Here is a 55,051-nt window from a genome sequence, read left to right on the forward strand (position 1 = left end):
ATCACGGCGATAAGTTCCTGCTGCAACTGCGGCAGGTAGTCGGGCGAGTCGCCGCGGCCCCGCTCGTGGGCCAGGATGATCTGCAACCGTTCTTTGGCAACGGACGCGGACGATTTCTTTTGACCAAGCAGAAACGACAGGAAGGACATTGCTTACTTGCCTCCGAACAGGCGTTTCAGAAGACCGGGCTTTTCGTAGTCGGTAAAGCGCAGGGCCTTGTCTTCGCCAAGGTAACGGGCCACGACGTCCTTGTAGGCTTCGGAGACGTCCGTTTCTTTCAGGTGGATGGCCGGCAGGCCTTGGTTCGACGCTTGCAGCACCGCTTCCGATTCGGGGATGACGCCGATCAGCTTGATGCGCAGGATGTCTTCGATGTCGCCCAAGGACAGCATTTCGCCGTCCACCACGCGCTTCGGGTTGTAGCGAGTGAGCAGCAGGAATTCCTTGACCGGATCGCCGCCGTCAACGGCGCGCTTGGACTTGGCCGCCAGGATGCCCAGGATGCGGTCAGAGTCACGCACTGACGACACTTCGGGGTTCGTGACGACGAGTGCGTCGTCGGCGAAGTAGGCAGCCATCAGCGCGCCCGTTTCGATGCCGGCGGGCGAGTCGCAGACGATGTACTCGAAGCCCATTTCCTTCAGGTCGTTGATGACCTTTTCCACGCCTTCCTGCGTCAGCGCGTCTTTGTCGCGCGTTTGCGAGGCGGGCAGGATGAACAGGTTTTCAAGCTGCTTGTCCTTGATCAGTGCCTGGTTGAGGGTGGCTTCGCCCTGGATCACATTGACGAAGTCGTACACCACGCGACGCTCGCAGCCCATGATGAGGTCGAGATTGCGCAGGCCGACATCGAAGTCGATGACAGCGGTCTTGTGGCCCCGCATCGCGAGGCCCGCGGAAAAACTGGCGCTCGTCGTGGTTTTACCCACGCCGCCTTTGCCGGAAGTCACCACAACAATGCGTGTCATGACGATCAAACCCTTATGTTCGAATAAATCGCGTTATCGTAAAGCAAAAAGCCCGTGTAAGGCTTCTTACAGAATGTGTTGAGACGTTCGTGGCGCCGCGCAAAAACGATCTACGGTTTCAGCGCTTCGATGCGTAACGTATCGCCGTCCAGGCGAATCAAGGCCGGCTGATTTTGCAGCGTCCGGTCGAGCTTGTCTTCCACCACGCGGTACACGCCAGCCACGGCCAGCAGCTCGGCATCCAGATGCGTTGTGAAGATGCGCGCCGACGTGTCGCCGCGCGCGCCAGCCATGGCCTTGCCGCGCAACGGGCCGTACACGTGCACGTTGCCGTCGGCGATGACTTCGGCACCCTGGCTCACCATGCCGATCACGACAAGGTCCGTGTGGCGCGCGTAAACGCGCTGGCCGGAACGCAAGGGTTTGGTGATGACCAGCGCCGACGCCGAGTGCGGCGCGGCTTGCGTGGGGCTGGGCGCGGACGTGGTGCTGCTGGCTTCGCGAGCCGGCATCGGTTCGGCCGATGCGGACTTGGCCGGCGTTGCTGCGGTATCTGCTGCTGCGCCATCAGTGGCCGACGTGTCGGTGGGCGCGGGCGCGGTTTCAACGGCTGCGGCCGGCACCGAAGGCACGGGCGTCGACACGTCGTTTGGCGGCGCGGTGTCCACGACGGGGGCGGGGCGGGCGGCGGGGGTGGACAGTTCCACCGGCGTCAGGCCGGCCTCGCGTGCGGCCTTCAGGTTCGCGCCTTCGGCCACCACGCCGATCGGGGGCAGGTTATGGGCGCGCAGCGCGGCGACCAGCGCCGTCCAATCGATCTTCTCGTCGACGCGGCTGGCGTCGATGACCACGGGTTCGTTCTCGAAGAAGCTGCCGGCATCCGCCATGCGCTTGGCCAGCGCGGCGGTAAGGCGTTCGGGGTCTGCGCTGTGCAGAACCACCCGGATGGCATACAGGGTGGCGCTTTTGAAGTCCAGGGCTAGAGATTCAGTGTTCATCTTGATTGTGGCTGGCGGTTCGCAACGCCAGGAAAACGGCGCGCGCAACCGGCTGCGGGATGTCGGGCATGATAACCCGCTACGGGGTGGGGTGCGCAGGGGGGAAGACGAAAGAAAAAGGCGCCCGAAGGCGCCTTTTTCCGTGTTACGCACGCGTGGCGGGTCAGCCTTGCGCCCACGAGTCGCGCAGCGTCACGATGCGGTTGAGCACCGGCGCGGCTTCCGTGGATTCCTTCAGGTCGGCCGTGAAGTAGCCCAGGCGTTCGAACTGCCAGGTGGCGCCCGGCGTGGCGACGGTGCCCGGTTCCAGCCAGGCGGTGACGGTCTGCTTGGAGTTCGGGTTCAGGCAGGCCAGGAAGTCCTTGTCGCCGCCATCGGGACGCGCATCGGCGAACAGGCGGTCGTACAGGTGGATCTGGGCCGGCACCGCGTGGGCCGCGCTGACCCAGGTGATGTTGCCCTTGACCTTGACGCTGTCTGCGCCCGGCGTGCCGCTTTTGGTTTCCGGCAGGTATTCAGCTTGAACTTCGACGACTTCGCCGGCTTCGTTCTTGGTGAAGCCGGTGCAGCGCACGACATAGCCGTACTTCAGGCGCACGGTGTTGCCGGGGAACAGGCGGAAGTACTTCTTCGGCGCTTCTTCGCGGAAGTCGTCGCGTTCAATCCAGAGCTCGCGCGACAGCGGGAATTCGCGCACGCCCGCTTCCGGGTCATGCGGATTGCGCGGCGCCGTGCAGGTTTCGGACTGGCCTTCCGGATAGTTCGTGATGACGAGCTTGATCGGGTCCAGCACGGCCACCGAGCGGGCGGCGATGGGGTCGAGATCGTCGCGCACGGCTTGTTCGAGCAGGCTGTAGTCGATACGCGAGTCGGACTTGGACACGGCGGTGCGGTCGCAGAACAGGCGGATCGAGGCCGGCGTGTAGCCGCGGCGGCGCAGGCCGAAGATGGTCGGCATGCGGGGGTCGTCCCAGCCGTCCACATGGCCTTCGCGCACCAGTTGCAGCAGCTTGCGCTTGCTGGTGACGACGTAGCTCAGGTTCAGGCGGGCGAATTCATATTGATGCGGCAGCGGCTGGGCCAGCTTGCCGAGCTCTGCCAGGCGCGTGAGTATCCAGTCGTAGAACGGGCGCTGATCTTCGAATTCCAGCGTGCAGACGCTGTGCGTGATGCCTTCCAGGGCGTCTTCCACCGGGTGAGCCCAGCTGTACATCGGGTAGATGCACCATTGGTTGCCCGTGCGGTGGTGGGTCGCGTGGCGCACGCGGTACATGACCGGGTCGCGCAGGTTGATGTTGGGCGAGGCCATGTTGATCTTCGCGCGCAGCACCAGGCTGCCGTCCGGATGCTTGCCGTCGCGCATTTCACGCAGCAGGGTGATGGACTCGGCGGCCGGGCGGTTGCGCCAGGGCGAGTCGGTGCCGGGTTCGGTCAGCGTGCCGCGGTTGGCGCGGATTTCTTCGGGGCTTTGCTCATCGACGTAAGCGTGGCCGGCTTCGACCAGGGCTTCGGCGAACTCGTACATATAGCCGAAGTAGTCGCTGGCGAAGTACAGGTTTTCCTGGCCGTTGTCGGCCTTCCAGTCAAAGCCCAGCCAGTGCACGGCTTCGATGATGGCGTCGACGTATTCCTGGTCTTCTTTCTCGGGGTTGGTGTCGTCAAAACGCAGGTGACAGACACCGCCGAAATCGCGCGCCAGGCCGAAGTTCACGCAAATGCTCTTGGCGTGACCGATGTGCAGGTAGCCGTTGGGCTCCGGCGGAAAGCGCGTGCGGATACGGGCGGCGTCCAGCTGCCCCTGTTCCTGCACGGCGGCCGGGCCAGGCTTGCCCGCCCAGCGTTTGCCCTGGAAGCGGTTGGCTTCAAGGTCGTCCTGGACGATGTTAAGCAGGAAATTGGATGCAGCAGGGGTCGGCGTCGTGGCGGAGGTCATTCTTGAAAGAATAGGAAAAAGCGGCGACAAAGCGTCAATTTTGCCACGTTCCGCCTCAGGGGCCTTTTTAGACCCGGTTCAAGCGGTTTCAAACTGCCCCCATTGTCTTGTAACTGGCTCTACACTACGGCCCATTATGGATATATCCACCCTTTCCCTGGCCCGTGCGCAGTTCGTGGCCAGCCTGAGCTTTCTGGCGCTTTTCCTGGCCGTTTCCCTGGCGCTTGCGTGGGTGCTGCTGTTTTTCAAAGTGCGCGCCCGGTGGTCGGGCCGCGGCGGCTGGACCGCCGCTTACCGCTTCTGGGTGCGAATTTTCGCCCTGGCCTTCGTGCTGACCCTGGCGGCCAGCGTGCCCGTGCTGATTCAGATCGGCAGCCTGTGGGCCGGCCTCATGGACAAGATCGGTAACGTCGCCGGCCCCTTGCTGGGTTACGGCATCCTGTCCGTCTTCATCTTGAAGTCGTGTTTCCTGGGCGTCATGCTGTTCGGCCAGCGCCGCGTGTCCGACTTCGCGCACACGCTGGCGGTGCTGATGGTGGCCGTGGGCCAGCTGGTGGCGGTGTTCTGGGTGCTGGCCCTGCAATCCTGGATGCAAACGCCCGACGGTGCGATTCTTGTCGATGGCCGCTACCAGGTCTATGACTGGGTGGCCGTGGTGCTGAACCCGTCGGTGGGATGGCGCATGGCCGTGGTGGTGGTCGGCGCGGCGCTGGCCGCCGCGTTCCTGATGATGGGCGTCACCGCCTTGCAGGCGCTGCGCCGCCCGCTGGGTGATGGGGAACGCAATACCTTCAAGACCGCGCTGGTGATTGCGGTGGTGGCTGCGTTCTTGCAGGTGCCGGTGGCAACAGGCGCGGGTCAGATGGTGGCCAAGTTGCAGCCTGCCAAGGCTGCTGCGGCCGCGGGCTATTGGGAAAGTGGCTCGGAGCCGCAACTGGTGCTGTTCGGCTGGCCCGATGCCCGTGCCCATACCAACGTGTCTGACCTGACGATCCGCAACGCGGGCGGCATGTGGCTGCACCGCAATGCGGACGGCACCTATCAGGGCCTGGACAAGTATTCCGGCATGCTGCCGCCGGTTGCGCTGACCTTCTGGTCATTGCGGGTGGCGGTAGGGCTGGGCCTGTTGATGCTGGCGGTGGCGTGCGTGACCTTTTTGATGACGTTCCGCCGCGGGCTGGACCCGTCGACGCTGCCTGTCTGGTGGCAGCGCGTGCTGTGCACCATGATGTTCTCGGGCGGCATTGCCGTCGTGGCGGGATGGTGGGTATCCATCATCGGGCTGCAACCGTTTGCCGTGAACGGCACCATCACGCAGTCTGAGGTGCTGGGGCAGATTCCGTCCAGCACCGTGCTGTACGGGCTGCTGGGATATGGCCTGCTGTATGCCTTGCTGCTGGCCGCCTTCGCGGGCATGTTGTTCCATGCCGCGCGCTACGGCGTCGTGCCGGTGCGCAAACTGGGCGGAGGTACGCCATGATCGCCATGCTTGCCGCATCGCAGGGGCTGAGCCCCGAAGACCCTTCCTTCTGGATGCCGCTGGCCTTCATGGGCTTGCTGTTCGTGGTGATTGCCGCCGGCATGGTGCTCGACGGCTTCGACCTGGGCGTGGGCATCCTGTTGCAATTGGCGCCCGAGCACGAGCGCGGCCGCATGATGTCGCTGCTGAGCCCCTGGCGCGACGCCAATGAGTTCTGGCTGCTGCTGGGCATGGGGCTGTTCGCGTCGGCCTTTCCCTTTGCGTGGGGCGCCGTGCTGGGCAAGCTGTACGGGCCGCTGACCTTCATGGTGCTGGGCGTGGTGCTGCGCAGCGTGTCGTTTGAATTCCGCATCCGCGCCCGCAATGAAAGCAAACCGCGCTGGATCTTCGGGTTCTGGGCAGGCTCGATCATTACCGCTTTCGGCCAAGGCATGCTGCTGGGCCGCATCGCCACCGGGTATCAATCTGATGCCGGCTATGGCTGGTTCGCGATGTTCGTCGGGCTATGCGCCGTGGCGGCCTATGTGTTGCTGGGCGCGTCGTGGCTTGTCATGCGCGTGGATGGCGACCTTCAACGCCGCGCTGCCAACTGGGCGCGCCACGCCATTCGCTGGACAGCGGTGGGCATGGTGTCGATCGCCGTCACGCTGGGCCTGGCCAATGCGGGCATCTTCTACAAGTGGAGCAACATCGCCCACCTGAGCCTGGCGGCCACGGTCTGGGTGCTGATGCTGGCGGGCTACGTGGCGGCAGAAATGCTGCTGGCGCGTCTGCCCGGCAAGGCCGACCGCTTCAGCTGGCTGCCGTTCGTGCTGTGCGTGGCGTTGTTCCTGCTGATGCTGAGCGGCCTGGCATACAGCCTGTTCCCGTACCTGATCCTGGACGACATGACGCTTTGGGATGGCGCGGGCGCGCTGGGTTCGATGCGCTTGGTGTTGGCCGGCGCGGTCGTGGGGATACCGGTGGTGCTGGTGTTCAACATCCTGGCTTACCGCTCGGTCTTCGGCAAGGAACGCGGCCCGGTGCCGCTGCTGCCGCCGCCGTCGTATTGATGGGGCCTGGCCCAGGCATAGGATGGGTGAAGCGCAAGAGAACGAGGCCAAGAACCCCGATCTCGAACGCGCGGAACCCATCAAATAACATCTGATTCTTCTCGGACTCGGCCACAACGCAAGCGCTGCTTCATGGGTTGCCCGCGTTCACCAGCCGTTTTCTACGGGCGGGCCGCTCGCGCTACACCCATCCTACAAAACCGGTTTGGCCACGCGTTGCAGGATCTCTTCGCCGTAGGCTTCGAGCTTGCGCGCGCCGACGCCGCTGATGTGGCTGAGCGCATCCATCGAGTCGGGCTGAGCCAGGGCGATTTCGCGCAGCGTTGCATCGTGGAAGATGACATACGCGGGCACGCCGTGGCTCTTGGCGACTTCGCCGCGCCACGCGCGCAACGCTTCGAACACGGGTTGCAGTTCGGCCGGCAGGTCGATGGCCGGGGCCTTGGGGCGGCCACTGCTGGTTTTGCCTGACCGGGTTTTCTTTTCGGATTCGCGCCGCAGCATCAGCTGGCGTTCACCTTTCAACACGGCGCGGCTGCCTTCCGTCAGCGCCAGCGTGCCGAACCCTTCGTTGTCTACCGTCAACAGGCCCTGCGCCAGCAATTGGCGCAGCACGCCGCGCCAGGCGGTGTCGCTCAGGTCTTCGCCCACGCCAAAAACGCTAAGCGTTTCATGGCCGTGCTGCTTGGTGCGGTCGGTGACTTTGCCGCGCAGGATGTCGATGATGTGGCCGGCGCCGTAACGCTGGCCACGTTCTTTCCACAGGCGGTAGACAGCCGACAGCACTTTCTGCGCGGCGACGGTGCCGTCCCACGCTTGCGGCGGTTCCAGGCAGACGTCGCAGTTGCCGCAGGCGGTGATCTGCTGGCCGAAGTACGCCAGCAGCCGCACGCGCCGGCATTCCACGGTTTCGCACAGGCCCAGCATGGCGTCCAATTGCTGGCCCAGCCGGCGGCGATAGGATTCGTCGCCGGGGGATTCGTCGATCATGCGGCGCTGTTGCACCACGTCTTGCAGGCCATAGGCGAGCCACGCGGTGGCGGGCAGGCCGTCGCGGCCGGCGCGGCCGGTTTCCTGGTAGTAGCCTTCGACGGACTTGGGCAGATCGATGTGGGCCACGAAGCGCACATCGGGCTTGTCGATGCCCATGCCGAAGGCGATGGTGGCCACCATGACCACGCCGTCTTCGCGCAGGAACCGGGACTGGTTGGCCGCGCGCACCTGCGGGCTGAGCCCGGCGTGGTAGGGCATCGCGTCGATGCCCTGGTTGCAGAGGAATTCGGCGGTTTCTTCCACCCGCGCCCGCGACAAGCCATACACCACACCGGACTCGCCATCGTGTTCGGTGCGGATCATGTCCAGCAGCTGCTTGCGCACCTCGTTCTTTTCGATGATGCGGTAGCGGATGTTCGGGCGGTCAAAGCTGGAAACGAAATGGCGGGCGTCGTCCAGTTGCAGGCGCTGGGCGATCTCGGCGCGCGTATCGGCCGTGGCCGTAGCGGTGAGCGCAATGCGCGGCACGTCTGGCCAGCGCTCGTGCAGCATCGACAGGCCCAGGTATTCCGGCCGGAAATCGTGCCCCCATTGCGAGACGCAGTGCGCTTCGTCGATGGCGAACAGCGCGATGCGGCCGCGTTCAAGCAGCTGCAGGCAGCGGTCGGTCAACAGGCGTTCGGGGGCGACGTACAGCAAGTCGAGCTCGCCCGCCAGAAACGCCTGTTCGACGTCGCGGGCCACGCGCCACTCTTGCGTGGAGTTCAGGAACGCGGCGCGCACGCCAAGTTCGGTCAGCGCGTCGACCTGATCCTGCATCAGCGCGATCAGCGGCGACACGACAATACCGGTGCCTTCGCGCACCAGTGACGGGATCTGATAACAGAGCGATTTCCCTCCGCCCGTGGGCATGAGGACCAGCGCGTCACCGCCGTCGATCACTTGTTCGACAATGGCTTGCTGGTCGCCGCGGAAGGATTCGTAACCGAAAACGCGCTGCAATACGCCGAGAGCGCGCGCGTCAGACATGGGGGTAGGCCGGAAGCATCATGGCAGGGATTTTAAGCCGCAATTCCCGGACGCCTCTTTTACCGGGATATTTCCGTCCGGGGGGCGGTCCGGGTGGCGGTCCGGTCAACCGGCGGTCGGGCATTCGCGCTCGGGGGAGTGCCGGCGCTCCCGCGATCCCTACCAGCTCAGCCAGGTCCCGCGCATGAACGTATCCACGGGCATGCTCAGGTTGGCGCGCCACTCGTAGTTGCCCGAGATGATGTCGCGGTCGGCCCCGACGGCCAGCTTCACCTTGGGCGCCACGAACATGCTGTGCGACAGGCCCACGCGCTGCTCGGCCAGCGTGGACCCTTCATGCAGCCCCGAGTATGTGCCGCTGAACGTGCCCCATCCGGTGATCGGCACGCCGGCCGACAAGGTGTTGCGGGACTGCGGGGCCGAGGCCACGCCGCCGGAATACGTCGACAGGTCGCCAAAGCCGGCGCCGATCTGTTCGTTCGTGTAGCCCAGGTTCACTGTGTCGGCCACGTCCACGCTGTAGCCGATGCGGTAGCGCCAGGCGTTGGAGGCGTCAAACGTGCTTTGCGTGGCGCCGGCCTGGAAGGTGCCATATTCGCCCGCCGCATACGTGGTGCCCATGCCGCGGGTGGTCAGCGACGGGGCGCTTTGCATCTGGCCTTCGACGGTCAGGGCGGGGGTCAGGCCGTAGCGCACGCTGCCCGTGCCGACCGAGGCGCCATAGTCCACCGCCCCAGAGCTGGCGGTGGGGTCCATGCGGTTCAGCTTGCCGACCGACGACGAGTAGCCGAAGCTGCCCTCGGGCACGGTCGCGCTGGACCCCGCCCAGTTCGCGATCTGCAAGCCGCCCACCGGCGCGCTGCTGCCCCAGACGGGTGCATTGGCGTTGATGTTGCCCACCGTCACCGACGGGCCGGTGGTGTTGCGATAGACCCAGTTGCGGTCGCCTGCATAGCGCAGGCCATCTTGCCCGCTGACGGAGGCAAACCAGGGGCGGGAAGGGCGCGAGACGCCCGAAATCACCACGACCGGGATGCGGGGGATGTCGCCCGTGTCCAGCGCAAAGTCATAGTCCGGCGGGGTTTCCTCGGGCGCCGCAGCGGAATCCGCCGTGGGCGCCGAAGCGGTCAGCTCGCAGCCCAGCGGCGAGGAGCCGGCCGCGCCATTCGCAGTGGCCTCGCCCGGGGCGGGTCCGGCCTGAGCCGATCCAACCTGAGCCGCCCCAACCTCGGCGGCGCCAACCTCGGCGGCCCCATTCAGGCTCGACCCCAGCCCGGGAATCGGATCGGCGTCGCCGCTGCCCCCGGTGCCTTGCACCGAGGTGTCCATGGCCGGTTCCGCCACCATCAAATCGCAGGGGGCCGGGTCCAACGGCACGGCGCGCGCATCAATCGACGGCGCGGGTCGCACGGGGATGGGTTGCACCGGGGACAGAACCCCAATGCCGCGCGCGACCAGCACCGGTCTGCCCGCAGCGGGCATACCGGCAGCGGGCGTACCCGCAGCGGGCATACCGGCAGCGGGCGTACCCGCAGTGGGCATACCGGCAGCGGGCATACCGGCAGCGGGCGTACCCGCAGTGGGCATACCGGCGGCGGGCGTGGATTCGGAATAGGGGGGCGCATAGAGGGTGTCGCCAAGCGCTGCGGCCAGCGGGCAGAACAAACCCGCCGCCAGTGCCGCGTGCAACAACCGTCTGCGCCACTTTGCAGGGGCGACCATACGGACCAGTGTAAATAGGGGGCGTTGCCGTAGCTGTAAACGATTTTTAGTAAACCGGACGAGCGGCAAGGCCGGCGGCTATTTTAGGGCCAGTCCAAGGCGAACGGCACGCGCGCCGCAACGGCTTGGAAAACCCGCCGTACATCGTGCAACAGGTGTATTTCAGTTGATTTCTTGCCCCTTGCGGCGGAACGCGCCGCGCCGCACTATGGCAGCCATGGACAATCCCCACACCAAGCTGCTGGTCGTTGACGACGACCCGGCCCTGCGCCAACTGCTGGCCGACTATCTGAACCGGCACGGCTACGACACCCTGCTGGCGCCGGACGCCACTGATTTGTCATCGCGCATCACCCGCTATGCGCCCGATCTGCTCGTGCTTGACCGCATGCTGCCAGGCGGCGATGGCGCCGATGCCTGCCGCCGCCTGCGCGAGCAGGGCGAAGACATCCCCGTCATTCTCCTGACCGCCCGAGATGAAGCGGTGGACCGCATCATCGGCCTGGAAGCCGGCGCCGACGACTACGTGGGCAAGCCCTTCGACCCGCGTGAACTGCTGGCCCGCATTGAAGCCGTGCTGCGCCGCAAGCGCGGCCCGTCCGCGCTGACGAAGGACGCGCCCGTCACGTTCGGCCCCTTCCTGTTTGACCCGTCCACCCGCCAACTGTCGCGCGAAGGCACGGTGGTCAAGCTGACCGGCGGCGAAATCAATCTGCTGGAAGCCCTGGTGCGCAACGCGGGCAAGCCGCTGTCGCGCGAACGCCTGCTGGCGCTGGCCCGCGATGACGACGCCGGTGAACGCAACGACCGCGCCATCGACATCGCCATCCTGCGCCTGCGCCGCGTCATCGAAGACGACCCCAAGCAGCCGCGCTGGATTCAGACCGTCTGGGGCATTGGCTACCGGTTCTCGCCCTGATGCGTTTTTCCCCCGGCTTTCTGGTGCCGCGTTCGCTGCGGGCACGTCTGATCCTGCTGATCCTTGGGTCGGTGCTGCTGACCCAGGCGGCCACGCTGGTGACGGTGTCGTACTTCCGGCACAAGTTCATGGAAGACGTGGCCATCGGCTATATCGTCACCACGATCCGCACGCTGCGTGCAGCCTTGTCCGAAGTGCCTGCCGAAGACCGCGCCGATTTCGTGCGCACCGCGTCGCAGAACCAATGGCGGCTGTGGTCGCGCGTGTTGCCGGCTGAAGCCAAGTTGCAGCGCTTCAATGGCCGCCGTCCGCCGCCACCCCCGCGTTCTGCCCCCCGTCCGCCCCCGCCTCCGCCCGCTGACGCCCGTCCGGGCGGGATGCCGCCGCCGCCCGACGTCCGCGGCGAAGAGCACGACGACGATAACGGGCGGGACGACACGCGCGTGGCCGAGCAACGCGATGCGGACCACGCCGCGCATGAAGAACGCATGCGCCGCTACAAGCCCGAGCCCGACGACATCCGCCGTGATTTGCGCGTGCTGGTGCAACTGCTGAACGAACGGCTGAATGATGGCACCCGCGTGGCGCTGTCACGTGGCCCCGCACCCGAGATCTTCATTTCACTGGCGCCCAACTCCGCCAGCGAAGACGTGCCGCGCCTGCGCGAATGGCTGGTCATTCCGCTTGACCGCCTGGACCCGCCCGTGGCGACCCCCTTCATCGCCGCCTGGCTGGGCGGGCTGGGTCTGTTGCTGCTGCTGGCCGTGGGTTTCTCGTGGCACATCACGCGCCCCATCACCCGGCTGGCCGATGCGGCCGACCGCCTGGCTGCCGGGCAGCCGCAGCGCGTGGAGCCCTCGGGGCCGCATGAAACCCGTGCGCTGGGCGTGCGGTTTAACGCGATGCTGGACGCGCTGGCGGAATCCGATTCCGTGCGGCGCACGCTGTTGTCGGGCCTGCCGCACGACTTGAAGGGGCCGCTGTCGCGCATGTGGCTGCGCATCGAGCTTGCCGACGATTCCAAGCTGAAGGAAGGTCTGCGCACCGATCTGCAAGACATGCAGCACATGGTCGACCAGTTCATCGGCTTCGTGCGCGGCACCGACCCCGCCGCGTACCGTTACGCGTCAATGGTGCTGTCCGACTGGCTGACCGAACGCGTGGGCGCCTGGCAGGGCGCGGGTACGGACATCCATCTGAAAACGGTGGACGACGACGCGCCGTTGGTCGTGCAGGCCGACGCCGTGGCGCTGGGCCGATTGCTGGACAACCTGATCGGCAATGCGCTGAACCACGGCGCGCCGCCGGTAGACGTCAACCTGCGCCGCGAAGACCGCTACGCGGTACTGGACGTGGCGGACCATGGCCCCGGCATCGTGCCGGACCGCCGCCAGGAAGCGCTGCGGCCGTTCAGCCGGCTGGACGACGCGCGCACGCGCACGGGCAGCGTGGGCCTGGGCCTGGCGTTGGCCGAAGCCATCGCGCGCGCGCATGGCGGTTCGCTGGAACTGCTTCAGGCGGAATCCGGCGGTTTGTGCGTGCGGGTGAAGCTGCCGCTGTCATCGGAAACGGTTTAAGGGAATAGGGCGGCCCAGGCGCTCCCGCCTCGCCAGCCGCGGGGCGTCCCCTCCCGCTGGCCCCTGGTGGCCGCTCCCGATCGCCCCTGGTGGCCGCTCCCGATGGCCCCTGGTGGACCCCTCCATACGGTACGATGCATCCTGCTTCTTCCCTTGTCGTTTCCGCACCATGGCCATTCAGTCCGATTCCCTGTCCTCCCGTCCCGACGCGCCCCGTATCGTGGCGCCTCAACCGGTGTCGCCCAACGAGGAATCGATCGAACGCGCCTTGCGTCCCAAGGCGCTTCAGGAATACGTTGGCCAGCAGCGTGCGCGCGAACAGCTCGAGATCTTCATCGCCGCCGCCCGCAAGCGCGGCGAGGCCCTGGACCACGTGCTGCTGTTCGGCCCGCCGGGCCTGGGCAAGACCACGCTGGCCCACATCATTGCGCACGAAATGGGCGTGCAATTGCGCCAGACGTCCGGCCCGGTGCTGGAGCGTCCGGGCGACCTGGCCGCGCTGCTGACCAACCTGGAAAAGAACGACGTTCTGTTCATCGATGAAATCCATCGCCTGTCGCCGGTGGTCGAGGAAATTCTTTACCCGGCGCTTGAAGATTTTCAGATCGACATCCTGATCGGCGAAGGCCCGGCCGCGCGCAGCGTGAAGCTGGATCTGCAACCGTTCACGCTGGTGGGCGCCACCACGCGCGCGGGCATGTTGACCAATCCGTTGCGCGACCGCTTCGGCATCGTGTCCCGGCTTGAGTTCTACAACGCCACTGACCTTGGCCACATCGTGACGCGCAGCGCGGGTCTGCTCAACGCGGGCATCACGCCTGACGGCGCAGCCGAAGTGGCGCGCCGCGCCCGTGGCACGCCCCGTATCGCCAACCGCCTGTTGCGCCGTGTGCGCGACTATGCCGAGGTCAAGGCCAGCGGCACCATCGATGCGGACGTTGCCGGCCGCGCGTTGGCCATGCTGGAAGTGGACCCGCAAGGTCTGGACCTGATGGACCGCAAGCTGCTTGAAGCCATCATCCACAAGTTCGACGGCGGGCCGGTGGGTGTGGACAGCCTGGCCGCCGCCATCGGCGAAGAGCGCGACACGATCGAAGACGTCATCGAACCGTACCTGATCCAGCACGGCTACCTGCAACGCACGCCGCGCGGCCGCACGGCCACGTTGACCACATGGCGCCATCTGGGCCTGACGCCGCCTGCCGGCGTGTCCACCGGCAGCGGTGAACTCTTCGGCAAGTAGGCGCGCGCAGCGCGCATTTTGTGTCGCGCGCATTTAGCGTGGCACGTATTCTGTGTGGCGCGCATTTCGCGTGGCGCGCATTCGCGTGACAGGTTTATGATCCGAGGGTTTCGACATTCCCGCGATCAAAGGACTGGATTCCATGCTGCCCGAATTGCCTACCTATGATGATGTGGTCCGCGCCAGCGAGCGCCTGGCCGGCAACGCCCACCGTACGCCCGTCTTGACCTCGACGACCGCCGACGCCATCAGCGGCGCGTCCGTCTTCTTCAAGTGCGAAAACTTCCAGCGCATGGGCGCCTTCAAGTTCCGCGGAGGCTATAACGCCATCGCGCGCCTGACCCCTGAACAGCGCGCCGCAGGCGTCGTGACGTTCTCGTCGGGCAATCATGCGCAGGCCATTGCGCTGGCCTCCAAGCTGCAAGGCGTGCAGGCCACGATCATCATGCCGCTGGACGCCCCCGCGGCCAAGCGCGCGGCAACGGAAGGCTACGGCGGCAAGATCGTCACCTATGACCGCTATACCGAAGACCGCGAACAGATCGCGCTGCGCATCCAGGCCGAAACCGGAGCCACGCTGATTCCGCCGTACGACCACGAAGACGTGATCACCGGCCAAGGCACGGCGGCCAAGGAATTGTTCGAAGAAGTAGGCGAACTGGACTATCTGTTTGTGTGCCTGGGCGGCGGTGGCCTGTTGTCGGGTTCGGCCTTGTCGGCGTTTGCGCTCAGCCCGCGCTGCCTGGTCTACGGCGTTGAGCCCGAAGCCGGCAACGATGGCCAGCAGTCCTTGCGCAAGGGTGAAATCGTCCGCATCCCGGCGCCCAAGACGCTGGCTGATGGCGCGGCCACCACGCACCTGGGCAATCTGACGTTCCCGCTCATCCAGAAGCATGTGCGCGATATTGTCACGGTGACGGATGCGCAATTGGTCACCACCATGAAGTTCTTCGCCGAACGCATGAAGATGGTGGTGGAGCCCACGGGCTGCCTGGCGGCGGCCGCGGTCATGCAGAACGTGGTGCCGGTGCAGGGCGCGCGGGTCGGCGTCATCATCAGCGGCGGCAACGTCGACCTTCCGGCTTACGCCAAGTTGCTGGCGTCCTGATGCGCAGGAGGCGGCCCGCCAGCCGGGCCGCCGAACCGTCGCGCGGATACGTGCTTGCGGTTGTCGCCCGTGCAGGGCAGAATCGAATCTCGATCCTGACAAACAGGGGGCTGCGGCATGCGTATCCTTGTCATCGGCGGCACCGGTTTCCTTGGCCGTCATCTGATTGCCCGATTGTCCGGCGACCTGCACCAGATCATCGTGCCCACCCGCCTGTTGGCGCGGGGCAGTGAACTGCAAGTATTTCCCACCGTTACCCTGATTCAGTCCGACATCCATGACGATGCCGCGCTGAACGAGCTGGTACGCGGCTGCGACGTGGTCGTGAACCTGGTGGGCATCCTGCACGGCAACACGGGCCAGCCGTATGGATCGGACTTTGCGCGCGCGCATGTGCATTTACCGCAGCGCATTGCCCAGGCATGCGTGCGCCAAGGCGTACACCGCTTGCTTCACGTCAGCGCGCTGGGGGCAGACTCCCAGGGCGACAGCATGTATCAGCGCTCCAAGGGCGACGGCGAAGCGGCCATCCAAAAAGAATTTCAAGCCGCCAATGACGCCGGTTGGACGATCTTCCGGCCATCGGTGATCTTTGGCGCCGACGATAACTTCACGAATATGTTCGCCAGGCTGGCGCGCTGGCTGCCCGTGCTGCCGCTGGCGGGGGCGCACGTGCGCATGCAGCCGGTCTATGTGGGCGATGTGGTCGCCGCGATGACCTCCGCGCTGGGCAACACCCACACGTGCGGAAAAATCTATGAGCTAGGTGGCCCGCAGGTCTACACGCTGGGCGAGATTGCGCGGCTGTGCGCCGCCTGGAGCGGCCATCCCCGCCCGGTGATCACCATGCCGATGGGCGTGGGCCGCATGCAGGCGCGCTTGTTTGAATGCATGCCGGGCACCCCGCTGATGTCGCGCGACAACCTGGATTCCCTGCGCCGAGACAACATCTGCGCCGGGCCGATCGCCCCCGAACTGCACGTGGTGCCCACAGGCCTGGAAGCCGTCGCCCCCCGCTACCTGTAGCGGGGGTGAAGTGCGAAACAATCGCCAAAAAAGCAAAAGCTGAACGCGCGCAACCCATCAAGCAGCGCTCCAAGCAAGCAATCAAGCCGCCATCAGCGCACCAACGCCTTCAGCGCCTGCTTGATCCCGTCGGACACGCCCACGCCTTCAGGTAGCGTCTTCAGCGCCGACAGCGATTCTTTCTCCGAATACCCCAGCGCCAGCAGCGCGTTCAAAATATCCGACTGATTGTCCGGCGTGGCATGCGATGCCGCGCCAATATCCGCGCCCAACTTGCCGCGCATTTCCAGCAGCAGGCGTTCAGCAGTCTTCTTGCCGATACCCGGCACGCGGGTCAAGCGGCCCGATTCCTGCAGCGTAATAGCCTGTGCCAAATCCGCCACCGACATGCCAGACAGCACCGACAGCGCCGTGCGCGCCCCAATTCCGCTGACCTTGATCAGTTCGCGGAACGCGCTGCGTTCACCCGCCGTGCCGAAGCCATACAGAATATGCGCGTCCTCGCGCACCGTCAGGTGCGTGTACAGCGTGACGCGCGCGCCGGTTTCCGGCAGCGAATACAGCGTGCTCATGGGCACGTCGATGTCATAGCCCAGACCGCCTACGTCCACGCAAATGGTGGGCGGCAGTTTTTCGATCAGGGTTCCGGTGATGCGTCCGATCATGGTGATGATGGCCTGGTAAAAAATGAGGCCGCAGAATGCGCGGCGAATGCGGGCATTCTATACGCGCGAGGGGCGCGCGTGGATCGTGCGGGGATGATGCAGAGGGTCGCAGACCGATTGCGCGCCGCGCGATCAGCCGATCAAGCGCCCATTGCGGATGCGCGTCTTGCCGCTCATGCGCAGCGTCGTGCCCAGGCGTTCCAGCTTGTCTTGCAGCGGGCCGACGTGGGCGTGGCAGATGGCGCAGGCCAAGGCGTCAGCGGAGTCAGGGGCGGGCGTGCCATCCAGCGCCAGCAAGTGCTGGACCATCATCTGCACCTGCTCTTTGGCGGCGCGTCCGGTGCCCACCACGGCTTTCTTGATCTGCAAGGCGGTGTACTCGTGCACCGCCAGCGAACTATCGGCCAGCGCGCACAACGCCGCGCCGCGTGCCTGACCCAAGAGCAGGGTGGACGCGGGGTTGGTATTCATGAAGACGATTTCAAGCGCGGCGACATCGGGTTTGGTGTCGTGCGCCACCTGGCGCAGATTGTCCAGGATGACTTTCAGGCGTTCGGCCAGCGTCAGCGCCGGCGGGACCACGATGGTCCCGCTGGCCACGTAACGCAGCCGGGAGCCGTCGGCATCGATCACACCGAAGCCGGTGCGGCGCAAGCCGGGATCGATGCCGAGAACGCGCATCAGTGGCGGAAGTGGCGGGTGCCGGTCAGCACCATGGCGATGCCGTGCTCGTCGGCCGCGGCGATGACTTCGTCGTCACGCATGCTGCCACCGGGCTGGATCACGCAGGTTGCGCCTGCGGCAACCACCACGTCCAGGCCGTCGCGGAACGGGAAGAACGCGTCCGACGCCACGGCCGAGCCCTTCAGGGTCAGGCCGGCGTTTTCCGCCTTGATCGATGCGATGCGGGCCGAGTCGATACGGCTCATCTGGCCGGCGCCCACGCCGAGCGTCATGCCGCCGCCCACAAACACGATGGCGTTGGACTTGACGTACTTGGCGACCTTCCAGGCAAATGCCAGGTCGTTCATTTCCTGTTCGGTGGGCTGGCGCTTGCTGACCACCTTGAGCGCATCGCGCGGCACGTTGTAGGCGTCCGGGCTTTGCACCAGCCAGCCGCCGCCCACGCGCTTGATGTCCAGGGCGTTCTGGCCCACGCCCATCGGCACTTCCAGCACGCGCACGTTCTTCTTGGCGGCCAGAATGGCCAGGGCGGCGCCGTCGTAGGCCGGGGCCAGCAGCACTTCCATGAACTGGCCGCTGACGGCTTCGGCGGTCGCGGCGTCAACCGGGCGGTTGAAGGCGATGATGCCGCCGAAAGCGGAAGTCGGGTCGGTCTTGAAGGCTTGCTGGTAGGCGCCCAGCGTGTCAGCCGCCACGGCCACGCCGCAGGGGTTGGCATGCTTGACGATGACGCAGGCCGGCACGTCGAAGCTGCGCGCGCATTCCCATGCGGCGTCGGCGTCGGCGATGTTGTTGTAGGACAGTTCCTTGCCCTGCAGCTGGCGGTAGTTGCCCAGCAGGCCGGCCGGACGCTGGGCGTCCACGTAGAAAGCAGCGGTCTGGTGCGGGTTCTCGCCGTAGCGCAGCGCCTGTTCCTGCTTGACCTGCAGGGTCAGCGTGCCGGGCCATTCGTTGCGGGCGGGCACGGCTTCCTGCGCCGGTTCGGCGTCGGTCAGGCTGGTCAGGTAGGCGGCGATGGCGCCGTCGTACGCGGCCGTGTGGGCGTAGACCTTCGAGGCCAGCGCCAGGCGCAGGCCGTACGAGGTGCTGCCGTTCTTGTCCATTTCGGACAGCACGCGCGAATAGTCGACCGGGTCGATCACGACCGTCACGCCACCGGCTTCGGTGCCATGGTTCTTGGCGGCGGCGCGCAGCATGGCCGGGCCACCGATGTCGATATTCTCAACCGCGTCAGCGAACGTGCAATTCGGCTTGGCGACGGTTTCGCGGAACGGATACAGGTTGACCACCAGCATGTCGATGCGATCGATACCCGCCGCCTTGATGGTGTCCATGTGCTCGGCGCTGTCGCGGCGGGCCAGCAGGCCGCCGTGAATCTTGGGGTGCAGCGTCTTGACGCGGCCATCCAGGATTTCCGGCGAACCCGTGTGGGCAGCCACTTCGGTGACGGTCAGGCCGGAGTCGGCCAGCAGCTTGGCGGTGCCGCCGGTCGACAGCAGGCGCACGCCACGCGTAGCTAGGGCGCGGGCAAATTCAACGATGCCGGTCTTGTCGGACACCGAAAGCAGGGCGGTTTCGATTTTCATGGTGGGGACGGGAGTCGGGCGGTGCGCCTTTCTCGTTCAGGTCGGGATGGGAAATCTGCGAAGGGGTGGCCAGCACCCGGCAGGGGCCGGCCACGCGGGAAAGCTATACCTGGATATTGTGCGCCAGCAACTTCTTGCGCAGGGTGTTGCGGGTGATGCCCAGCATTTCAGATGCCCGCGACTGGTTGCCGCCCGAACGCTCCAGCGCCACTTCAAGCACCGGGCGCTCGACACAGCGCATCACCATGTCCCACATATCGTGGGGCTCGGATTCACCCAAGTCTTCGAAATAGCGCTCCAGACTGGCGCGCACGCATTCTTCCAGGACATCTTTCTTGCTCATTTGAGTACAGATATTTTTATGTTGGTGTTGAGGCGGTTATGCCGCCAGCAGGGCTTCTGCGACCGGCGCCGGGTGGGTCTCGCCGTCGCGCGAGAGAGTGTCGAACCAATCCGACACCGCCCGCCACTGGTCGCGGGTATTGTCGATCAGGTTCATGCGGGCGCAGAACGAATCCGCGCCCGGCAGGCCGTCCAGATACCAGCCAATATGCTTGCGCGCCGTACGTACGCCGGTGTGCTCGCCATAGAACCGGTAATGGTCGTCGAGATGTTCGAGCAGCAGCTCGCGCATTTCCCCGTAAGAGGGAGGGGCCAGTGTTTCGCCCGTGCGCAGGTAGTGGTCGACTTCGCGGAAAATCCAGGGACGGCCTTGGGCCGCCCGGCCAATCATGACCGCGTCGGCGCCAGTGTAATCCAGGACGTGCTTGGCTTTTTCAGGCGAGTCGATATCTCCGTTGGCGATCACGGGGATATTCAGCTCGGCCTTGACGGCGCGGATAGTGTCATATTCCGCCTCGCCCGTATAGAGGTCGGCGCGGGTGCGGCCATGCAAGGTCAGGGCAGCGATGCCGGCATTTTCGGCCAGCTTCGCCACGCGCAAGGCGTTGCGGCTATCGCGGTCCCAGCCTGTGCGCGTCTTCAGCGTAACCGGCACCCCCAGCGGGGCGCAGGCCGACACGACGGCGTCCAGGATGCGGACGATCAGGTCTTCGTGGCGCAGCAGCGCAGACCCCGAGGCCACATTACAGACCTTCTTCACGGGGCAGCCCATGTTGATATCGATGATGCGCGCGCCCTTGCCGGCATTGAAAACGGCCGCTTCGGCCATCATGGCCGGGTCGGCGCCCGCAATCTGCACGGAAATGGGGGCGATTTCGCCATCGTGGTTCAGGCGGCGGGACGTTTTGACGCTGTCCCACAGCTTGGGGTTGCTGGCCGCCATCTCGGATACGGCGTAACCCGCCCCCAACTTCTTGCAAAGTTGTCGGAACGGACGGTCCGTCACTCCCGCCATGGGAGCGACAAGCACGTTGTTGGGAAGGGTCCATTGGCCTATGCGCATGGTCACATTTTAACCGGCTCGATCAGACCCCCCTTTTTCAGGGGCCGACAGCTTGGTAACAAGCCTCAGGCGCGAAAGCCTTGCAGCAGATGTTGCGCCAGCGGGGCGCGCAGCGGGGACGCCAGATCCATCCCCAATAAAGCCAGGCCGCAGGCGTGTTCGACCGGGGCCAAGCCGGTGGCGAACACCCGGGGCATCAAATCGGTCAGGCCGGCGGTGATGACGCGGTCGAATTGGCGCGCCTGGGCAAAGTCGGCCAGCAGCAGGGTGGGGCTGGTGTCGGGTTGCGCCAGCCAGCCGGCAAGCGTTTGCGCCAGCCGGGCGGCGTCGCGCAGCCCCAGGTTCAGGCCCTGGCCCGCCACCGGGTGCAGGGTTTGCGCGGCATTGCCGATGGCGGCCACGCGGCCTTGCACTTGGGCGCGGCGGGCGGCCAGCGCCAAGGGGAAGACGTGACGCGGCGCTTGGCTGGACAGCCGGCCCAGCCGGTCGCCAAACGCTTCCGACAGCGCCTTCGAGAAGGCGGCGTTGTCCAGCGCGGCCAATTCCGCGGCGCGTTCGGGCGCGCTGCACCACACCACCGAGTACGCGTCAGGCGTCTGCGGGTGCGGCAGCAAGGCCAGCGGGCCTTCAGACGTGAAACGTTCCCAAGCCCAGCCGCGGCGCGGCAAGGTGGCGTGCGCAGTGGTCAGCACGGCGTGTTGATCGTAATCGCGGCGCACGTCGGTGGCGCCTGCGCCGTCGGACTGCACGGCGATCTGGCACAGCAAGGTGTTGTCGCCTTGCACGATGCGCACGCCGTCGGCGTCCTGGCGGTCAACCTGTGCAGCCGGGCCGGACAGCACGGTGACGCCACTGGCAGCCACGCATTCGTCCAGCTTGGCGTGCAGGCCGGCATAGGCCACGACGCTGCCCAGCTGCGGCACGTTGAAATCGGTGTGTTGAATGACGGTGCGGCCCAGCCGGCCGCGTTGCGACACGTGGATGTTGCGAATGTCGGCCGAACGATCCGGCCAGGCATGCAAGGTTTCCAGCAGCACGCGGCTGCCATGATTCATGGCTAGAACGCGGGGGTCGGCGGCAGGCACCGCTGCGGCAGGCGTAGCTGGGGCCGGCGCGGCGCCAGCCAGCAGGGCGATGCGGGCCGGGTCCGGCGCCACACGCGCCAGCATCAGGGCCAGCACGCGGCCCACGGGGCCGGCGCCAAGAATCGCAATGTCGAAGGCGGATGCAGTCATGGCGGGATTTTAACCGTCCACTACAATCCCGGACAGCCAGCGCGGCGGGTCGCGCGGCCCACCTTCCCGGTTGATTGATATGACGCAGGTTCAGGCTTCCTCTTCGCTGTCCGCCGTATCCGCCCGCCGCCCGCGCGGCAAGGTCGCGGTGGGCTTATTGGCCTGCTTGTTCGGCTGGCTGGGCGCCCACTGGTGGTATCTGGGCCGCCGCCACGCGTGGCTGGTAACGCTGCTGGCGGTCGTCAGCCTGTTCTGCGCGTTCCGGTTCTATCCGGTCTGGTACGACAACCCCGCCTTTTTCCTGCTGTTCATTCCGATGATCGACGGGTTCATCGAAAGCGCGGTGTTCTCGCTGATGTCCGACGAGAAATTCGACCGCCTCTACAACCCCGATCACGGCCGCCCGTCAGCCACGGGCTGGGGGCCGGTGCTGGTCGCCATTCTGGCGTGTCTGGTGGGCTCGGTCGTGTCGATGTTCGCCATCGCCATGGTGGTGGTCTACGTCTGGGTGGCCATGGGCTGGCTGGACGGCCTGGTGCTCTAGGCCGCCCCCGGCATTGCCTATTCGCGCATCAGCGCTTCGATCTCGCTGGCTTGCACCGGCACGCCGCGGGTGATCAATTCACAGCCTTCGTCCGTGACCAGTGCGTCGTCCTCGGTGCGGATGCCGATGTTCCAGTAGCTTTCCGGCACGTCGTCGGCAGGGCGTACATAGATGCCGGGCTCAATCGTCAGCATCATGCCCCGTTCCAGCGTGCGCCACGGGCGGTCGGCGCCGTGGGCCGCGCCTGCTTGGCGATAGTCGCCCACGTCATGAACGTCCAGCCCCAGCCAATGGCCGGTGCGATGCATGTAGAAGCGGCTGTAGTCGCCGGATTCCAGCACGCCGTCCAGGGACCCCTTCAACAGTTTCAGATCCAGCATGCCTTGCGCCAGCACGCGCAGCGCGGCTTCGTGGCCGTCGTTGAAGCTGCGGCCGGGCGCGGTGGCCGCAGCCGCCGCTTCCTGCGCCGCTACCGTCAGGTCATACAACGCGCGCTGCGGGCCGCTGTAGCGGCCATTCACGGGGAATGTGCGGGTGATGTCGCTGGCGTAGCTGTCGACTTCGCAGCCGGCGTCGATCAACACCAGATCGCCATCGCGCAGCACGGCCTCGCCAGCGGGGTAGTGCAGTACGCAGGCGTTGGCGCCTGCGGCCACGATGCTGTTGTAGGCGACGGCCTGGGCGCCGTGCCGGCGGAATTCATACAGCAGCTCGGCTTCCAGTTCATATTCGTGCATGCCGGCTCGGGCAACGCGCATGGCGCGCGCGTGGGCGCCCGCCGAGATCTTCGCTGCGCGCCGCATCGCGGCGATTTCAGAGGGGTCTTTGATCAGACGCATTTCCGCCAGCAGAGGGCGGATGTCCTGTTGCCGCGAGGGCGGAGCATGGCCCGCGCGGCTGGCCTCGCGGGCCGACGCCAGCCAGCGGTGCAGGCGCCCGTCGGTGCGTTTATCCCCCGCAAGCGGCGCGTACAGCGTGGGGTGATCCAGCATCAGCTTGGGCACCAATTCATCCAGCGCGTCGATGGGGTGCGCGTCGTCGAAACCAAAATGCGCGGCGGCGGCTTCGGGGCCGAAGCGTTTGCCTTCCCAGATTTCATGCTCTACGTGGCGTTCCCGGCAGAACAGCAGGGCGCGGTCGGTCGCGCCTGCAATCAGCACCAGCCATGCCGCCGGCTCGGTGAATCCGGTCAGGTAGAAGAAGTCGCTGTCGTGCCGGTAGGGGCACTCGGCGTCGCGGTTGCGTATCGCCTCGGGGGCGGTCGGCAGGATGGCGATGCCCCCGCCTTCGGCGCGCATCCGCTCCATCAAGCGTTGGCGCCGGGCGGCGAAGGGGATGATGTCGGCGGGAGGCAGGCTCATGGCGGGCAGGGGCGCGAACCCCGCGAAAGCTGTGGATGCGGCCTACTTTACCCCGCTATCGCGTGCAAACAACAGTGCGGCGCGAACCTGTGCGGCCTGCCCGGGATTCACTGGACGGTCATGTTGGCGCTGCTACAATCGCGGCTCTGTCATTGGGGAGTAGCCATCCTTTGTCCCCAAAGGAGTTAGCGTCAACAGACTTGGTGGTTCAGGGCCGCGGTGCGGTTGCTAGAACTCCATGGCGCTAACGGTTTCCATGCAAGCGGCCCGCCCGCCAGCATGGATCAGCCAGGCGAGACCTTTGGCCGCGTTGCGTTCACCCTAGCCGGGCGAGCCGTAGCGTCGCGCCAATTGGTTTCTGCTCGTCCGGCTTCGTTCCTATGTTGCTCACGCTGTTTTTGTTTTTCCTGTCCGCGGCAGTGATTTACTTCGCCTGCGAATTCTTCGTCAATGGCGTTGAATGGGTCGGACATCGCTTCCACCTGGGCGCCACCGCCACCGGCACCGTGCTGGCCGCATTTGGCACAGCCTTGCCTGAAAGCGCGGTCACCTTCATGGCCGTCGTGTTCGGCGAGACCCCTGAACAGAAAGATATCGGCGTCGGCGCCGCCATGGGCGGCCCCCTGGTGCTGGCGACGCTGGCGTATGCCGTAGTCGGTGTTGCGCTGTGGCGAGCCCGCCGTGGGCAGCGCAGTGGTCAGACCCTGCAGGCCAACTGTATCAACGCGGACCAGCGCCGGCTGGCCCGCGACCAGGCCTGGTTCATGGGCATCTTCATCTTCAAGGTCGGGCTGGGCCTGCTGGCCTTCGCGTGGAAACCCTGGCTGGGCATCCTGTTCCTGGCCACGTATGGCCTGTATATCAAGCGCGAACTGAGCCATGACGAAGAACGCACTGACAGCGAAGACCTCGAGCCGCTGAAGCTGCGCCCCCGCGACGAAGACCCGTCCATGTTCTGGGCCGCCACGCAGACGATCCTGGCGCTGGTGGTCATCGCCGGCGCGTCGCATGTGTTTGTGAATCAGATTGAAGTGCTGGGCGTGGCGATGGGCGCATCGCCGCATGTGGCCGCCTTGCTGCTGGCCCCAGTCGCCACCGAGCTGCCGGAAATCATGAATGCGCTGATCTGGGTGCGCCAGGGCAAGGAACGCCTGGCGCTGGCCAATATCTCGGGCGCGATGATGATCCAGGCGACCATTCCCAGCGCGCTTGGTATCTTCATGACCCCCTGGCTGCTTGACGCCCCGTTGCTGGCCGCTGGCCTGTTCACGATGCTGTCGATCGGGCTGCTGTGGCTGCGCTTCCGCCGTTCGGTCATGAGCGTGCCGGCGTTGTCGGCGGTGGGCGGGTTCTATGCGCTGTTCGCGGCCTATCTGGGCTGGCACTTCTACGCCTGATTGTTAGGCGCAACGCAGTCGGCGGCGCAGGGCCTGTAGGCGTTGCGCCGCTTTTGCATTCTTTTTGCTGCCTCTTAAGCAAGTAGGCCCACAATTAAGCGGTCAACCCTTGTCCATCAGTGGAAACCCGCGTAAACTCCGCCTGTTATCCATCTCAGGAGCAGTCTTCGTGAATACCGATTCCGGCGAAAGTAGTCGATCTTGCATCGACATCGCTGTCTGACAGGAAACACGCAGAGCTCCATCTGCCGCATCCTGTCATACAGGTTGCGGCGTATCCCAAGCCCCGGGTCTTTGTTTTTACCCACGCAATAGCGCAAGCCTTCGGCTTGCCGGGACATTCCCCAGCATAAACCGCCAGAACCGCCGCTCGTCGCAGCGCCAGCGTTCGTGCACGTCTTGTGTTCGCCCGCCATGCGCCGCGTCTGCGCGTGCACGCGTACTCGCGATGACCGTTCCCCATTCTTGCAATGGAGGTCGTTATGCGTTTCTTCGACTTGTTCCTACGCCGCGCTGGCGTAGACCGCGCCACCGCCCTGGGCCGCCGTCGCGGCACGTCGCGTTTGACGGTCATTTGTCCGCGCGACGAGCTGGGCGCCTTGCGCAAGCAGATCTGCCTGGACTTCAGCGCCGCCGGCCTGGATGTCTCGCAAGTGCAGATTGACCAAGGCCGCGACCCGAACCTCGCGTCGGCTTGCATCACCGTCAATTGCCCCCCGGAGCTGCGGGCTGAATTGATGTCGCAAGCGCGCCGCCTGAGCGCCAACCCCGCCGTTCGTCACGTGCATTTCGGCGCGCAAACCGCCGCAATGGCCGCCTGACGGGCGCTGTCCACCCAAGAGAGAGATCATGCCCAGTGCCTTAGACCCTGACCCTCGATTGCGCCACGTGCACGGCGCCGGCATGCCTGTCTGACCTGTCTTCTCCCTGCGAGCCGACTGGCCGGACATTCTTCCGGCGCATACGGACTCCGCAGCATTGAATCCCCGGCTTGGCCGACGTCTTTCTTGACGATCGCGCCGCTTGCGCCGGTTTCGATTCCCTAGCTCGCTTCCCTTCCGTTTTCCGCACCCGGCGCGACTTCCACGCGATCCGGACACCGGCAACATTGCCCCGGTGCCTGCGCGCGCCCGTACGCGGCGGATTGTCGGCTTTCCTTTGAAAGCTGCGGCCCGCTGCTGCCCGCGCGCAGCACATCGGGCGGGGTGCCCGTGTCTTCGACAACAACACAATAAAAACCGGAAGACTCCGATGTTTACCTTTCTGAAGTCCTTTTTCTCGTCCGCCGCGGGCCGGCGGCGCGTTGGCCGCCATTTCCGGCGTTCCCCCATTCTTGAACAAGGCGCCCACGCCGCCGCCACCGAGTCCGATACGTCCCGCCGCGCCAACCGGCCCATGCTCGACCTGTCGAGCATGGGGCTAAACGCCCTGTTTTCACGATTTGGCAGCGGACGCGGCGGGCTGTCCGAAGCGCAGGCGCAGTCTGCGCGTGAACGCCATGGCGCCAACGAGGTCGACCACGAAAAGCCGCTGTCCTGGTATTCCCACCTGTGGCTGTCCTACCGCAACCCCTTCAATCTGCTGCTGACCGCGTTGGCCGGCCTGTCGTGGCTGACCGATGTGCAGATGGCCGACTCGGATGACCAGTCCTGGACGGCGGTTGTCATCATCGGCTCGATGGTCGTCATTTCGACGGTGCTGCGCTTTGCGCAGGAACTGCGCTCGAACCGGGCGGCCGAGGCCCTGAAAGCCATGGTGCAGAACACCGCCACGGTGCTGCGTGCCGACGCGCAAGCGCCGGCCGCAAATGGCAGCGGGCGGCGTCTATTCGGCGCGCCGCTGCACGATTCGGGCTCCCACCAGATGGAAGTGCCATTGGCGGAGCTGGTGCCGGGCGACGTCGTGCTGCTGTCCGCGGGCGATATGATCCCCGCCGACTGCCGCATCCTCAACGCCAAGGATCTATTCGTTGCGCAGGCGGCGCTGACCGGTGAATCGTTGCCGGTTGAAAAGCACGCCATCCAGCGCGTGGAAACGGCAAACGCCCTGGAACTGGAAAACATGGCGTTCATGGGCACCAACGTGGTCAGCGGGTCGGGCAGCGCGCTGGTCATTGCGACGGGCGGCGACACCTATTTCGGCCAGCTGGCTGGCCGCGTCACGCAAACCACCCGAGCGCCCACGCAGTTTCAACAGGGCATCAACCGCGTGAGCTGGGTGCTGATCCGCTTCATGCTGGTCATGGCGCCGATCGTCATGCTGATCAACGGCTTCACCAAGGGCGATTGGCTGGAAGCGCTGCTGTTTGCGCTGGCAATCGCCGTGGGCCTCACGCCCGAGATGCTGCCGATGATTGTCACGGCCACGCTGGCCAAGGGCGCCTTGCGCATGTCGCGCCGCAAAGTTGTGGTCAAGCGGCTGGACGCCATCCAGAACCTGGGCGCGATGAACGTGCTGTGCACCGACAAGACGGGCACGCTGACGCAAGACCGCATCGTGCTGGAACGCCACACCGATGTCTATGGCACCAGCAGCGACGATGTCTTGGCCTATGCCTATCTGAACAGCTACTACCAGACCGGTCTGAAGAACCTGCTGGATGTTGCGGTGTTGCAGCACGCGGAAGTGCAGCGCAGCCTGAACCTGGCGGCCAAGTACCGCAAGGTTGACGAGATCCCGTTTGATTTCTCGCGCCGGCGGATGTCGGTGGTGGTCAACGAAACCGAGAATGGCCGCGATCATCACGAGCTGATCTGCAAAGGCGCGCTGGAAGAAATGCTGTCGGCATGCACGCGGTTGCGGGTGGGCAATGACGTCCATTTGCTGACCGATGCGCGCCGGGCGGACATCCGCCGGGTGACGGCCGAACTCAATCGCGACGGCTTGCGCGTGATTGCGGTGGGCGTGAAGGAAATGCCGCCCACGCAGCAAACCTATGGCGTGGCCGATGAATCCGATCTGGTGCTGGTGGGGTATATCGCCTTTCTTGACCCCCCGAAAGAATCCACCGGCCCCGCGTTGGCGGCGCTGAAGGCATCGGGCATTGAAGTGAAAGTGCTGACGGGCGACGTCGAGCTGGTCACGCAGAAGGTCTGCCGCGAAGTCGATTTCGAGGTCCGCAAGGTGTATCTGGGCGCCGAGATCGAAGCCATGGACGATACGCAGCTGGCTGCCGCCGTGCGCGAAGCCAATGTGTTCGCCCGGCTGACGCCCGCGCACAAGGAGCGCATCGTGCGCAGCCTGCGTGCCCAGGGCAATACGGTGGGCTTCATGGGTGACGGCATCAACGACGCGCCGGCATTGCGCGCGGCCGACGTGGGCATTTCGGTGGATTCGGCGGTGGATATCTCGAAGGAAGCGGCCGACATCATCCTGCTGGAAAAGAGCCTGATGGTGCTGGAAGATGGCGTCATCGAAGGCCGCAAGACCTTCTGCAACATGCTCAAGTACTTGAAGATGACGGCCAGCTCCAACTTCGGCAACGTGTTTTCCGTATTGGTCGCCAGCGCCTTCCTGCCCTTTTTGCCGATGCTGCCCATCCATCTGCTGCTGCAGAATCTGATGTACGACATCTCCCAAACTGCCATTCCGTTCGACAATGTCGACGAAGAACTCCTGAAAAAGCCGCAGCAATGGGACCCGGATGGCCTGGGCCGCTTCATGGTGTTCTTTGGCCCGATCAGCTCCATCTTCGACATCGCGACCTACGCGTTGATGTGGTACGTGTTCCAAGCCAACGCGCCCGAGCACCAGACGCTCTTCCAATCCGGCTGGTTCGTTGAAGGCCTGCTATCGCAAACCTTGATTGTGCATATGATTCGTACGCGCCGTATTCCCTTCCTGCAAAGCCGCGCAGCCTGGCCGTTGATGCTGATGACGGTGATGGTGGTGCTGGCCGGGTTGATCCTGCCGTTCTCGCCTTTGGCTGAATACTTTCAGCTGCAGGCGCTGCCGTGGAGCTACTTCCCCTGGCTGGTGGGCATTCTGTTGAGCTACTGCGTTTTGACGCAACTGCTCAAGGGCATCTGGGTCCGCCGTTACGGCTGGCAGTAAATCGTGCAGAGGCGGTGGGCGTTACGCCTGCCGCCTGTCAGGAGAAGAACATGAAACATGCATTTTGCAGGGTGGCGCTGGCATGCTGCGTGGGCCCGCCGCTTGCGGCATTCGCCGCCGATGACGACGGATTGGGCGTGCAGTTGTACGGCGTGGTGGACGCGGGCGTCGCCGTCACCCACGTGTCAGGGCAGGGCAGTCACAGCGGCCTGCTCAACGGCGGCCTGACGGATTCCCTGTGGGGATTGCAGGGCGCCGAAGATTTAGGGGGCGGCTGGCGTAGCCGCTTCCAGCTGGAAAGCGGGTTCGATCCGTCCAGCGGCAAGCTGGAAGAAGACGGCAAGCTTTTCAATTACGCCGCCTGGGTGGGCCTGGGCCACGAGGAGTATGGCGAATTGCGGCTGGGACGCCAGCACACCATCGGCCAGCAGTTCGGCAATGCCCTGGAAATTGCCTCGTGGAAGGAAATGGGCATGGGCGCCACGTTCAAGGCGTCCGACAATTTTCAATTCAGCAATATGGTCAACGTCATGTCGCCCAGTTGGGACGGATTCCAGGCGGGCGTCGGGTATGCGTTCGATGCCGATGACCAAGGCCAATTCCGCACCAATCAGAACAACCGTGCGTTGAGCATGGGCGTGAAATACGAAGGCGGCCCGCTGTTGGCGGTTGCCACGTTCGATCAGCTGCGGCTGGCCAATGCGCCGGAAGGTATCGGCGGACGCCCGCAGGCCATTCAGCTGGGCGCCTCGTATGACTTCGAAGTGCTGAAGTTGTCACTTGCCTGGTCGCGGCAGAAGAACGGCTATGCGGGGCTGGATGGCGGCGACCCCGACGACCTGGGGCTAGGCCTGGGGCCGGCCGCCTTTGTGCGGGGCGGCACGGTCGATGCCTGGCTCGTGGGGGCAAGCGCGCCGGTGGGCCCGGGCACGGTAATGCTGCAATGGTCGCTGGCGCGGCCGGACTGGCGTTGGGACAACGGTATGACGGCGCGCAATGCGCAACTGGTGACCTTGGGTTATACCTATGCGCTGTCGCCGCGGACGACGCTGTATGGCTTTGCTGGATATGCGTCGAATTACACGCTCGACAACCAGTTTGACCCCGCCAACTCCCACACCACCCGTGTTGGAGCCGGCATTTCGCACCATTTTTGATCCCTCCGCCCCACCGGACCAGAGGCGGGCAGGGTCCACTACAATCGGCGGGTAGCAGCGCCTGGCGCCGTTTCCCGTCCTTCTGATGTCTTCTGGATAGCCTGCATGGATAGTCTCGAATGGCTCATACCCTGGGAGTTCTCTCCCACGCTGGTGGCCTCCTTCGTGGTGGCGATCGTGCTGTTCGTGCGCGGCCAGCGCGTCCACCATGTGACGGGCGCGCGGCGCGTGTTCTTCTGGGCGGGGCTGGTGCTGTTGTACCTGTCGATGCATACGCGGGTGGACTACTACGCCGAGCGCATGTTCTTCATCCACCGCATCCAGCATTTGGTGCTGCATCATCTGGGGCCGCTGCTGGTGATGGCGGCCTTTCCGGGGCAGGTCATGCGGGCAGGGTTGCCCATGTCATGGCGCATCCGCCTGCGCGACTTTCTGCGCACGGGCGCAGGCCGCGCCACCGTGGCCGTGCTGACCAACAAGATTTTCGTGCCGACGCTGTTCGTCTTTTTGGTGCTGGTCTGGCTGATTCCGTCGGTGCAGTTTTATTCCATGCTGGACTGGCGGCTGTATCGGCTGATGAACTGGTCGGTAGTCATCAGCGGGTTCATGTACTGGAACCTGATTCTGGACCGCCGCCCCGCGCCGCCTGCCGCGATGACGCCCGGCGGGCGCGTGATCTCGCCGGTGCTGACGATGCTGCCGCAAATGGTGGCGGGCGCTGTCATCGCCTTCACCGAAAGCGATATCTATCCCTTGTTTGAATTGTGCGGCCGGGCGATTGCCATGTCCGCCCAGACCGACCAGACCATTGGCGGCCTGACCATGTGGATTCCGGCTGCGCTGGTCGAAGTGATCGGCCTGATGGTGGCGCTGGGCACGTTGATGCGCTTGTCTGGCAAGGGACGGTTGCGCAAAGCTGACCGGGATGCGCGCGCGCGAGCCAAGGCCCGCGCGGCGGTGTCCGCGTAAACCGCTACCCGATTATTCCGGCAGCAGCCCGTGGTATTTCTTGCCGAGCGCCACGGTGGCCTGGAACATGCCGGCCTTATTGCCGCAGTCGTATCGCACACCCTCAAAGCGGTGCGCAAACACGGCGCGTTCGCGCATCAGCGAGGCAATGCCGTCAGTCAGCTGGATTTCGTTGCCCGCGCCCATCTTGGTGGAGCGCAGGTGGTCGAAGATGGCGGCTTCCAGCACGTAACGGCCCACAACGGCCAGCGTTGACGGCGCGGCGTCCGGTTCCGGTTTTTCAACGATATGCGTGACGCGTTCGGTGCGTGCATCCAGCTGGGCTTCGCCCTCGCGGGTGGCCACGATGCCGTATTTGCGCGTGTCGGCGCGCGGCACGTCCTGCACGCCCAGCACGCTGGCGTTCTGCGCAACGGCAATGTCCACCAGCTGTTTCATGGCGGGGGTGTCGGCGTCGATCAGGTCATCGGCCAGCAGCACGGCAAAGGGCTCGTCGCCCACGGCGGGCGCGGCCGACAGCACGGCGTGGCCCAGACCCAGCGGGGCCGATTGCCGGATGTAGAGGCAATTCACATGCGCAGGTAGAATGCCCCGCACCATGGCCAGCAGCTCGTGCTTGCCTTTGAGTTCCAAGTCGGTTTCAAGTTCGGGGGCGGAATCGAAGTGGTCTTCGATGGCGCGCTTGTTGCGGCCGGTCACAAAAATAAGGTCGGTGATGCCAGCGGCTACGGCCTCTTCAACGGCATATTGAATCAACGGCTTGTCGACCACGGGCAGCATTTCCTTGGGCATCGCCTTGGTGGCGGGCAGGAAGCGGGTGCCCATGCCGGCGACAGGGAAAACGGCTTTACGGACGGGACGCATTGAGACCTCGTTTGGGGTATCGGTGAAACATTTTAAGCTCATCGCTATCATAGGCTTATGAACCGCAGGAAAATGCCATCCATTTGCTCGATTGCGAAACGAGGCGCGATCATCGGGCTCAGCGCCGCCCTCGTCGCCCCCACCATTCCGGCCGCCGCCTGGGCGCAGCCGGTCGGCTTGCCCTCGATGGGCGCGGCCTCGGCCGCCGAGCTGTCCCCCATGCTGGAACGCAGCCTGGGCGAAGCCATCATGTCGCAAGGCCGGCGCGACCCTACCTATGTCGATGACCCTGAACTCAGCCAATACCTGACCACGATGGGCCGCAAGCTGGCGGCCTTTGCGCCTGGCGCCGTGCCTGAGGTGGAAATGTTCGGCGTGCGCGACCCCGAGATCAACGCGTTCGCCATGCCCGGCGGCTTTATTGGCGTGAACACGGGGCTGATTGTGTCCTCGGGCAGCGAGTCCGAGCTGGCCGCCGTGCTGGCGCACGAAATCGGCCACGTCGTGCAGCGCCATATTGCGCGTGGCATGACGCAGCAAAGCCAGAACAGCATGGTGATGCTGGCCAGCTTGGCCGGCGCGCTGCTGGCGGCCCTGGCGGGCGGTGGCGGCAACCTGGCAATGGGCGTGGCGGCATTCGGGCAGGCCGCGGCCATCAACCGTCAACTGGGCTTTTCGCGGGATGCTGAACGCGAAGCTGACCGCGCCGGCTTCCAGATGCTGACTAAAGCGGGCTACGACGCCGAGGGCATGTCGCAGATGTTCTCGCGGCTGATGAACGCATCGCGCCTGAACGAAGGGGCGGGCGGCGGTTCATGGGCCAGCACGCACCCGTTGTCCATTGAGCGTATGTCCGACGTCCAGAACCGTGTGCGGTCGCTTCCGGCATCCCGTCACGTGGACAGCGATGATTTCTGGTACGTGCGCGCCAAGATGCGCGTGGTGCAGGGGCGAGATGCCGTCAGCCTGCGTTCGGCCGGCCAGCAATTGCAGGATGAGGCGCAGGCGCTGTCTGGCGTGCGTCAGTCGGCCGCCTATTACGGGCTGGCCTTGCAGGCCTTCCAACGCAACAACCTGGCCGAAGCCGACCGCTACTGGAACCTGGCCACGGCGGGGGGGCGCAATTCGGCGCAACTGGCCAAGCTGAGTGTGGATATCGCGTTGGCGCGCAAGGAATATCCGCGTGCGCTGGAGCTGGCCCAGGCGGCGACCAAGCGCTGGCCCGAGCAGCGGGCGTTGGGCATCGCTTATGCCCAGGCGCTGCAAAGCAACGGCCGTCATGCCGATGCGCAAGACTACCTGCGCGCGAAGATCAAACAATGGGGCAGCGACGAGCCCAGCCTGTACCAGATGCTGGCGCAAAGCGAAGAGCGCAACGGCAAGCCCGTGCAGGCGCGCCGCGATCTGGCGCGCTATTACGTCATGACCGGCGCCTTTGCTGCTGCGGAATCTCAGCTGCAACAGGCACGTGGCCTGTCGACCGATTTCTACGAGCAATCGCAGATCGACGTGCAGATCAAGGAAGTGAAAGACAAGCTGGCCGAAGAACGGCAGCTGCTGGAACGCTTCAAGTCGGGTTGATGTCGTTGGACCCGGCCCCGGGATCACCCCGGGCCGGGTCGCGGCTTACAAGCCCGTTTCGAAGAAACGCCCCAAACGTTGCGGCAGCCAGTTCAGATGCGCAGGGAACGCGCCGGTGGGAAAACCGGCGTGCCCGCCGTCAGTGGGCTGGTGCAGCAGAATGACCGGCGCGCATTCGTCGGGCTTGGGCAATGAGGCCGCCGGAATGAAGGGGTCATTGCGGGCGTTGAGCACCAGCGTCGGCACGGAAATCTTCGGCAGCCAGGGCTTGCTGGACGCGCGCGTCCAGTAATCCAGCGCATTGCGGAAACCGTGCATCGGCGCGGTGTAGGTGTCGTCGAATTCGCGCAGATCATGCGCGTGCGCGATCCGCATCACGTCGATGGAGCCGGGAAAGCGGTGCGCCTTTTCCAGCACCTTGTGCTTGAGCGTCTTCAGGAAATGGGCGCTGTAGACGCGCCGGTTGAACACCCCGGTAGACAATGTCTTGCCGCAGGCGACCAGGTCCAGCGGCACGGAAACGCCCGCGGCGCCGGTCAGCCAGCCGGTGTCTTCCTGGTGTTCACCCAGATACTTCAACAGCGCATTGCCGCCCAGCGACACGCCCACCGCATGCCAGCGCGCATGCGGGATGCGGCTGCGCACCGTTTCCAGCAGGAAGCCGACCTCGGCGGAGTCGCCCGAGTAATAGGCGCGCGCCAGCCGGTTCGGCACGCCCGAGCAACCCCGGAAGTGCGCGATGACGACGATCCAACCCCGTGCGCGGAAGTAATGCGCAACGGATTGGGCATAGCGGCTATTGCTGCCGCCTTCCAGGCCGTGGAAGAGAATCAGCGCCGGCGTGTCGGGCGTTTGCGGCAGCGACTTCCAGTCGGCGTCCGTCATCCACCGCGCCGCGGCGGTCTTGCCGTTGGCCACAGGGCCCTGTCCGCTGACGGGCGCGCCGTCGGCGGCCTTGTGCGGAAAGAGTCCTGGGCCCGTCCAATCAAAATCCACGAAATCGGTATCTGGCGTTTCCACGCGGTCTCGCACGAAGGCGATCCGGTGGTATTGCGCAAACACGGATGCGTAAATGGTTTGGGAGTCGCCCCCTGGCAACCAGGAGGGAACGGGGCAGGGGGATGTGTCTAGACGAGCAGCGGCCAACTAAAAATCCACCCGATTCAATGCAGCATGTCGGGTACGTCGTGCAAATCGAGCACCCCGGCTTCCGTGGGCGCCGGCGACGAATGGTGCATGACCATGCGCCAGCCGATGGGGCCCTTGTGGTAGATGTTCGTTGCGTAGCAGTTTGCGAACTGCGTGCCCTCCCGTGTCCGAACGGCCACCTGTTCGACCAGCACGTGCACCGCGCACATCATGCTGAGCATGACCAGCGGGCGCAGCGGGCGGACGTGCAGCGGGCCATTGGCCAGCACCTGTTGCCAGGATTCGTGCACCGCCGAGTGGCCGACGATGCGCAGGCCGCCAGGGTGGATGCAGACGACTTCTTCGTCGTCCGCCCACACCTGCATCAGACGGACACTGTCCCCCTGTTCCAGGGCTTCGTAGAACGCGTGTTCGGCTTCTTCGGGCGTGGCAAACATGGCTGCGGCTGACGGGTAGGCGTTGTGCGGCGGGCGTTTAGTGGTGGCCGTGCAGCACGGTACCGGCCTTCAGGCGGTACTCGGCGCCACAGTAGGCGCAGCTGGCGGAGCCGGAACGGGCCACATCCAGGAAGACGCGGGGGTGCATGCTCCACAGCGGCGCTTTCGGGCCGGGGCAGAACACGGGCAGGTCTTCAGCGCCGACCTCAATGACTTCGTGAGCGTGGGGGACGGCGGCCGGGGCAGCAGCGGTCATGGATATTCCTGAAAAAAGAACCGATAAACGGCAGGTTGGGGCAATGTTGCGGCTTGTCGGGACAAGGCCGCACGGATCAGCGTCAAACTTCAGACTTTACTTAGCCAGTGATGGTACTTCGGGATGCGGCCATTCACCATGTCAAAAAATGCTTTCTGCAACTTCTCGGTAACGGGTCCGCGCTGGCCGGCGCCGATCTGGCGGTTGTCGACCTCGCGAATCGGCGTGACTTCTGCGGCCGTACCGGTGAAGAAGGCCTCGTCGGCGATGTAGACGTCGTCGCGCGTCAGCCGTTTGGTGACCACGCGCAAGCCGAAGTCGGCGGCCAGCGCATGGATGGTGGAACGGGTGATGCCGGTCAGGGCGGACGCGATTTCGGGTTCGCAGAGCACGCCGTCCTTGACGATGAAAAGATTTTCGCCAGACCCTTCGGCCACAAAGCCTTCGGTGTCCAGCAGCAGGGCTTCGTCGTAGCCGTCTTGCAGGGCTTCGGTGTTGGCCAGGATGGAGTTGGCGTAGGTGGTGGCCACTTTCGCGCGCGGCATCGTGACGTTCACGTGCTGGCGCGCAAACGAAGAGACCTTGACGCGGATACCTTGCGACAGCGCGTCTTCGCCCAGATACGCGCCCCAGGGCCACGCGGCGATCGCCACATGAACGCGGGCGCCCTTGGGCGACACGCCCATTTTTTCCGGGCCGTAGAACACCAAGGGGCGCAGGTAGCCGGATTCCAGCTGGTTTTCGCGCACAACCATCCGCTGCGCTTCATTGATCGTGTCGCGATCAAAGGGCATTGGAATCTGGTAGATGTGCGCGGAATTGAAGAGCCGGTTTGTGTGGTCTTCCAGACGGAAGATGGCGGTGCCGATCTCGGACTTGTAGGCGCGCACGCCTTCAAAGACGGACAGGCCATAGTGCAGGGAATGCGTCAGGACGTGCGTGGTCGCGTCGCGCCACGGAACGAGCTTGCCGTCATACCAGATGAAACCGTCGCGATCAGCCATCGACATGGTCTTCTCCACACAGAGCGCGCCGGATCTTCAAGCGGCCCAAGAATCTTGAGGCGCATATTGTATCAAGCGGCGAGGTTACAATAACTGCCTGTCCGCGCACCGGCGTGGTGCACGTGGTGCCATTCGGCCCGCGCAACCCGTAAGAGTTCCCATGTCGTCCTGTCCGCATCGCCAGGGGTCAGCCGTTGTCCTCTGAATCCGCGCTTCCTGAATCCGAAGGCCCTGGCTCCAACGACCCCGGCTCCGAAGACCCCGGCCAGCGCGCCGGCGCCATCCGCCAGGAACGCCTGAATGCGTTTCGCGCCGGTGTCCACGCCATCGTCCCCGCCTTGATCGCCACCGCGACCTGGGGCCTGGTGACGGGCGTGGCCATGGTCAAATCCGGTCTGACCGAATCCATGGCGCTGGCCATGACGCTGCTGCTCTACGCCGGTTCGGCGCAACTCACCTCGTTGCCGCTGATCGCTACGGGCGCGCCGCTGTGGCTCATCTTTGCCGCGGGCTGCGTGGTGAACCTGCGCTTCATCATCTTCGGCGCGGCGCTGCATCCCTATTTCCGGCATCTGTCCTGGCCCAAGCGGCTGGGGCTGGGCTATTTCACAACCGACATGGGCTTCGTGCTGTTCATGCCGCGTTTTGGCGATTCAGCCGAGCGCGGCACGCGCGAGCAGCTGTGGTTTTTCCTGGGCACTATCGGGCCGGGCTGGCTGGTGTGGCAAACGTCGTCGATTGTCGGCATCTATTTGGGCGCCATGGTGCCCACCAACTGGTCGCTGGACTTTGCCGCCGTGCTGGCCCTGTTGGCGATTACGGTGCCGCTGGCCAGCTCGAAGCCCATGTTGGTGTCGATGCTGGCTGCCGGCGTGGTCGCCTGGACCGGGCAGGTGCTGCCCTTGCGGCTGGGTCTGGCCGCGGCCGTCATTGCCGGCGTGGTGGCCGGCATGTGGGCTGAACGATTCTTCAAGGCGCGTCCATGACCCTCTGGCCTTCCGAGATCTACGTCTATTGTGCGATCCTGCTGCTGGCCTTTTGCAGCGTGCTGACGCGCGCGGGCTTCATGCTGTTTGGCGACTATATTCCCCTGCCGGACGGCGTGCGGCGCGCGTTGCGCTACGCGCCGGCAGCCGCACTGACCGCCATCGTCGTGCCTGACCTGTTACCGTGGAAAGCGGGCCTGGGCCCGGTGTTCGACTACAAGCTGGTCGCGGGTTTGATCGCTATTCTGGTTTTTCTGCGTACTCGCAGCGCCGTGCTGGTGATCATCGTTGGCATGTTGGTGTTGTGGGGCTTGCGCTGGCTGGCAGGCTGACACCCGCCGTATCGGCCATATATCGTCCATCTGATGGACACATGCGCCGTTTGCGCGTGTGGTAATGCGCCTGCGCTAAAATTAAGTTATCCACAGCAATCCGGGCCTGGTACTGCCCTCATAAGTATCGAGTCGAAGAATGCGCCCGCTGGCCAACAAGGCAGGGCGCCGATTGCCCGCGAAGCCGAATGCGCTTCGCGGCGATTTGCGTGCCATCGCGATGCGATCACGCGCATTCAGATTGCCCCGATGCGTATGTAGTGCAGTGCATGTAGCACTCTCGTTTTGTTCTTTTTCACTGGTCCCGGTATCTGCCAAACCCTGATGACTGAATCCATTCAATCCGTAGCACCTGCCGCCGACGCGCCCGCGCCGACGTTTGCCGATTTCGGACTGCACCCTCTGTTGTTGCAGTCCATCGTTGAAACCGGCTACACCACGCCAACCCCCATTCAGGCGCAAGCCATTCCTGTTGTGGTGGAAGGGCGCGACGTCATGGGCGCCGCTCAGACGGGTACCGGCAAGACCGCCGCGTTCACGGTGCCGATCCTGCATCGCCTGATGCCGCTGGCCAACACCAGCGCATCGCCCGCCCGCCATCCGGTGCGCGCACTGATCCTCACGCCGACGCGTGAACTGGCCGATCAGGTGTTCGAAAGCGTCAAGCGCTACAGCAAGCAAACGCCGCTGCGTTCTGCGGTGGTGTTTGGCGGCGTGGATATCGGCCCGCAAAAAGAAGCGCTGCGCCGCGGTTGCGAAGTGCTGGTCGCCACCCCCGGGCGCTTGCTGGACCACGTTGAACAAAAGAACGTGAACCTGAGCCAGGTTGGCATTCTGGTGCTGGACGAAGCGGACCGCATGCTCGACATGGGTTTCCTGCCGGATCTGGAACGCATCATCCGCCTGCTGCCCGCGCAGCGTCAGGGCCTGCTGTTTTCGGCCACGTTCAGCAACGAAATCCGCAAGCTCGGCCGTTCGTATCTGAACCAGCCCGTCGAGATTGAAGTCGCGGCGCGCAACGCCACCGCCACGAACATTACTCAAATCGCCTACAAGATGTCGAGCGACGCCAAGCGCGCCGCCGTCGTGCATCTGGTGAAGTCGCGCGGCTTGAAGCAGGTCATCGTGTTTTCGAACACGAAGATTGGCACAGCGCGTCTGGCGCGTGATTTGGAACGCGACGGCGTCAAAGCCGAATCGATCCACGGCGACAAGACCCAGGCTGACCGCATGAAGGCGCTGGAAGCCTTCAAGGCCGGCGACCTGGAAGTGCTGGTTGCTACCGACGTCGCCGCGCGCGGCCTGGACGTGGCCGGCGTGCCTTGCGTCATCAACTATGACCTGCCGTACAACGCTGAAGATTACGTGCACCGTATTGGCCGTACCGGCCGTGCGGGCGCATCGGGCGAAGCCATTGCGCTGTTCACGCCCGACGAAGAGCGCTTCCTGCTCGACATTGAAAAGCTGATCAAGCGCGAAGTGCCGCGCGGCACGCTGGACTTGCCCGCCGACGCCGTGGCGCGCAGCCATCGCCGCAGCGAAGAGCGCCCCAGTTCGTCGTCGCGCGAAGGCCGCGATGGCGGCCGTGAAAGCCGTGGCGATCGTGGCGATCGTGGCGGCCGCTCGTCGGATCGCCGCTCGGGCTACACGTCCAGCGGCCCGCGCCAGCCCGTGGATGATTTCTTCCTGAAGCCTTACGAGCCGTCCTCGTCGGCCAGTACGCAGGCGGAAGATCAGGCGCCCAAGAACGACGGCAATTCCTCGTCGGCGCCCAAGCGCCAGGTGGCCGTGCTGTTGGGCGGTTCGCGCAAGCCCTGATTGCTTTGTCAGGCATGTAAAAAAACCCGCATCGCCAAATGGCCTTGCGGGTTTTTTATTGCTTGAAGGTTGTTGCTTGAAGGCGACGCGGCCTCACGCAGCGGCGTGCGCTCAGGCGGCCAGCAGCTTCGGCAGATCCGGCAGTTCGGTGGCGATGGCCGGGCTGTTCTCGTTCACGCTGTCCAGCAGTCTTTCCAGATGGCCGATGTGCGGCAGCATGGGGCCGTAGAACACCACGCGCGACCCGATCTGCACGAGCAGGGTGGGGAAGTTTTCAACATCCTCGTCGCCCAGCAGTTCGGCGTGGTCTTCGATGTCGATCCATGCGAAGACGTGTTGCGGCAACGTATCTGCCAGCGCTTGCAGTTTGGGCTTGTATTGCTCGCAGGTGTCGCACCATGCGGCGCAGAAACAGGCGACGAGCCAGGTGTTGGGGGTTGCGCCCAGCCGTGTGCGCAGGGCGGCCAGGTCAGTGCCGGGTACGAGTAGAGACATGTGAGCAGATCAGGGCGTGTTTGACTATCATACCCGGGATGTCCACCCCATTTTTCCGTTCCCATGACCGCCTTGCGCACTGATTCCGCCTCGCCCGACAACGGCCGTTTTTCCACCGCCGGGGCCGGCGCCGTCAGCGTGGGCCAGGCATTCAAGCGCGCGCTGGTGTCCCAATGCCACCCGACGATGTTGTTCGCGGTGCTGCTCCCTTTTCTGATTACGCTGGTGGGCGCGCTGCTGCTTTTGTATTTTTTTTGGACGCCGCTGGTTGAATGGCTGGGCGCCCAGATTTCGCGCGTCGACATGCTGAATCGCGCAGAAGACTGGATGCTGGCCATGGGGCTGTTTTCGCTCAAGGTCTATCTGATTCCCCTTCTTGCCTGTGCCATTTTGCTGCCGGTATCCGGCGTGCTGGGGTTGGCGATTGCCGCGGTCTTCGTGATGCCGCTGGTGCTGCGCCATGTGGGGCAACGCGAATACGCCAGCGTGGGCCGCAAAGGAAAATACTCGACGGCGGTCAGCGTGTGGAATGCGGTCTGGGTGTCGGCCGCTTTTGCGGCCGGCTGGCTGCTGACGCTGCCGTTGTGGCTGGTGCCACCCATGGCGATTGTGCTGTCGATCTTCTGGTGGGCGTTCGCGTTCTCGCGCATGATGCGCGTGGACGCCATCGTCGAACACGCCAGCCCGGCCGAACGCAAGCTGATCCTGGAACGCAACAACGGCGGCTTCTGGACCATCGGCCTGATCTGTTCGCTATTGAATTTGTTGCCGCCCGCGTGGATTATCCTGCCGGTGTTTTCCGCGCTGGTCTACGCGCATTACGGACTGGAAGCGCTCAAGCGCTTGCGCCAGGACCGCGTTATCGACGTCTGACCGGCGTCTTCCCTCTTACCCTCTGGAACTGGACATGGCCGCTGAATCCGCCGCCCGTCGCATTGGCCTCATCATCGTCGGGGATGAAATCCTGTCGGGCCGCCGTCAGGACAAGCATTTTTCCAAAGTCGTCGAGCTGCTGAGCGCGCGCGGCATGCATCTGAGCTGGGCCGAATTCCTGCCCGACGAACGCGACACGCTGGTGGCCGCCTACCAGCGCAGCTTCGCCAAGGGCGACGTTGTGTTCTCTTGCGGCGGCATTGGTGGCACGCCTGACGACCATACCCGTCAGGCCGCCGCGGCCGCGCTGGGTTTGCCGCTGGCCTTGCACCCGGAAGCCGAAGCGGCGATTGCGCTGCGCACGTCCGAAATGGCGGCCAAAGGGCAGGGAACCGCCGACATGAGCGCGCCGGAAAACCAGCAGCGCTTGCAGATGGGCATGTTTCCGCAAGGCTGCGAAATCGTGCCGAACCCGTACAACCGCATTCCCGGCTTCTTTATCCAGGACCACACCTTCGTGCCGGGCTTTCCCGTCATGGCGTGGCCCATGTTGGAATGGACGCTCGACACCCGCTATCGTGCACTGCAGCATGTGCGGGCCCATGTCGAGCATTCTTTCCTTGTGTTCAGCATGCCGGAATCGCGCATCACGCCCGCGATGATCAGTGTCGAAACCCGCTGGCCGGACGTGCGCGCCTTCAGCTTGCCTAGCGTTGGTGAAGCGGGCGGCACCCCGCATATTGAGCTGGGCGTCAAGGGCGAACCGGCCGCTGCCGCCGAGGCGCTGGAGTTCTTGCGGGCGGAAGTGCTGCGTCTGGGTGGAAAGCTCGCGCCCCCGGCTGCGGCCTGAGATTGACCCTCTATAAACGGGGGGCGGCCCCGTTTATAGATGAAAAACCCATTGCCAAATGGCGCGGTAAATTTCACAATACGGGAAAGAACTGTTTGCTGCGTTGCCGCAAGGCCGGTTTTTTTCGGCGGCGCGGCGCGAGCCCAACCTCCCCCTATGCCCCGTCTTTCGACACCCCGCAATCCCCTGGACGCCGAGACCGAAGGCGCGTCCGGTCATCCCATCGCCATTCAGGTCATCGAGCGCGCCATGCGCCTGCTTGATGCCCTGGCTGCGCAGCAGGACCCTGTCACGCTCAAGGAATTGTCCGCGACCACGGGCCTGCACGCTTCCACCGCCCACCGCATTCTTAACGATCTGGTCGTAGGCCGGTATGTCGAGCGCGTCGACAACGGCCTGTACCAGCTGGGCATGCGCTTGCTGGAGCTGGGGTCGTTGGTAAAGGGGCGGCTGAACGTGCGCGAAGCGGCCATTTCGGCCATGCGTTCGCTGCACAAGCTGACCGGGCAAACGATCAACCTATCGGTGCAGCAAGGTGACGAAATCGTCTACATCGACCGCGCCTGGAGCGAGCGCTCGGGGATGCAGGTGGTGCGCGCCATTGGCGGACGGGCGCCGTTGCATTTGACGTCCACTGGCAAGCTGTTCCTGTCCACCGGCGACGCGCGCCAGGTTCGCGCCTATGCGTTGCGCACCGGCCTGGCGGGCCACACCCGCAACAGCCTGACGGATCTGGACCGCCTGGAACGCGAGCTGGCGCTGGTGCGCCGCCATGGCTATGCGCGCGACAACGAAGAACTTGAGCTGGGCGTGCGATGCATTGCGGCCGGCATTTTTGACGACACCGGCAAGCTGGTGGCGGGTCTGTCGATCTCGGCGCCGGCAGAACGCTTGCAGGATGACTGGATCAAGGCGCTGGTGGATACCGCCGCCAGCATTTCCGAAGCATTGGGTTACGAACCCTCGGTCTCCACTGGTTTCAATGGGTTAGGCATGGCGGCGGAAGCCTTGCGTCCCTAGCGCGTGCAGGCGCAAAAAAAGCCCCGCAAGGGGCTTTTTTCGTAGGCAGACAGCGCTTTATCCGAACCGCATTATTGCTGTTCGACACCTGCCTTCTTGAAGAGCTCGGCCCACTGCGGCACTTGCTGCTTCACCTTGGCTTCCAGCCCTTGCGGGTTGGCTTCATTGGTCAGCACGGTGGCGCCCAGCTGCTTCATGCGTTCCTGGAACTTGGGGTCGGCCAGGCCGGCTTGCAGGCTCTTGACCAGCTTGTCCACGACCGGCTTGGGCGTACCCTTGGGCACCCACATTCCGTGCCAGATCCCCACTTCGAAGCCCTTGTAGCCGGACTCGTCCATCGTCGGCAGCTTGGGCAGCGTGGGGACGCGTTGCAGGCTGGTCACGGCGTAGGCCTTGACCTTGCCGCTGTCGATCTGCTGCGTGGTGTTGGTGGTTTGGTCGCACATCAGGTCGACCTGCTTGCCCAGCAGATCGTTCATGGCGGGGGCGGTGCCCTTGTACGGGATGGTCAGCAATTGCACGCCCAGCGCTTCCACGAGCATGGTGCCGCACAGATGGCTGGCGGCGCCGATGCCGGCATTGGCCAGCGAGACCTTGTCCTTGTTCGCCTTGACGTACTCGGCCAGTTCCTTGATGTTGTTGGGCGGGAAGTCCGAGCGCGCGATGATGGTCATGGGCACGTCGACCACCAGGCCGATGGGCTCGAAGCTCTTGTAAGGGTCGTAGCCGGGATTCTTGTACAACGACGGCGCAGTGGAGAAGCCGGCGTGCATCAGCAGGATGGAATAGCCGTCCGGCTGGGCGCGGGCGACTTGCGTCGTGCCGATGGTGCCGCCGGCACCGCCCTTGTTTTCCACCACAACCGTCTGGCCCAAGCTCGGCCGCATGGCTTCCGCCAGCGAGCGGGCGACGTTGTCGGTCGGACCGCCTGCGGCGAATGGCACCACCATATTGATGGGGCGTTCCGGATATTCCGCTTGGGCGGCGCCAGTGGCGAGCATGGCGCTGGCCGCGAGCAGGGCCGAAAGCGTGCGGGGGATGAGGGTCATGAAGTCTCCAATTGCAGGGTTTTGCTTGCTGCGATTTAGTTTTATGCCGCTGACTTATGGTTTGTTTTATCTGTCATCAGCGTGAAAGCAGTGTAGAAAAGAATTGATACGCCGTCATGTCCGGTATTTCCCGAATCATGGGAAATTCTTGTTCTGGATCAAAGGCGTGCAGGGGCCTGCACCGTTAAAGTGCAAATACTTGTTGCGTTGCACAAAAACTGCTTGACAAGAAAATCTGCCAGTCTAGAATGTGAATTGTGCAGTGCATCAAACGGGCCGGCGGTAGCTTGTAGTACCAGTTTCCGCGCACGTTTTTATTTTTCGTCGCAGACAACCATCCTGACTTGCCGGAAGCTTCCGGCTACCCCTAAAGGAGCATTCTATGAGCGCAATTCCGCAACAAGTTCTGGACCGCCAGAAGGCCAGCATCAACACTTTCGTGGCCGCCCAATCCGCTGTTTTCGCTGGCTTTGAAAAGCTGGTTGAACTGAATATGAAGGTCGTGCGCGCCACGCTGGACGAAGTCACCCAGCGCTCGCAGCAAGCCTCTGAAGTGAAAGATCCGCAAGAAGCCGCTGCGTTCGCATCGGGCCTGCTGCAACCGGGCGCCGAAAAGGCCATGGCTTACACCAAGCACGTGTATGACATCGTTGCCGGCGTGCAAGGCAACCTGGTCAAGCTGACCGAAGAACAGATCGCCGAAAGCCAGCAACAGCTGAGCGAAGCCGTCGACCAGTTCTCCAAGAACGCGCCGGCCGGTTCCGAAAGCGCCGTTGCCCTGATCAAGTCCTCGTTGGCCACGGCCAACAGCGCCTACGATTCCGTGACCAAGGCCGCCAAGCAGGCTGCTGAAGTGGCCGAATCGAACCTGAATGCCGCCGCCAACGCGACCTTCAAGGCTGCAACGGATGCCGCCGATGCCGCCACCAAGGTTGCCAGCCGTAGCCGTCGCACCGCCTAAGTTTTTGGCGCGCGATGCTGCGCAAACCGCAGTAATGTAGTACTGTTGAGTGACAGAGCAGAGCTGGAATTAGGGCCACCCACCGGGTGGCCTCTTTTTTTGCCTGCTTGATTTGCTATCGCTTCTGTACGGCGTTCACGCACTCGCCCACCAGGGCCGGGCCGCGGTAGATCAACCCCGTATACAGCTGCACGGCGTCGGCGCCTGCGGCCATTTTCTCGCGAGCCTGTTGGCCCGACATCACGCCGCCCACGCCAATAATGGCCAGGCTGTTGCCCAGTTGTTCCTTCAGGCGGCGGATCACCTTCAACGACAATTCATGCACCGGCGCGCCCGACAGGCCGCCGGCCTCGTCCGCGTGCGCCTGGCCCGTGACGGCATCGCGCGACAGCGTCGTGTTGGTGGCGATGACGCCATCAATACCATGGCGCGGCAGCGTGTCGGCGATGGCGTCGATTTGTTCTTGCGTGAGATCGGGGGCAATTTTCACCGCCATAGGCACGCGGCGCTGGTGCTGATCTTCCAGCGCACGGCGCTTGTCGGCCAACTGCGCCAGCAGCGCCGACAATTCATCGCCGCTTTGCAAGGCCCGCAGGTTCTTGGTGTTGGGCGACGAAATATTCACCGTCACGTAGTCGGCATGGGGATACACGCCTGCCAGGCCAATCAGGTAATCATCGGCGGCGCGTTCAATCGGCGTATCGGCGTTCTTGCCGATATTCAAACCCAGAATCCCGCCTTGCTTGCGCCACTGGCTGCGCTGCACGTTCGCCAGAAAGGCATCCAGGCCCTGATTGTTGAACCCCAGCCGGTTGATCAGCGCATTGGCGCGCGGCAGACGGAACATGCGCGGCTTCGGGTTGCCGGGCTGCGCACGCGGCGTCACCGTGCCGACTTCAATGAAACCAAAACCCAGATTGCCCAGCGCGTCGATATACGCGCCGTTCTTGTCCAGCCCCGCCGCCAGCCCGATGGGGTTGGCCAGTTGCATGCCCATCAGCGTGCAAGGCGCTTTGGGCTGCGCATGCATGAGCTTGCGCGTGGCGCCGCATTCATAAGCGCGTTGCAGGCCCGAGAGCGTAACTTCGTGGGCGGTTTCCGCGTCCATGGCGAACAACGCCGGGCGGGCCAGGGGATAGGCGTGGAAGAGGATAGACATGGGGCGGAATTGTAGAGCGAATTTCGCCGGCCTAGCGGGCAGTCGCAGGCGCGCGGGAACGCAACGGGGGATAAATCAGAGGGACGGATCGTGCTGGTCGCGCCATTCGCCGTCGACGAGGAATTGCGCGGGGTGAAAGCTGGACTTATAGGACATCTTGCGGCTGTCTGCGATCCAGTAGCCCAGATACAGCCAGGGCAGGTTCAGCGTGCGGCACTGTTCGATCTGCCACAGGATGCTGTAGGTGCCAAGACTGCCCTCCACATCGGGATCGTAGAAGGTGTAGACGGACGACAGCCCGTCATCCAGAACATCGATGATGGACACCATCATCAGCACGCCTTCGGCATCGCGGAATTCCACCAGCCGGGTGTTCACGCGGCTGGTCAGCAGGAACTGCGCGTACTGCGTGCGGCTGTCTTCGTCCATGCCGCCGCCCGGATGCCGGCCCTGCTGATAGCGCGTATAGAGCCGGTAGTGCTCGGGCGACCAGGCCAGTTCGGCCACGAAGGACTGCAGATGTTGATGGTCGCGCCAGGCGCGACGCTGGCTGCGGTTGGGCGCGAAGCCTGCCGTATCCACACGCACGGGCACACAGGCGCGGCAGTTATCGCAATGGGGACGGTAGGTGAACAGCCCGCTACGGCGAAAACCTTGTTCGACCAGTTGTGAATACGTGCCCGCGTTGATCAGATGGCCGGGCGCGGCCACCTGCGACCGAGCCTGGCGACCTGGCAGATAGCTGCAAGGGTAGGGGGCGGTTGCGTAGAACTGCAGCGTGGAGAAGGGAAGTTCTTTGAGCTGGCTCATGGGGAGTTGCGCATCGCGCGGGTACGTCGGCGATGGATCGCTACATATTAACGCCGAAGTCGGCGTCAAATGTGGCGTCGGGTAACAGCCGGCCCGTGCTGTCCAGCACGCCGCGCGCCCATGGAATGGGGGGCTGCGACGTGACATGGCGCACATGCTGTAAAAAGCGCGCTCGCGAGATCGGACGCGCGCCCAGGCTGGCCAGATGGCGCGTCTGCTGCTGGCAATCGATACGTTCCACGCCGTGGGTGGCCAGATAGCGCACCAGGTAGGCCAGCGCGATCTTCGAGGCGTTTGGCGCGCGCGTGAACATGGATTCCCCGAAAAACATGCGGCCCAGGCTGATGCCGTAAAGTCCGCCCGCAAGCTCGCCGTCGATCCAGGTTTCAATGCTGTGCACATAGCCCGCCCGATGCCATTCGGCATACGCCTGCTGCATGGCGGACGTGATCCACGTGCCGGGCTGGCCGTCGCGCGGGGCGGCGCATTGCGCCATCACCTGCGGGAACACGGTGTCAACGCGCACCTGCACGCGGGGCGACGCCATATATTCCTGGCTGGCGATCTGGCGCAGCAGCTTGCGCAGCGAATGGGATGGCGAAAAGTCTTCAATGGCCAGAACCATACGCGGATCGGGGCTCCACCACAGCACCGGTTCGCCCTCGGAATACCAGGGGAAGATGCCGTTGGAGTACGCCTGGATCAAGCGTTCCGGGGACAGGTCCGCGCCCGCGGCGAGCAGGCCGTCAGGTTCCGTCAGCGCGAATTCCGCTGGCGGAAACGGGGTGTCGGCGGCAAGCCAGGGCAGCTTCAACGGTGCGATTCTAGGGTGTAGTGATGGGGGACGAAGACGCCTTGCTTGCGGTCGTCGAAGTAGTGGCGCAGCGTGGTTGTCACCGTGCGGAACGCCAGATCATCCCAGGGAATTTCAGACTCTTCATACCAACGGGCCTCCAGGCTTTCAGGGCCGGGGTCCAGTACGGGCCCCAGCGCCTGGGCCAGATAGAACACATGCACCTGATCAATCTGCGGCAGGTCGATCAAGGTATAGAGCTCGCCCAGCTGAATGCGCGCGCCGGATTCTTCCAGCGTTTCGCGGGCCGCGCCCTGCGCCGTGCTTTCACCCAGCTCCATGAAACCCGCTGGCAGCGTCCAGGTGTTGTAGCGCGGCTCGATGGCACGCCGGCACAGCAGCACGCGGTTTTCCCAAACCGGCACCGTGCCGACCACCAATCGCGGGTTCTGATAGTGAATGGCGCCGCAGTGATCACAGATGTCGCGTTCACGGTTGTCGCCTTCCGGCACCCGGCGGTTCAGGGGAGTGCCGCACTGAGTGCAAAACAGCGAACGGCGGGGAACGGGGAAGTATTCGATGGACGGTTTGGCGGTCATGGGTACGATTCTAACGGCTGCGGCGGGGACTGGCGCGTCTGGCTGGCGACGCCGGGGCCGGGCTGCCGAAGCGCTCTTCCAGGTGTTCAACAAACGACCTCACCTTGGGCGACAGGAACCGCCGGTGGGGGTAAATGGCGTACATCGAGATCGGGGTGTGTGCGTAGTCGGTCAGCAGGGCGATCAGCCGGCCCGCGCGGATGTCGTCGCCCACCAGGAATTCGGGCTGCAGGATGATGCCGTGTCCGGCCAGCGAGGCGGTGCGCAGCACGTCGCCATTGTTCGCGCGCAGGGCCGCGTTCACACGCACCAAATGCGTCACCCCATCCTTCTCGAAATGCCATTCATTGCCAGTACTGGCGTAGGCGTAATGCAGGCAGCGGTGCTGCTTCAAGTCTTCGGGGGTTTGTGGCGTGCCGTGGCGCTTCAGGTAGGCGGGCGCGGCGCAAACCAGCAGTTGCTGCGCCGCCAACGGGCGCGCCACCAGAGACGAATCCAGCAGCGGGCCGATGCGCACCGCGACGTCGTACCCGTCTTCCACCAGATCCACCACCCGGTCGTTCAGGTCCAGGTCGATGATGACGTCCGGGTAACGCTGCAGGTATTCGGCAATGGCCGGGCCCAGGTGCAGGATGCCGAACGACACCGGCGCGCTGACCCGCAGGCGGCCGCTGGGGCGCTGGCCTTCGGCTTGTAGCGACAGTTCCAGATCCGCCACTTCCGCCAGGATCGGCCGCACCCGTTCATAGAACGCACGGCCGGCGTCGGTCATGCTGAGCTTGCGTGTTGTGCGGTTCAGCAGGCGCACGCCGTACTTCTGTTCCAGGTAGGCGATCTGACGCGTCACCACGGATCGGGCGTGGCCCATCTTGTCGGCCGCGGCCGCGAATGAGCCCAGTTCCACGACCTTTGCGTAGGTCTGCATGGCGGTGTGCGTATCCAAGATTGTTTCCTATCGGGGAACAATAATTTGCAATTCTGCATGTTTATCTTTGTTTTTGGAATCGTAAGAATAGCGGCCATGAAGAATCTTCCCGTTTTGGGCGATTCCCGAAACTCGCTCGAAGGAGAGTGCAATGATCGATACCCGTACCGCGCCTTATGCCGCGCTGCTGTTGCGTGTGGCGCTGGGCGTCATGTTCCTGGCCCACGGCCTGACCAAGCTGTTGGTCTTCACGCTGCCCGGCACCGCGCAGTTCTTCGCCAAGATCGGCTTTGCCGGCTGGCTGGCTTACCCGGTCACGTTTTTTGAAGTGGGCGCAGGCGTGTTGCTGATTCTGGGTATCGTGCCGCGTTGGGTCGCCGCGATCGCCGTGGTGCAATTGTTCGTGGCGTCGACCGTTCACTTTGGCAACGGCTGGGGTTTTGGCAATTCCGGCGGTGGCTGGGAATATCCCATTTTCCTGACCGTGGCCGCCGCCGTGCTGGTGCTGCTGGGTGACGGCAAGTTCGCCCTGGTCAAGAGCGGCCGCGGCTGAGCGCCGCGCGCACCAGACTGTTAACCGTTGCGGTCGTGGTTGCCGGGGCGGGCGGGTCATAGAATGACCCGCCCGCCCTTATTCATTCAGGAGTTCCCATGCTGTTTCCGATGACCTTCGCCAAGCGCGCCGTGGGCGCGCTGTTGTTCGCCGCGGCCCTGTCGCCCGCCGCACAGGCCTCGCCCGAGCAAGAAGCCGCCAACAAGGCAGCCGTGCTGGCGTTCTACGAGAAGGGGTTGAATCAGAAGGATGCCGACGCCGCACTGAAATACGTGGGCGAACGCTACGTGCAGCACAACCCCAACGCGGCCGACGGCCCCGAGGGCTTTCGCAAGTTCGTCGCCTATTTGCGCGACAAATTTCCGAAGTCGCACAGCGAGATCAAGCGAGTCTTTACGGATGGCGACTACGTGATCCTGCATGTGCATGCGGTGCGTGAACCCGGCACGCGGGGCAATGCCATCATCGACATCTTCCGTCTGGAGCAAGGCAAGATCGTCGAACACTGGGATGCCGTGCAGCCCATCCCCGAGCAATCCGCCAATACCAACGGCATGTTCTAAGGCGGGCCTAGTCTGGCGTGGCGCTGGGGTTGGCGCTGGGGTTGGCGTCGAATTCCAGGCGCTGCGCAACGTCCTGCCTGGTGATTGCCTCTAAAGGGGCGGCGGCATACACGCCTGGCCACGACACGGTGATGCGTTGTGCGGGCGCCAGATCAGCCAAGGTGTCCAGCAATGGCGCGCCGCTTTCCGTCACCAGCCGTTCCAGCAGCGCGGGCAGGTCGCGGTCCATCACGATGCCCGCACCGGCGGGCGTTGTTGCGTACAACTGGCCCGCGTCGTCCAGCCACCAGTGGCTGACCTCGGCCACCGTCACATCCGTGTGCGTCAGCAGGCCTTGGTTGTTGTCGCTCAGGCGCAGCACATAGGGCGCGCCATCCAGCCGCACAAACACCCGCTGCGGCCCATTCTGAAAATACCAGCGGCCGGCCTCATCGTGTTCGTAATTGCGATTGATGAAGTCCAGGATCTGGGTATTGGTGATGGACTCGCCCGCGCCGCCTTGTGCAGCTTGGCCCTGGGGGTGCAGGCGCCACCGGCCGCGCCCGTCCAGCGACAGCCAGCCATACACGGCCGGCACATTGGGCCAGCGGGCGATTGCGTCCTTCACCGATTGATCCATGTCAGGGGCGAATGATGATGGGGGGAGGGTTGATGATGATGGCCGGCGCCGCCATGGGCATCACGACCTGCGGCGGCGCGTAGTAGCCGCCGCGATAGTCATCGCGGCATTTGCGCTTTTCCGTGTATTCGCCGTTGCGCTTCCACTTGCGTTCGACTTTGCACGCGCCGTCCCAGTACTTCTCTTTGTACTCGCGTCCGTGGCGGTGATGGTGCCGGTCGGAATCAGCCTCGGCCGCCATCGGCGCAAGCGACATCAATGCCGCGGTCGACAGGGCAAGCAACGGGGAACAGGCACGGGATTTCAGAATGCGGTGCATAAGATCGACGTTAATTGAAAACGGCGTCACCATAGCAATCATTCGATTGACAGCGCGTAGGGATGCGTAACCAGATGCGCGGGAAATACGGGGGGGAGGGGGAAAAGATGCTGGAGGCGCAAGCCGGAATCGAACCGACGTACACGGATTTGCAATCCGCTGCATAACCACTCTGCCATTGCGCCAGCACTTGCAAGAAAAAAGGAAGCGCGGTGTTGGCCGTTGCTTCCTTTTTGTATTTGGAGCGGGAGACGAGTCTCGAACTCGCGACCTCAACCTTGGCAAGGTTGCGCTCTACCAACTGAGCTACTCCCGCAGGGTACTACCGTCGTACTAGGCTTGGTGTTATCTAGTACTGCATGCATCTCTGCACGCTATTTCTGCTTTTTTTGATGAGGACTTCGGGACATTTCCCGCTAGGCCGTCTCCACCAAAGACAGCGATTATACACAGAATTTTGGGCTTGTGTAGAGGGGGCGAAAAGCGTGTTGAAAAAAGCCACGCCCATGGATCAGCGTGACGCGCCCATCGCCTTATGGCGGGCTTGCCCCGTAGTGAAAATGTTCCATGGGCTGCGGATTGCGCCGCTCTGAACTGGGCGCCGCGCCATAGACCGCACGATACGACTTGCTGAAGTGGCAGGCGGATTGAAACCCGCAGGCCGACGTGATGCTCATGATCGACATGGGCGTCTGCCGCAACAGCGCGCGGGCGTGCCGCAGCCGCAAGCTCAGGTAATGCTGCTTGGGGGTGGTGTCCAGGTGCTCGCGAAACAGCCGTTGCAGCTGGCGCTGGGACGCGCCCGACAGGTTCGCCAGTTCATCCAGCGACAGCGGTTCTTTCAAGTTCACCTCCATCAGCGCGATCACTTCGGCCAAGGCCGGATGCGCCGCCGGCATGCGGATCGACATCGGCAGGCGCTGCTTGTCTTTGTGGTCGCGCACATGTTCGATGGTGAACTGGTTGGCGATGGAGGCCACGATGGCGGGCCCGGCGGACTCTCCCACCAGGTTCAGCATCATGTCCAGTGGCGCGGTGCCGCCCGTGCAGGTGATGCGATCTCGGTCGATCACGAACAGGTCTTCAGACAGCCGGCAGCCGGGAAATTCGCGGCGCAGCGTTTCCATATCTTCCCAATGACTTGCGCAGAGGTAGCCATCCAGCAAGCCCGCCTTCATTAGCGTATAGGTGCCTGTGCACAAGCTGCCAAGCGTGATGTGCCGCGCAGCCACATCACGCAGCCAATTCAAGATGGCCTGATCGGTCTGCGGATTCAAGCGTGTGCCGCCGCACACAAAGACCGCATCGGGCAAATCCGTGTCATCAAGCGGCGTGGCGTGCACCGACAGCCCATTGCTGGCCATTGCCGGTCCGCCTGCCGGACTGACGACCGACCAGCGGTAATACGGCACGCCCAACAGGTGATTGGCCATGCGCAGCACTTCGATCGCGGTCGAGAAAGACAGCATGGTGAAGTGCGGCAAAGGCAGGAAGCCGAAATGCCTGAGACGCTGACGATCCGGGCCCGTCGGACGGGTAATCATGACCACGCTCCTTGTTCGGAATTCCGATGAACCGATGTCTGGTTCAGCTGCTTCGGCTTTTAAAGGTTGCGTGGTGGAGCGGCCATACGTTTAAACCCTTAAGACAATTACTAAAACGCGCAGAGCCAGTCTGCATGCGGATTTGCGGCCGATGACGCCATCGCCTTGTCGCAATCGGACAAGATCTGGTCCGCTTGGGATAACTGCCTCTGAGCCGATTGGGAAAGAATGCCTCACAGGCTCGGCGCGTGCCGGATTTTCAAATGTCATCGCTCAAGCAGGAAGGGTTTCATGTTCCAGAGTTCATCTCCGTTCTTCGCTGCGCCGCTCGCCAAGCGCGATCCCATTGTGATGGCCATGCAAGACCGCGAACTGCGCCGGCAGCAGTCGCAAATTGAGCTGATCGCGTCTGAAAATATGGTGTCGCGCGCGGTGATGGACGCACAAGGCTCGGTGCTGACCAACAAGTACGCCGAAGGCTACGTCGGCCGCCGTTACTACGGGGGCTGCGAGCATGTGGACGAGGTCGAGTCGCTTGCGATTCTGCGTGTGCGCGAATTGTTCCAGGCCGACTACGCCAACGTTCAACCGCACTCTGGCGCGCAGGCCAACGGCGCCGTGATGCTGGCGTTGCTGCAACCGGGCGACACCGTGCTCGGCATGTCACTGGACGCGGGCGGCCACCTGACGCATGGGGCCCGGCCGGCGATGTCCGGCAAATGGTTCAATGCCGTGCAATACGGCGTGCGCCCCGACACCTACCTGATCGATTACGACGAGGTTCGCGACCTGGCGCGGGAACACAAGCCCAAGCTGATCATCGCGGGCTACTCGGCCTATCCCCGCAAGCTGGATTTCGCCCGCTTTCGCGACATCGCCGACGAGGTCGGCGCGATGCTGATGGTGGATATGGCGCACATTGCGGGGCTGGTGGCAGCCGGCAAGCACCCCAGTCCCGTGCCGCACGCCCATGTCGTGACGTCAACCACGCACAAGACGCTGCGCGGCCCGCGTGGCGGGTTCATCCTGACCAACGACGGCGCCATCGCCAAGAAAATCAATTCCGCCGTCTTTCCCGGTTTGCAGGGCGGGCCGCTGATGCATGTGGTCGCGGCCAAGGCCGTGGCGTTCGGCGAAGCGTTGCAAGCCGATTTCAAACGCTATATCGGCCGGGTGCTGGATAACGCCGAAGCGCTGGGCAATGTGCTGGCAAGCGGCGGCGTCGACCTGGTGTCCGGCGGCACCGACAACCACCTGCTGTTGCTCGACCTGCGCTCCAAGGGCCTGACCGGCGCGCACGTGGAACGCACGCTGGAACTGGCGGGCATTACCTGCAACAAGAACGGCATTCCCTTCGATATGGAAAAGCCTTCCGTGACCTCGGGCATCCGCTTGGGCACACCAGCCTGCACCTCGCGCGGCTTTACCGAAGACGACTTCCGCGCCGTGGGCGACATGATCGTCCAGGTCATCGACATGTTGTCGACCAGCCCCGACGAGCACGAAGCCGTTGAGCGCCGCATCCGCGGCGAAGTACTGGCCTTGTGCCAGCGCCATCCCATCTATTGATTGATCTTGCACCGAGGCATCCCATGAACACGCTGCATCAGAAAAGCACGGTCATTGACGGCCTGATCATCTCCAAGTGGGACCGGGCCGTTTTCGAAGACATGCAACGCGGCGGGCTGACCGCCGCCAATTGCACGGTGTCTGTCTGGGAAGGGTTTGATCAAACCGTCGCGAACATCGCCGAAATGAAACGCCTGATTCGCGACAACGCCGACTTGCTCACGCTGATCCGCAGCACCGACGACATCCGCCAAGCCAAGCGCGACGGCCGCACCGGCGTCATCCTGGGCTTCCAGAATGGCCACGCGTTTGAAGACAATCTGGGCGCGGTCGAAGCCTTTGCCGACATGGGCGTGCGCGTGGTTCAGCTTTGCTACAACACGCAGAACCTGATTGGCACCGGCTGCTACGAGCGCGATGGCGGCCTGTCCGGCTACGGCCATGAAGTCGTGGCCGAGATGAATCGGGTCGGCATCATGGTTGACCTGTCGCATGTGGGCGCGAAGACGTCCGAAGAAGCCATCCTGGCGTCCACCAAACCCGTTTGCTATTCGCACTGCCTGCCGTCGGGGCTGAAGGACCACCCGCGCAACAAGACCGACGCCCAGCTGCGCTTCATTGCCGAACGCGGCGGCTTCATCGGCGTGACGATGTTCCCGCCCTTCCTCAAGCGCGGCGTGCAGGCTACGGTCGACGACTACGTCGAAGCCATTGCCTACGTCGTCAACCTGGCCGGCGAAGACGCCGTGGGTATCGGCACCGATTTCACCCAAGGCTATGGCCAGCCATTCTTCGATTGGCTGACGCACGACAAGGGCC

The 55,051-nt window shown here is 64.2% G+C and carries 53 protein-coding genes, 2 tRNA genes and 1 riboswitch (2 of these 56 cut by a window edge); of the genes, 25 read left to right on the forward strand and 30 right to left on the reverse strand.

Going from position 1 to position 55,051, the window contains the following annotated elements; all coding sequences use genetic code 11:
* From minE to HV765_RS20715, 4 genes are all read right to left on the reverse strand, one after another.
* Positions 1-149, reverse strand: the 5' portion of a protein-coding gene (gene minE / locus HV765_RS20700) for a cell division topological specificity factor MinE (protein ID WP_054424591.1). It extends 109 nt beyond the left edge of the window; 149 of the gene's 258 nt are visible here — the first part of the coding sequence; its start codon is at positions 147-149; the stop codon falls past the left edge of the window.
* A gap of 3 nt (positions 150-152) precedes the next feature.
* Positions 153-968 carry a septum site-determining protein MinD gene (gene minD / locus HV765_RS20705; RefSeq protein WP_175170805.1) on the reverse strand — a complete coding sequence of 272 codons (816 nt, stop codon included), beginning with the start codon at positions 966-968 and terminating at the stop codon, positions 153-155.
* A 110-nt stretch (positions 969-1,078) separates the two neighbouring features.
* Positions 1,079-1,966 carry a septum site-determining protein MinC gene (gene minC, locus HV765_RS20710; RefSeq protein ID WP_175170806.1) on the reverse strand — a complete coding sequence of 296 codons (888 nt, stop codon included), beginning with the start codon at positions 1,964-1,966 and terminating at the stop codon, positions 1,079-1,081.
* A gap of 163 nt (positions 1,967-2,129) precedes the next feature.
* The gene (locus tag HV765_RS20715; RefSeq protein WP_175170807.1) at positions 2,130-3,899 is read right to left on the reverse strand and encodes a glutamine--tRNA ligase/YqeY domain fusion protein; all 1,770 of its coding nucleotides are present in this window, start codon (positions 3,897-3,899) and stop codon (positions 2,130-2,132) included.
* Between the two features lie 136 nt (positions 3,900-4,035).
* Between HV765_RS20715 and HV765_RS20720 the strand changes: the two genes are divergently transcribed.
* Together HV765_RS20720 and HV765_RS20725 are read left to right on the forward strand one after the other, a co-directional pair.
* The gene (locus HV765_RS20720) at positions 4,036-5,379 is read left to right on the forward strand and encodes a cytochrome ubiquinol oxidase subunit I (protein WP_054424584.1); all 1,344 of its coding nucleotides are present in this window, start codon (positions 4,036-4,038) and stop codon (positions 5,377-5,379) included.
* Positions 5,376-6,431 carry a cytochrome d ubiquinol oxidase subunit II gene (locus HV765_RS20725; protein WP_054424583.1) on the forward strand — a complete coding sequence of 352 codons (1,056 nt, stop codon included), beginning with the start codon at positions 5,376-5,378 and terminating at the stop codon, positions 6,429-6,431. Before HV765_RS20720 ends, HV765_RS20725 begins: the two co-directional genes overlap by 4 nt.
* A 192-nt stretch (positions 6,432-6,623) precedes the next feature.
* Here HV765_RS20725 and recQ read toward each other — a convergent pair whose 3' ends face one another.
* A complete protein-coding gene (gene recQ / locus HV765_RS20730) occupies positions 6,624-8,453 on the reverse strand; it encodes a DNA helicase RecQ (RefSeq protein WP_175170808.1) in 1,830 nt (609 codons plus the stop codon).
* Positions 8,454-8,612: 159 nt separating this feature from the next.
* Positions 8,613-9,965 carry a fimbrial protein gene (locus HV765_RS20735; RefSeq protein WP_254600662.1) on the reverse strand — a complete coding sequence of 451 codons (1,353 nt, stop codon included), beginning with the start codon at positions 9,963-9,965 and terminating at the stop codon, positions 8,613-8,615.
* 427 nt (positions 9,966-10,392) lie between these two features.
* Between HV765_RS20735 and HV765_RS20740 the strand changes: the two genes are divergently transcribed.
* The 5 genes from HV765_RS20740 to HV765_RS20760 all read left to right on the forward strand — a co-directional run bounded on the left by HV765_RS20740 (position 10,393) and on the right by HV765_RS20760 (position 16,048).
* On the forward strand, positions 10,393-11,094 hold the full coding sequence (locus HV765_RS20740; protein ID WP_054424747.1) for a response regulator: 702 nt from the start codon (positions 10,393-10,395) through the stop codon (positions 11,092-11,094).
* Positions 11,094-12,671 carry a sensor histidine kinase gene (locus tag HV765_RS20745; RefSeq protein WP_175170810.1) on the forward strand — a complete coding sequence of 526 codons (1,578 nt, stop codon included), beginning with the start codon at positions 11,094-11,096 and terminating at the stop codon, positions 12,669-12,671. The genes HV765_RS20740 and HV765_RS20745 overlap by 1 nt, the downstream gene beginning before the upstream one ends.
* 169 nt (positions 12,672-12,840) lie before the next feature.
* Positions 12,841-13,914: a Holliday junction branch migration DNA helicase RuvB gene (ruvB, locus tag HV765_RS20750; protein WP_054424579.1), complete on the forward strand. Its 1,074-nt coding sequence runs from the start codon at positions 12,841-12,843 to the stop codon at positions 13,912-13,914.
* Positions 13,915-14,056: 142 nt separating this feature from the next.
* On the forward strand, positions 14,057-15,022 hold the full coding sequence (locus HV765_RS20755) for a threo-3-hydroxy-L-aspartate ammonia-lyase (RefSeq protein WP_054424578.1): 966 nt from the start codon (positions 14,057-14,059) through the stop codon (positions 15,020-15,022).
* Between the two features lie 117 nt (positions 15,023-15,139).
* Positions 15,140-16,048, forward strand: coding sequence for a complex I NDUFA9 subunit family protein (locus HV765_RS20760; RefSeq protein ID WP_175170811.1), 909 nt, complete (start codon positions 15,140-15,142; stop codon positions 16,046-16,048).
* 92 nt (positions 16,049-16,140) lie between these two features.
* Here HV765_RS20760 and ruvA read toward each other — a convergent pair whose 3' ends face one another.
* From ruvA to HV765_RS20790, 6 genes are all read right to left on the reverse strand, one after another.
* Positions 16,141-16,713, reverse strand: a complete 573-nt coding sequence (ruvA, locus tag HV765_RS20765) for a Holliday junction branch migration protein RuvA (protein WP_054424574.1) — start codon at positions 16,711-16,713, stop codon at positions 16,141-16,143.
* Positions 16,714-16,845: 132 nt separating this feature from the next.
* A complete protein-coding gene (gene ruvC, locus HV765_RS20770; protein WP_175170812.1) occupies positions 16,846-17,394 on the reverse strand; it encodes a crossover junction endodeoxyribonuclease RuvC in 549 nt (182 codons plus the stop codon).
* On the reverse strand, positions 17,394-18,983 hold the full coding sequence (purH, locus tag HV765_RS20775; protein ID WP_054424571.1) for a bifunctional phosphoribosylaminoimidazolecarboxamide formyltransferase/IMP cyclohydrolase: 1,590 nt from the start codon (positions 18,981-18,983) through the stop codon (positions 17,394-17,396). Before purH ends, ruvC begins: the two co-directional genes overlap by 1 nt.
* A 103-nt stretch (positions 18,984-19,086) precedes the next feature.
* Positions 19,087-19,326: a helix-turn-helix domain-containing protein gene (locus tag HV765_RS20780; protein WP_006217670.1), complete on the reverse strand. Its 240-nt coding sequence runs from the start codon at positions 19,324-19,326 to the stop codon at positions 19,087-19,089.
* A gap of 36 nt (positions 19,327-19,362) precedes the next feature.
* On the reverse strand, positions 19,363-20,388 hold the full coding sequence (gene dusB / locus HV765_RS20785) for a tRNA dihydrouridine synthase DusB (protein ID WP_054424745.1): 1,026 nt from the start codon (positions 20,386-20,388) through the stop codon (positions 19,363-19,365).
* A 65-nt stretch (positions 20,389-20,453) separates the two neighbouring features.
* The gene (locus HV765_RS20790) at positions 20,454-21,623 is read right to left on the reverse strand and encodes a UbiH/UbiF/VisC/COQ6 family ubiquinone biosynthesis hydroxylase (protein ID WP_175170813.1); all 1,170 of its coding nucleotides are present in this window, start codon (positions 21,621-21,623) and stop codon (positions 20,454-20,456) included.
* A 79-nt stretch (positions 21,624-21,702) separates the two neighbouring features.
* Here HV765_RS20790 and HV765_RS20795 point away from each other — a divergent pair, with 79 nt between their 5' ends.
* The gene (locus tag HV765_RS20795; protein ID WP_054424569.1) at positions 21,703-22,167 is read left to right on the forward strand and encodes a TM2 domain-containing protein; all 465 of its coding nucleotides are present in this window, start codon (positions 21,703-21,705) and stop codon (positions 22,165-22,167) included.
* Between the two features lie 17 nt (positions 22,168-22,184).
* On the opposite strand, the gene HV765_RS20800 is transcribed toward HV765_RS20795, so the two are convergent.
* Positions 22,185-23,528 carry an aminopeptidase P N-terminal domain-containing protein gene (locus HV765_RS20800; protein ID WP_175170814.1) on the reverse strand — a complete coding sequence of 448 codons (1,344 nt, stop codon included), beginning with the start codon at positions 23,526-23,528 and terminating at the stop codon, positions 22,185-22,187.
* Positions 23,529-23,663: 135 nt separating this feature from the next.
* Positions 23,664-23,829, forward strand: a riboswitch (yybP-ykoY riboswitch).
* Positions 23,830-23,908: 79 nt separating this feature from the next.
* Between HV765_RS20800 and HV765_RS20805 the strand changes: the two genes are divergently transcribed.
* The 5 genes from HV765_RS20805 to HV765_RS20825 all read left to right on the forward strand — a co-directional run bounded on the left by HV765_RS20805 (position 23,909) and on the right by HV765_RS20825 (position 31,104).
* Positions 23,909-24,925, forward strand: coding sequence for a sodium:calcium antiporter (locus HV765_RS20805; RefSeq protein WP_054424564.1), 1,017 nt, complete (start codon positions 23,909-23,911; stop codon positions 24,923-24,925).
* A 482-nt stretch (positions 24,926-25,407) separates the two neighbouring features.
* Positions 25,408-25,746, forward strand: coding sequence for a hypothetical protein (locus HV765_RS20810; RefSeq protein ID WP_054424562.1), 339 nt, complete (start codon positions 25,408-25,410; stop codon positions 25,744-25,746).
* A 430-nt stretch (positions 25,747-26,176) separates the two neighbouring features.
* Positions 26,177-28,978, forward strand: coding sequence for a magnesium-translocating P-type ATPase (gene mgtA / locus HV765_RS20815; RefSeq protein ID WP_175170815.1), 2,802 nt, complete (start codon positions 26,177-26,179; stop codon positions 28,976-28,978).
* Between the two features lie 50 nt (positions 28,979-29,028).
* Positions 29,029-30,135, forward strand: a complete 1,107-nt coding sequence (locus HV765_RS20820; RefSeq protein ID WP_175170816.1) for a porin — start codon at positions 29,029-29,031, stop codon at positions 30,133-30,135.
* A 96-nt stretch (positions 30,136-30,231) separates the two neighbouring features.
* Positions 30,232-31,104, forward strand: a complete 873-nt coding sequence (locus tag HV765_RS20825) for a cytochrome c oxidase assembly protein (RefSeq protein ID WP_156336655.1) — start codon at positions 30,232-30,234, stop codon at positions 31,102-31,104.
* A gap of 12 nt (positions 31,105-31,116) precedes the next feature.
* Here HV765_RS20825 and galU read toward each other — a convergent pair whose 3' ends face one another.
* Complete coding sequence (galU, locus tag HV765_RS20830) at positions 31,117-31,968, reverse strand: UTP--glucose-1-phosphate uridylyltransferase GalU (RefSeq protein ID WP_054424552.1); 852 nt, start codon at positions 31,966-31,968, stop codon at positions 31,117-31,119.
* A gap of 57 nt (positions 31,969-32,025) precedes the next feature.
* Here galU and HV765_RS20835 point away from each other — a divergent pair, with 57 nt between their 5' ends.
* Positions 32,026-33,549 carry a M48 family metalloprotease gene (locus HV765_RS20835; RefSeq protein ID WP_245636359.1) on the forward strand — a complete coding sequence of 508 codons (1,524 nt, stop codon included), beginning with the start codon at positions 32,026-32,028 and terminating at the stop codon, positions 33,547-33,549.
* A 45-nt stretch (positions 33,550-33,594) separates the two neighbouring features.
* Here HV765_RS20835 and HV765_RS20840 read toward each other — a convergent pair whose 3' ends face one another.
* The 4 genes from HV765_RS20840 to HV765_RS20855 all read right to left on the reverse strand — a co-directional run bounded on the left by HV765_RS20840 (position 33,595) and on the right by HV765_RS20855 (position 36,401).
* A complete protein-coding gene (locus tag HV765_RS20840) occupies positions 33,595-34,695 on the reverse strand; it encodes a YheT family hydrolase (RefSeq protein ID WP_054424549.1) in 1,101 nt (366 codons plus the stop codon).
* A gap of 17 nt (positions 34,696-34,712) precedes the next feature.
* A complete protein-coding gene (locus HV765_RS20845) occupies positions 34,713-35,135 on the reverse strand; it encodes a YybH family protein (RefSeq protein ID WP_054424548.1) in 423 nt (140 codons plus the stop codon).
* A gap of 37 nt (positions 35,136-35,172) precedes the next feature.
* Positions 35,173-35,391: a zinc-finger domain-containing protein gene (locus HV765_RS20850; protein WP_054424547.1), complete on the reverse strand. Its 219-nt coding sequence runs from the start codon at positions 35,389-35,391 to the stop codon at positions 35,173-35,175.
* 89 nt (positions 35,392-35,480) lie between these two features.
* Positions 35,481-36,401, reverse strand: coding sequence for a branched-chain amino acid transaminase (locus tag HV765_RS20855; protein ID WP_175170817.1), 921 nt, complete (start codon positions 36,399-36,401; stop codon positions 35,481-35,483).
* A gap of 275 nt (positions 36,402-36,676) precedes the next feature.
* On the opposite strand from HV765_RS20855, the gene HV765_RS20860 reads away from it, so the two are divergent.
* From HV765_RS20860 to HV765_RS20870, 3 genes are all read left to right on the forward strand, one after another.
* A complete protein-coding gene (locus HV765_RS20860; protein WP_156336695.1) occupies positions 36,677-37,381 on the forward strand; it encodes an AzlC family ABC transporter permease in 705 nt (234 codons plus the stop codon).
* Positions 37,378-37,713 carry an AzlD domain-containing protein gene (locus tag HV765_RS20865; protein WP_054424541.1) on the forward strand — a complete coding sequence of 112 codons (336 nt, stop codon included), beginning with the start codon at positions 37,378-37,380 and terminating at the stop codon, positions 37,711-37,713. Before HV765_RS20860 ends, HV765_RS20865 begins: the two co-directional genes overlap by 4 nt.
* Before the next feature lie 324 nt (positions 37,714-38,037).
* Positions 38,038-39,531, forward strand: a complete 1,494-nt coding sequence (locus tag HV765_RS20870; protein ID WP_156336652.1) for a DEAD/DEAH box helicase — start codon at positions 38,038-38,040, stop codon at positions 39,529-39,531.
* Positions 39,532-39,642: 111 nt separating this feature from the next.
* Here the strand turns inward: HV765_RS20870 and HV765_RS20875 are convergent, their stop codons facing one another.
* Positions 39,643-40,026 carry a thioredoxin family protein gene (locus HV765_RS20875; RefSeq protein WP_054424539.1) on the reverse strand — a complete coding sequence of 128 codons (384 nt, stop codon included), beginning with the start codon at positions 40,024-40,026 and terminating at the stop codon, positions 39,643-39,645.
* A gap of 63 nt (positions 40,027-40,089) precedes the next feature.
* Between HV765_RS20875 and HV765_RS20880 the strand changes: the two genes are divergently transcribed.
* The 3 genes from HV765_RS20880 to HV765_RS20890 all read left to right on the forward strand — a co-directional run bounded on the left by HV765_RS20880 (position 40,090) and on the right by HV765_RS20890 (position 42,769).
* Positions 40,090-40,899, forward strand: coding sequence for an EI24 domain-containing protein (locus tag HV765_RS20880; protein WP_175170818.1), 810 nt, complete (start codon positions 40,090-40,092; stop codon positions 40,897-40,899).
* A gap of 34 nt (positions 40,900-40,933) precedes the next feature.
* The gene (locus HV765_RS20885; protein ID WP_054424535.1) at positions 40,934-41,749 is read left to right on the forward strand and encodes a competence/damage-inducible protein A; all 816 of its coding nucleotides are present in this window, start codon (positions 40,934-40,936) and stop codon (positions 41,747-41,749) included.
* A 156-nt stretch (positions 41,750-41,905) separates the two neighbouring features.
* Positions 41,906-42,769: an IclR family transcriptional regulator gene (locus HV765_RS20890; protein WP_054424533.1), complete on the forward strand. Its 864-nt coding sequence runs from the start codon at positions 41,906-41,908 to the stop codon at positions 42,767-42,769.
* A 71-nt stretch (positions 42,770-42,840) separates the two neighbouring features.
* On the opposite strand, the gene HV765_RS20895 is transcribed toward HV765_RS20890, so the two are convergent.
* The gene (locus HV765_RS20895; RefSeq protein ID WP_054424531.1) at positions 42,841-43,818 is read right to left on the reverse strand and encodes a tripartite tricarboxylate transporter substrate binding protein BugD; all 978 of its coding nucleotides are present in this window, start codon (positions 43,816-43,818) and stop codon (positions 42,841-42,843) included.
* A 382-nt stretch (positions 43,819-44,200) separates the two neighbouring features.
* On the opposite strand from HV765_RS20895, the gene HV765_RS20900 reads away from it, so the two are divergent.
* Positions 44,201-44,779, forward strand: a complete 579-nt coding sequence (locus HV765_RS20900; protein WP_175170819.1) for a phasin family protein — start codon at positions 44,201-44,203, stop codon at positions 44,777-44,779.
* Between the two features lie 115 nt (positions 44,780-44,894).
* Here HV765_RS20900 and HV765_RS20905 read toward each other — a convergent pair whose 3' ends face one another.
* From HV765_RS20905 to HV765_RS20925, 5 genes are all read right to left on the reverse strand, one after another.
* Positions 44,895-45,938 (reverse strand): quinone-dependent dihydroorotate dehydrogenase, encoded by a 1,044-nt coding sequence (locus HV765_RS20905; RefSeq protein ID WP_175170820.1) that lies wholly within the window; start codon positions 45,936-45,938, stop codon positions 44,895-44,897.
* A gap of 75 nt (positions 45,939-46,013) precedes the next feature.
* Positions 46,014-46,748, reverse strand: coding sequence for an arginyltransferase (locus HV765_RS20910; protein ID WP_054424526.1), 735 nt, complete (start codon positions 46,746-46,748; stop codon positions 46,014-46,016).
* A 40-nt stretch (positions 46,749-46,788) separates the two neighbouring features.
* A complete protein-coding gene (gene aat / locus HV765_RS20915) occupies positions 46,789-47,562 on the reverse strand; it encodes a leucyl/phenylalanyl-tRNA--protein transferase (protein WP_175170821.1) in 774 nt (257 codons plus the stop codon).
* Positions 47,559-48,140, reverse strand: coding sequence for an NUDIX hydrolase (locus tag HV765_RS20920; RefSeq protein ID WP_175170822.1), 582 nt, complete (start codon positions 48,138-48,140; stop codon positions 47,559-47,561). The genes aat and HV765_RS20920 overlap by 4 nt, the downstream gene beginning before the upstream one ends.
* A 10-nt stretch (positions 48,141-48,150) precedes the next feature.
* Positions 48,151-49,083: a LysR family transcriptional regulator gene (locus tag HV765_RS20925; RefSeq protein WP_054424520.1), complete on the reverse strand. Its 933-nt coding sequence runs from the start codon at positions 49,081-49,083 to the stop codon at positions 48,151-48,153.
* 133 nt (positions 49,084-49,216) lie between these two features.
* Between HV765_RS20925 and HV765_RS20930 the strand changes: the two genes are divergently transcribed.
* Both HV765_RS20930 and HV765_RS20935 read left to right on the forward strand, forming a co-directional pair.
* On the forward strand, positions 49,217-49,618 hold the full coding sequence (locus HV765_RS20930) for a DoxX family protein (RefSeq protein WP_175170823.1): 402 nt from the start codon (positions 49,217-49,219) through the stop codon (positions 49,616-49,618).
* A 98-nt stretch (positions 49,619-49,716) separates the two neighbouring features.
* On the forward strand, positions 49,717-50,181 hold the full coding sequence (locus HV765_RS20935) for a nuclear transport factor 2 family protein (RefSeq protein WP_175170824.1): 465 nt from the start codon (positions 49,717-49,719) through the stop codon (positions 50,179-50,181).
* 7 nt (positions 50,182-50,188) lie between these two features.
* Here HV765_RS20935 and HV765_RS20940 read toward each other — a convergent pair whose 3' ends face one another.
* The 5 genes from HV765_RS20940 to HV765_RS20960 all read right to left on the reverse strand — a co-directional run bounded on the left by HV765_RS20940 (position 50,189) and on the right by HV765_RS20960 (position 52,663).
* On the reverse strand, positions 50,189-50,800 hold the full coding sequence (locus tag HV765_RS20940) for a DUF2946 family protein (RefSeq protein WP_175170825.1): 612 nt from the start codon (positions 50,798-50,800) through the stop codon (positions 50,189-50,191).
* A gap of 1 nt (position 50,801) precedes the next feature.
* A complete protein-coding gene (locus HV765_RS20945) occupies positions 50,802-51,119 on the reverse strand; it encodes a hypothetical protein (RefSeq protein ID WP_254600667.1) in 318 nt (105 codons plus the stop codon).
* Positions 51,120-51,230: 111 nt separating this feature from the next.
* Positions 51,231-51,304 (reverse strand) — tRNA-Cys (locus tag HV765_RS20950).
* Between the two features lie 55 nt (positions 51,305-51,359).
* A tRNA-Gly gene (locus HV765_RS20955) sits at positions 51,360-51,435 on the reverse strand.
* 217 nt (positions 51,436-51,652) lie between these two features.
* Entirely contained in the window at positions 51,653-52,663 is a 1,011-nt protein-coding gene (locus HV765_RS20960; protein ID WP_054424510.1) for a GlxA family transcriptional regulator, read from the reverse strand.
* Between the two features lie 291 nt (positions 52,664-52,954).
* Between HV765_RS20960 and glyA the strand changes: the two genes are divergently transcribed.
* Positions 52,955-54,232: a serine hydroxymethyltransferase gene (gene glyA / locus HV765_RS20965; protein ID WP_175170827.1), complete on the forward strand. Its 1,278-nt coding sequence runs from the start codon at positions 52,955-52,957 to the stop codon at positions 54,230-54,232.
* A gap of 23 nt (positions 54,233-54,255) precedes the next feature.
* Positions 54,256-55,051 carry the 5' portion of a dipeptidase gene (locus HV765_RS20970; protein ID WP_175170828.1) on the forward strand. 191 nt of this gene lie beyond the right edge of the window, so the window shows 796 of its 987 coding nt (coding positions 1-796); its start codon is at positions 54,256-54,258; its stop codon lies off the right edge, out of view.

This window comes from Achromobacter kerstersii, from assembly GCF_902859595.1.
Lineage (GTDB): Bacteria > Pseudomonadota > Gammaproteobacteria > Burkholderiales > Burkholderiaceae_B > Achromobacter > Achromobacter kerstersii.

What these genes read in the sequence shown, in the direction of transcription:
- minC (WP_175170806.1), bottom strand. Translation starts at nt 1,966, where the DNA reads ATGAACACTGAATCTCTAGCCCTGGACTTCAAAAGCGCCACCCTGTAT.
- HV765_RS20870 (WP_156336652.1), top strand. Translation starts at nt 38,038, where the DNA reads ATGACTGAATCCATTCAATCCGTAGCACCTGCCGCCGACGCGCCCGCG.
- HV765_RS20945 (WP_254600667.1), bottom strand. Translation starts at nt 51,119, where the DNA reads ATGCACCGCATTCTGAAATCCCGTGCCTGTTCCCCGTTGCTTGCCCTG.
- HV765_RS20910 (WP_054424526.1), bottom strand. Translation starts at nt 46,748, where the DNA reads ATGAGCCAGCTCAAAGAACTTCCCTTCTCCACGCTGCAGTTCTACGCA.
- HV765_RS20940 (WP_175170825.1), bottom strand. Translation starts at nt 50,800, where the DNA reads ATGGATCAATCGGTGAAGGACGCAATCGCCCGCTGGCCCAATGTGCCG.
- HV765_RS20890 (WP_054424533.1), top strand. Translation starts at nt 41,906, where the DNA reads ATGCCCCGTCTTTCGACACCCCGCAATCCCCTGGACGCCGAGACCGAA.
- HV765_RS20850 (WP_054424547.1), bottom strand. Translation starts at nt 35,391, where the DNA reads ATGACCGCTGCTGCCCCGGCCGCCGTCCCCCACGCTCACGAAGTCATT.
- HV765_RS20790 (WP_175170813.1), bottom strand. Translation starts at nt 21,623, where the DNA reads ATGACTGCATCCGCCTTCGACATTGCGATTCTTGGCGCCGGCCCCGTG.
- recQ (WP_175170808.1), bottom strand. Translation starts at nt 8,453, where the DNA reads ATGTCTGACGCGCGCGCTCTCGGCGTATTGCAGCGCGTTTTCGGTTAC.
- HV765_RS20715 (WP_175170807.1), bottom strand. Translation starts at nt 3,899, where the DNA reads ATGACCTCCGCCACGACGCCGACCCCTGCTGCATCCAATTTCCTGCTT.
- purH (WP_054424571.1), bottom strand. Translation starts at nt 18,983, where the DNA reads ATGAAAATCGAAACCGCCCTGCTTTCGGTGTCCGACAAGACCGGCATC.
- HV765_RS20885 (WP_054424535.1), top strand. Translation starts at nt 40,934, where the DNA reads ATGGCCGCTGAATCCGCCGCCCGTCGCATTGGCCTCATCATCGTCGGG.
- HV765_RS20845 (WP_054424548.1), bottom strand. Translation starts at nt 35,135, where the DNA reads ATGTTTGCCACGCCCGAAGAAGCCGAACACGCGTTCTACGAAGCCCTG.
- ruvA (WP_054424574.1), bottom strand. Translation starts at nt 16,713, where the DNA reads ATGATCGGACGCATCACCGGAACCCTGATCGAAAAACTGCCGCCCACC.
- galU (WP_054424552.1), bottom strand. Translation starts at nt 31,968, where the DNA reads ATGCGTCCCGTCCGTAAAGCCGTTTTCCCTGTCGCCGGCATGGGCACC.
- minD (WP_175170805.1), bottom strand. Translation starts at nt 968, where the DNA reads ATGACACGCATTGTTGTGGTGACTTCCGGCAAAGGCGGCGTGGGTAAA.
- HV765_RS20935 (WP_175170824.1), top strand. Translation starts at nt 49,717, where the DNA reads ATGCTGTTTCCGATGACCTTCGCCAAGCGCGCCGTGGGCGCGCTGTTG.
- HV765_RS20755 (WP_054424578.1), top strand. Translation starts at nt 14,057, where the DNA reads ATGCTGCCCGAATTGCCTACCTATGATGATGTGGTCCGCGCCAGCGAG.
- HV765_RS20725 (WP_054424583.1), top strand. Translation starts at nt 5,376, where the DNA reads ATGATCGCCATGCTTGCCGCATCGCAGGGGCTGAGCCCCGAAGACCCT.
- HV765_RS20805 (WP_054424564.1), top strand. Translation starts at nt 23,909, where the DNA reads ATGTTGCTCACGCTGTTTTTGTTTTTCCTGTCCGCGGCAGTGATTTAC.
- HV765_RS20895 (WP_054424531.1), bottom strand. Translation starts at nt 43,818, where the DNA reads ATGACCCTCATCCCCCGCACGCTTTCGGCCCTGCTCGCGGCCAGCGCC.
- HV765_RS20745 (WP_175170810.1), top strand. Translation starts at nt 11,094, where the DNA reads ATGCGTTTTTCCCCCGGCTTTCTGGTGCCGCGTTCGCTGCGGGCACGT.
- HV765_RS20880 (WP_175170818.1), top strand. Translation starts at nt 40,090, where the DNA reads ATGACCGCCTTGCGCACTGATTCCGCCTCGCCCGACAACGGCCGTTTT.
- ruvC (WP_175170812.1), bottom strand. Translation starts at nt 17,394, where the DNA reads ATGCGCGTTCTCGGCATCGATCCCGGCTTGCGCCGCACCGGCTTCGGT.
- HV765_RS20720 (WP_054424584.1), top strand. Translation starts at nt 4,036, where the DNA reads ATGGATATATCCACCCTTTCCCTGGCCCGTGCGCAGTTCGTGGCCAGC.
- HV765_RS20780 (WP_006217670.1), bottom strand. Translation starts at nt 19,326, where the DNA reads ATGAGCAAGAAAGATGTCCTGGAAGAATGCGTGCGCGCCAGTCTGGAG.
- ruvB (WP_054424579.1), top strand. Translation starts at nt 12,841, where the DNA reads ATGGCCATTCAGTCCGATTCCCTGTCCTCCCGTCCCGACGCGCCCCGT.
- HV765_RS20735 (WP_254600662.1), bottom strand. Translation starts at nt 9,965, where the DNA reads ATGCCCGCTGCGGGTACGCCCGCTGCCGGTATGCCCGCTGCGGGCAGA.
- HV765_RS20760 (WP_175170811.1), top strand. Translation starts at nt 15,140, where the DNA reads ATGCGTATCCTTGTCATCGGCGGCACCGGTTTCCTTGGCCGTCATCTG.
- mgtA (WP_175170815.1), top strand. Translation starts at nt 26,177, where the DNA reads ATGTTTACCTTTCTGAAGTCCTTTTTCTCGTCCGCCGCGGGCCGGCGG.
- glyA (WP_175170827.1), top strand. Translation starts at nt 52,955, where the DNA reads ATGTTCCAGAGTTCATCTCCGTTCTTCGCTGCGCCGCTCGCCAAGCGC.
- HV765_RS20960 (WP_054424510.1), bottom strand. Translation starts at nt 52,663, where the DNA reads ATGATTACCCGTCCGACGGGCCCGGATCGTCAGCGTCTCAGGCATTTC.
- HV765_RS20900 (WP_175170819.1), top strand. Translation starts at nt 44,201, where the DNA reads ATGAGCGCAATTCCGCAACAAGTTCTGGACCGCCAGAAGGCCAGCATC.
- dusB (WP_054424745.1), bottom strand. Translation starts at nt 20,388, where the DNA reads ATGCGCATAGGCCAATGGACCCTTCCCAACAACGTGCTTGTCGCTCCC.
- HV765_RS20920 (WP_175170822.1), bottom strand. Translation starts at nt 48,140, where the DNA reads ATGACCGCCAAACCGTCCATCGAATACTTCCCCGTTCCCCGCCGTTCG.
- HV765_RS20865 (WP_054424541.1), top strand. Translation starts at nt 37,378, where the DNA reads ATGACCCTCTGGCCTTCCGAGATCTACGTCTATTGTGCGATCCTGCTG.
- HV765_RS20855 (WP_175170817.1), bottom strand. Translation starts at nt 36,401, where the DNA reads ATGTCGATGGCTGATCGCGACGGTTTCATCTGGTATGACGGCAAGCTC.
- HV765_RS20835 (WP_245636359.1), top strand. Translation starts at nt 32,026, where the DNA reads ATGAACCGCAGGAAAATGCCATCCATTTGCTCGATTGCGAAACGAGGC.
- HV765_RS20795 (WP_054424569.1), top strand. Translation starts at nt 21,703, where the DNA reads ATGACGCAGGTTCAGGCTTCCTCTTCGCTGTCCGCCGTATCCGCCCGC.
- HV765_RS20740 (WP_054424747.1), top strand. Translation starts at nt 10,393, where the DNA reads ATGGACAATCCCCACACCAAGCTGCTGGTCGTTGACGACGACCCGGCC.
- HV765_RS20810 (WP_054424562.1), top strand. Translation starts at nt 25,408, where the DNA reads ATGCGTTTCTTCGACTTGTTCCTACGCCGCGCTGGCGTAGACCGCGCC.
- HV765_RS20930 (WP_175170823.1), top strand. Translation starts at nt 49,217, where the DNA reads ATGATCGATACCCGTACCGCGCCTTATGCCGCGCTGCTGTTGCGTGTG.
- HV765_RS20875 (WP_054424539.1), bottom strand. Translation starts at nt 40,026, where the DNA reads ATGTCTCTACTCGTACCCGGCACTGACCTGGCCGCCCTGCGCACACGG.
- HV765_RS20800 (WP_175170814.1), bottom strand. Translation starts at nt 23,528, where the DNA reads ATGAGCCTGCCTCCCGCCGACATCATCCCCTTCGCCGCCCGGCGCCAA.
- HV765_RS20905 (WP_175170820.1), bottom strand. Translation starts at nt 45,938, where the DNA reads ATGTCTATCCTCTTCCACGCCTATCCCCTGGCCCGCCCGGCGTTGTTC.
- HV765_RS20820 (WP_175170816.1), top strand. Translation starts at nt 29,029, where the DNA reads ATGAAACATGCATTTTGCAGGGTGGCGCTGGCATGCTGCGTGGGCCCG.